General features: G+C 51.7%; 44 protein-coding genes and 1 pseudogene. 6 read left to right on the forward strand and 39 right to left on the reverse strand.

The genetic code is table 11. The features are described from left to right. Positions 1-100: 100 nt before the first annotated feature. The 8 genes and pseudogenes from gyrA to HMPREF3201_RS06865 form a co-directional block, all read right to left on the reverse strand. Complete coding sequence (gene gyrA / locus HMPREF3201_RS06835; RefSeq protein WP_062412348.1) at positions 101-2,581, reverse strand: DNA gyrase subunit A; 2,481 nt, start codon at positions 2,579-2,581, stop codon at positions 101-103. Between the two features lie 201 nt (positions 2,582-2,782). Further along, entirely contained in the window at positions 2,783-4,126 is a 1,344-nt protein-coding gene (locus tag HMPREF3201_RS06840) for an acetyl-CoA hydrolase/transferase family protein (RefSeq protein WP_062412349.1), read from the reverse strand. A gap of 246 nt (positions 4,127-4,372) precedes the next feature. Further along, a complete protein-coding gene (fusA, locus tag HMPREF3201_RS06845) occupies positions 4,373-6,439 on the reverse strand; it encodes an elongation factor G (RefSeq protein ID WP_062412350.1) in 2,067 nt (688 codons plus the stop codon). Positions 6,440-6,610: 171 nt separating this feature from the next. After that, positions 6,611-7,837 (reverse strand): FprA family A-type flavoprotein, encoded by a 1,227-nt coding sequence (locus HMPREF3201_RS06850; protein WP_062412351.1) that lies wholly within the window; start codon positions 7,835-7,837, stop codon positions 6,611-6,613. 24 nt (positions 7,838-7,861) lie between these two features. Beyond that, positions 7,862-8,557, reverse strand: a complete 696-nt coding sequence (locus HMPREF3201_RS12105; RefSeq protein ID WP_227163197.1) for an FAD-binding protein — start codon at positions 8,555-8,557, stop codon at positions 7,862-7,864. Positions 8,558-8,647: 90 nt separating this feature from the next. After that, positions 8,648-9,778, reverse strand: a pseudogene (locus HMPREF3201_RS12015) (acyl-CoA dehydrogenase); the annotation flags it as partial. 31 nt (positions 9,779-9,809) lie between these two features. Further along, complete coding sequence (locus HMPREF3201_RS06860; protein ID WP_044502840.1) at positions 9,810-10,217, reverse strand: RrF2 family transcriptional regulator; 408 nt, start codon at positions 10,215-10,217, stop codon at positions 9,810-9,812. Positions 10,218-10,516: 299 nt separating this feature from the next. Next, the gene (locus tag HMPREF3201_RS06865) at positions 10,517-11,701 is read right to left on the reverse strand and encodes a M20 metallopeptidase family protein (RefSeq protein ID WP_062412352.1); all 1,185 of its coding nucleotides are present in this window, start codon (positions 11,699-11,701) and stop codon (positions 10,517-10,519) included. 207 nt (positions 11,702-11,908) lie between these two features. Here HMPREF3201_RS06865 and HMPREF3201_RS06870 point away from each other — a divergent pair, with 207 nt between their 5' ends. Continuing rightward, the gene (locus tag HMPREF3201_RS06870; RefSeq protein ID WP_062412353.1) at positions 11,909-13,276 is read left to right on the forward strand and encodes an aminopeptidase; all 1,368 of its coding nucleotides are present in this window, start codon (positions 11,909-11,911) and stop codon (positions 13,274-13,276) included. A gap of 92 nt (positions 13,277-13,368) precedes the next feature. Here the strand turns inward: HMPREF3201_RS06870 and HMPREF3201_RS06875 are convergent, their stop codons facing one another. Further along, positions 13,369-13,920: a PadR family transcriptional regulator gene (locus HMPREF3201_RS06875; protein WP_062412354.1), complete on the reverse strand. Its 552-nt coding sequence runs from the start codon at positions 13,918-13,920 to the stop codon at positions 13,369-13,371. Positions 13,921-14,117: 197 nt separating this feature from the next. On the opposite strand from HMPREF3201_RS06875, the gene HMPREF3201_RS06880 reads away from it, so the two are divergent. Then, positions 14,118-14,648 (forward strand): phenolic acid decarboxylase, encoded by a 531-nt coding sequence (locus tag HMPREF3201_RS06880; protein WP_154254445.1) that lies wholly within the window; start codon positions 14,118-14,120, stop codon positions 14,646-14,648. Positions 14,649-14,727: 79 nt separating this feature from the next. Here the strand turns inward: HMPREF3201_RS06880 and rarD are convergent, their stop codons facing one another. Both rarD and HMPREF3201_RS06890 read right to left on the reverse strand, forming a co-directional pair. Beyond that, complete coding sequence (gene rarD, locus HMPREF3201_RS06885; protein ID WP_062412356.1) at positions 14,728-15,618, reverse strand: EamA family transporter RarD; 891 nt, start codon at positions 15,616-15,618, stop codon at positions 14,728-14,730. Positions 15,619-15,759: 141 nt separating this feature from the next. After that, entirely contained in the window at positions 15,760-16,443 is a 684-nt protein-coding gene (locus HMPREF3201_RS06890; protein ID WP_062412357.1) for a Crp/Fnr family transcriptional regulator, read from the reverse strand. A gap of 57 nt (positions 16,444-16,500) precedes the next feature. Between HMPREF3201_RS06890 and HMPREF3201_RS06895 the strand changes: the two genes are divergently transcribed. After that, positions 16,501-16,893, forward strand: a complete 393-nt coding sequence (locus HMPREF3201_RS06895) for a TIGR04076 family protein (RefSeq protein WP_062412358.1) — start codon at positions 16,501-16,503, stop codon at positions 16,891-16,893. A 123-nt stretch (positions 16,894-17,016) separates the two neighbouring features. Here HMPREF3201_RS06895 and HMPREF3201_RS06900 read toward each other — a convergent pair whose 3' ends face one another. The 3 genes from HMPREF3201_RS06900 to HMPREF3201_RS06910 all read right to left on the reverse strand — a co-directional run bounded on the left by HMPREF3201_RS06900 (position 17,017) and on the right by HMPREF3201_RS06910 (position 19,298). After that, the gene (locus HMPREF3201_RS06900; RefSeq protein ID WP_062412359.1) at positions 17,017-18,363 is read right to left on the reverse strand and encodes an acetyl-CoA hydrolase/transferase family protein; all 1,347 of its coding nucleotides are present in this window, start codon (positions 18,361-18,363) and stop codon (positions 17,017-17,019) included. Between the two features lie 178 nt (positions 18,364-18,541). Beyond that, positions 18,542-18,760 carry a twin-arginine translocase TatA/TatE family subunit gene (gene tatA, locus HMPREF3201_RS06905; protein ID WP_062412360.1) on the reverse strand — a complete coding sequence of 73 codons (219 nt, stop codon included), beginning with the start codon at positions 18,758-18,760 and terminating at the stop codon, positions 18,542-18,544. A gap of 49 nt (positions 18,761-18,809) precedes the next feature. Further along, positions 18,810-19,298: a cyclophilin-like fold protein gene (locus tag HMPREF3201_RS06910; RefSeq protein ID WP_154254442.1), complete on the reverse strand. Its 489-nt coding sequence runs from the start codon at positions 19,296-19,298 to the stop codon at positions 18,810-18,812. Between the two features lie 265 nt (positions 19,299-19,563). Between HMPREF3201_RS06910 and HMPREF3201_RS06915 the strand changes: the two genes are divergently transcribed. Then, positions 19,564-20,481, forward strand: a complete 918-nt coding sequence (locus tag HMPREF3201_RS06915) for a DMT family transporter (RefSeq protein ID WP_062412362.1) — start codon at positions 19,564-19,566, stop codon at positions 20,479-20,481. A gap of 141 nt (positions 20,482-20,622) precedes the next feature. Here the strand turns inward: HMPREF3201_RS06915 and HMPREF3201_RS06920 are convergent, their stop codons facing one another. The 9 genes from HMPREF3201_RS06920 to iorA form a co-directional block, all read right to left on the reverse strand. Further along, the gene (locus tag HMPREF3201_RS06920; protein ID WP_154254439.1) at positions 20,623-21,111 is read right to left on the reverse strand and encodes a hypothetical protein; all 489 of its coding nucleotides are present in this window, start codon (positions 21,109-21,111) and stop codon (positions 20,623-20,625) included. 201 nt (positions 21,112-21,312) lie between these two features. Continuing rightward, on the reverse strand, positions 21,313-21,798 hold the full coding sequence (locus HMPREF3201_RS06925; protein WP_062412364.1) for a hypothetical protein: 486 nt from the start codon (positions 21,796-21,798) through the stop codon (positions 21,313-21,315). 37 nt (positions 21,799-21,835) lie between these two features. Next, a complete protein-coding gene (locus tag HMPREF3201_RS06930; protein ID WP_062412365.1) occupies positions 21,836-22,321 on the reverse strand; it encodes a chitin-binding domain-containing protein in 486 nt (161 codons plus the stop codon). A 184-nt stretch (positions 22,322-22,505) separates the two neighbouring features. Continuing rightward, the gene (locus HMPREF3201_RS06935; RefSeq protein ID WP_062412366.1) at positions 22,506-22,991 is read right to left on the reverse strand and encodes a hypothetical protein; all 486 of its coding nucleotides are present in this window, start codon (positions 22,989-22,991) and stop codon (positions 22,506-22,508) included. A 188-nt stretch (positions 22,992-23,179) separates the two neighbouring features. Next, the gene (locus HMPREF3201_RS06940; protein ID WP_062412367.1) at positions 23,180-24,517 is read right to left on the reverse strand and encodes an acetyl-CoA hydrolase/transferase family protein; all 1,338 of its coding nucleotides are present in this window, start codon (positions 24,515-24,517) and stop codon (positions 23,180-23,182) included. 6 nt (positions 24,518-24,523) lie between these two features. Then, the gene (locus HMPREF3201_RS06945; RefSeq protein ID WP_062412368.1) at positions 24,524-25,720 is read right to left on the reverse strand and encodes a pyridoxal phosphate-dependent aminotransferase; all 1,197 of its coding nucleotides are present in this window, start codon (positions 25,718-25,720) and stop codon (positions 24,524-24,526) included. 27 nt (positions 25,721-25,747) lie between these two features. Next, positions 25,748-27,094 carry an SLC5/6 family protein gene (locus HMPREF3201_RS06950; protein WP_082709410.1) on the reverse strand — a complete coding sequence of 449 codons (1,347 nt, stop codon included), beginning with the start codon at positions 27,092-27,094 and terminating at the stop codon, positions 25,748-25,750. A 79-nt stretch (positions 27,095-27,173) separates the two neighbouring features. Beyond that, positions 27,174-27,749 carry an indolepyruvate oxidoreductase subunit beta gene (locus HMPREF3201_RS06955; protein WP_062412369.1) on the reverse strand — a complete coding sequence of 192 codons (576 nt, stop codon included), beginning with the start codon at positions 27,747-27,749 and terminating at the stop codon, positions 27,174-27,176. 1 nt (position 27,750) lies between these two features. Then, positions 27,751-29,532: an indolepyruvate ferredoxin oxidoreductase subunit alpha gene (gene iorA / locus HMPREF3201_RS06960; protein WP_062412370.1), complete on the reverse strand. Its 1,782-nt coding sequence runs from the start codon at positions 29,530-29,532 to the stop codon at positions 27,751-27,753. 240 nt (positions 29,533-29,772) lie between these two features. Here iorA and HMPREF3201_RS06965 point away from each other — a divergent pair, with 240 nt between their 5' ends. Further along, positions 29,773-31,653, forward strand: a complete 1,881-nt coding sequence (locus HMPREF3201_RS06965; RefSeq protein ID WP_062412371.1) for a sigma-54 interaction domain-containing protein — start codon at positions 29,773-29,775, stop codon at positions 31,651-31,653. A gap of 4 nt (positions 31,654-31,657) precedes the next feature. On the opposite strand, the gene rpoN is transcribed toward HMPREF3201_RS06965, so the two are convergent. From rpoN to HMPREF3201_RS07035, 14 genes are all read right to left on the reverse strand, one after another. Beyond that, positions 31,658-32,935, reverse strand: a complete 1,278-nt coding sequence (gene rpoN / locus HMPREF3201_RS06970; protein ID WP_072272040.1) for an RNA polymerase factor sigma-54 — start codon at positions 32,933-32,935, stop codon at positions 31,658-31,660. 64 nt (positions 32,936-32,999) lie between these two features. After that, entirely contained in the window at positions 33,000-34,205 is a 1,206-nt protein-coding gene (gene hydF, locus HMPREF3201_RS06975) for a [FeFe] hydrogenase H-cluster maturation GTPase HydF (protein WP_062412372.1), read from the reverse strand. 16 nt (positions 34,206-34,221) lie between these two features. Continuing rightward, the gene (locus HMPREF3201_RS06980) at positions 34,222-34,968 is read right to left on the reverse strand and encodes a nucleotide-binding protein (RefSeq protein WP_062412373.1); all 747 of its coding nucleotides are present in this window, start codon (positions 34,966-34,968) and stop codon (positions 34,222-34,224) included. 14 nt (positions 34,969-34,982) lie between these two features. Continuing rightward, the gene (locus HMPREF3201_RS06985) at positions 34,983-36,209 is read right to left on the reverse strand and encodes a nitrogenase component 1 (RefSeq protein ID WP_062412374.1); all 1,227 of its coding nucleotides are present in this window, start codon (positions 36,207-36,209) and stop codon (positions 34,983-34,985) included. Further along, entirely contained in the window at positions 36,206-37,564 is a 1,359-nt protein-coding gene (locus HMPREF3201_RS06990) for a hypothetical protein (protein WP_062412375.1), read from the reverse strand. The genes HMPREF3201_RS06985 and HMPREF3201_RS06990 overlap by 4 nt, the downstream gene beginning before the upstream one ends. 15 nt (positions 37,565-37,579) lie before the next feature. Continuing rightward, entirely contained in the window at positions 37,580-38,584 is a 1,005-nt protein-coding gene (gene hypE / locus HMPREF3201_RS06995; RefSeq protein WP_062412376.1) for a hydrogenase expression/formation protein HypE, read from the reverse strand. Beyond that, on the reverse strand, positions 38,577-39,635 hold the full coding sequence (hypD, locus tag HMPREF3201_RS07000; protein WP_062412377.1) for a hydrogenase formation protein HypD: 1,059 nt from the start codon (positions 39,633-39,635) through the stop codon (positions 38,577-38,579). Before hypD ends, hypE begins: the two co-directional genes overlap by 8 nt. Further along, entirely contained in the window at positions 39,635-39,844 is a 210-nt protein-coding gene (locus HMPREF3201_RS07005) for a HypC/HybG/HupF family hydrogenase formation chaperone (protein ID WP_044505205.1), read from the reverse strand. The genes hypD and HMPREF3201_RS07005 overlap by 1 nt, the downstream gene beginning before the upstream one ends. A gap of 21 nt (positions 39,845-39,865) precedes the next feature. Beyond that, complete coding sequence (gene hypF / locus HMPREF3201_RS07010) at positions 39,866-42,154, reverse strand: carbamoyltransferase HypF (protein WP_062412378.1); 2,289 nt, start codon at positions 42,152-42,154, stop codon at positions 39,866-39,868. Between the two features lies 1 nt (position 42,155). After that, positions 42,156-43,190: a nitrogenase component 1 gene (locus tag HMPREF3201_RS07015; RefSeq protein ID WP_062412379.1), complete on the reverse strand. Its 1,035-nt coding sequence runs from the start codon at positions 43,188-43,190 to the stop codon at positions 42,156-42,158. Continuing rightward, the gene (locus HMPREF3201_RS07020; RefSeq protein WP_062412380.1) at positions 43,187-44,491 is read right to left on the reverse strand and encodes a nitrogenase component 1; all 1,305 of its coding nucleotides are present in this window, start codon (positions 44,489-44,491) and stop codon (positions 43,187-43,189) included. Before HMPREF3201_RS07020 ends, HMPREF3201_RS07015 begins: the two co-directional genes overlap by 4 nt. Before the next feature lie 2 nt (positions 44,492-44,493). Further along, positions 44,494-45,249, reverse strand: a complete 756-nt coding sequence (locus HMPREF3201_RS07025) for a nucleotide-binding protein (protein ID WP_062412381.1) — start codon at positions 45,247-45,249, stop codon at positions 44,494-44,496. An 11-nt stretch (positions 45,250-45,260) separates the two neighbouring features. Beyond that, positions 45,261-45,512, reverse strand: coding sequence for a TM1266 family iron-only hydrogenase system putative regulator (locus HMPREF3201_RS07030; RefSeq protein ID WP_062412382.1), 252 nt, complete (start codon positions 45,510-45,512; stop codon positions 45,261-45,263). 222 nt (positions 45,513-45,734) lie between these two features. Next, positions 45,735-46,991: a dicarboxylate/amino acid:cation symporter gene (locus HMPREF3201_RS07035; RefSeq protein ID WP_062412383.1), complete on the reverse strand. Its 1,257-nt coding sequence runs from the start codon at positions 46,989-46,991 to the stop codon at positions 45,735-45,737. Positions 46,992-47,161: 170 nt separating this feature from the next. On the opposite strand from HMPREF3201_RS07035, the gene HMPREF3201_RS07040 reads away from it, so the two are divergent. Beyond that, positions 47,162-47,368, forward strand: coding sequence for a zinc-ribbon domain-containing protein (locus tag HMPREF3201_RS07040; RefSeq protein ID WP_062412384.1), 207 nt, complete (start codon positions 47,162-47,164; stop codon positions 47,366-47,368). A gap of 1 nt (position 47,369) precedes the next feature. Here HMPREF3201_RS07040 and HMPREF3201_RS07045 read toward each other — a convergent pair whose 3' ends face one another. After that, positions 47,370-47,618, reverse strand: coding sequence for a hypothetical protein (locus HMPREF3201_RS07045; protein WP_062412385.1), 249 nt, complete (start codon positions 47,616-47,618; stop codon positions 47,370-47,372). Between the two features lie 237 nt (positions 47,619-47,855). Beyond that, on the reverse strand, positions 47,856-50,043 hold a 2,188-nt coding region (locus HMPREF3201_RS11890; RefSeq protein WP_197408266.1), incomplete at its 5' end, for a YadA C-terminal domain-containing protein.

Raw genomic sequence — 50,043 nt, forward strand, 5'->3', positions numbered from 1 at the left:
ACTCCCGTGTAAAGGAATTGTCAAGACTATCTATAGGTTTAATTTATAGATATAAAAAAGGCCGCCTGTAGAGGCGGCCTTTCAGTGATTCTTTATTCGACTATTCTTTAAACAGTTTCGTCTGTTCTTGTTCGTCGTCTTCGTCCGTTCCTTCGATAGCAATCGTATCGAGGGCTGCGACCTTGTCGTCGCCTTCCAGTTTTTGGATCTTGACGCCGGACGTGTTGCGTCCTTTCTTGATGCCAATGCTTTCAATGTCGGTCCGGATGACGATACCGTTCGACGTGATGAGCATCAGTTCCTGTCCTTCGTGGACGACTTCGACGCCGACGATGTCACCGGTCTTGGGAGTAATCTTAAAGTTCTTGATTCCCTTGCCGCCGCGAAGCTGGACTTTATAGGCATCGACGTTATTGCGCTTGCCAAAGCCTTCTTCACTGACCGTCAGAACCTGGCAGTCTTCGGCCAGGACGTCGGCTCCGATGACCATATCTCCGTCAGCCAGGGTAATGCCGCGGACGCCGCGCGTATTGCGGCCCATAGGACGGACATCGTTTTCATTAAAGCAGATGGCCATGCCCAATTTCGTTGCCAAAATGATGGTCTGGTCGCCACTGGTCAAACGAACCTTAGCCAAGTGGTCGCCTTCCATGAGGGAAATGGCGATGAGGCCGTTGCGGCGAACGTTCTTAAATTCGTGAAGGGCCGTCTTCTTGACCAAGCCTTTTTCCGTTACCATGAAGAGGTTCATCGACGGGTCGACCTGATCGAGGTCGATGAGGGCGTTGACCTTTTCACCGTTGGACAAGGGCAGGATGTTGATCGCTGCCATGCCCTTCGAGTTACGGCTGTTGGCTTCCGGAATTTCGTAGGACTTCAAGCGATAGACGCGGCCAAAGTTGGTAAAGAACAAGACCGTATTCCACGCCGACGTATAGAGCAGGTGGTTAACGGCGTCTTCGTCTTTCGTCCCCATTCCCTTGATACCGCGGCCGCCCTTATTCTGCGTATGGTATACATTGGCGTTGATGCGCTTCATGTATCCCCGACGGGTAAGGGTCAGGACCATGCGTTCATTGGGAATCATGTCTTCGATGGCAAAATCAGAAGAATCGGCCACGATTTCTGTACGACGTTTGTCGCCGAATTTCTTTTTCGCATCGAGGAGTTCCGTTTTAACGATTTCCATAACCTTATGTTCATCGGCCAAAACGCTGCGCAAGTAGGCAATGCGTTCTTCCAGTTCCTTATATTCTTCTTCGATTTTTTCGCGTTCGAGACCGGTCAGGCGGCGCAGACGCATATCGAGGATGGCAACAGCCTGTTTTTCGCTGAGGCCGAATCGGGTCATGAGGGACTGTTTTGCCACTTCGTCCGTTGCCGATTCACGAATGGTCTTAATGACTTCGTCGATGTGGTCGAGGGCGATGAGCAGACCTTCTAAGATATGGGCGCGGGCCAGTGCCTTGTCCAGTTCAAACTGGCTGCGGCGGGTGATAACGTTTTTCTGATGGTCTAAATAGTAGGTCAGAATCTGTTTCAACGTCAAAACTCGCGGATGGCCGTCGACGAGAGCCAGCATGATGACACCGAACGTTTCCTGGAGCTGGGTGTGTTTATACAGCTTGTTCAGGACGATATCGGGGTTGACGTCAGCACGAAGTTCGATGACGATGCGCATCCCCTTGCGGTCCGATTCATCGCGAAGCGCCGTGATGCCGTCGATTTCCTTATTGCGGGACAAATCGGCAATGGATTCAATGACCCGGGCCTTGTTGACCTGGTACGGGATTTCCGTAACGACGATGCGGTTCTTGCCCTTATTCATCGGTTCGATGGAAGCACAAGAACGCATCTTGATGCTGCCACGGCCCGTCGAATAGGCTTTGAGGATGCCGTCGCGGCCCATAATTTTAGCACCGGTCGGAAAATCAGGGCCTTTAACCTTGGTCATGATTTCTTCCAGGCTGGAATCGGGGTTATCGATAAGCTGAACGCAGCCGTCGACGACTTCGCTTAAATTATGGGGCGGAATGTTGGTCGCCATGCCAACAGCAATCCCTGCCGAGCCATTGACTAAGAGGTTCGGGATTTTTGACGGCAAGACCGTCGGTTCCTGTAAAGATCCGTCGTAGTTGGGCATGAAATCGACGGTTTCCTTGTCGATATCTTCCAGCATTTCTCCCGTAATCCGGGCCATACGAACTTCGGTATAACGCATGGCGGCCGCCGAGTCACCGTCGACAGAACCAAAGTTGCCATGGCCGTCGACCAGGGGATATCGCGTCGAAAAATCCTGGGCCAAGCGGACGGTCGCATCATAGACGGAGATGTCCCCGTGGGGGTGATACTTACCTAAAACTTCACCGACAATACGGGCCGATTTCTTATACGGTTTGTTCGGCGTCATGCCCGCTTCATGCATGGCGTAGAGAATTCGCCGGTGAACCGGCTTCAACCCGTCGCGTACATCCGGCAGGGCACGAGTGATGATGACGCTCATGGCATAGTCGATGTACGACGTCTGCATTTCACTTTCCAGACAAACCGGCACAATCTTATCTACTTGTTGTTCGTCCACAAATTTCACCTCATATACAAACTGAAAATAACTGCCGGCCGAAAGCGGTCCTGCAGTCCGAATCTGTTTTGCTATACTGCCCTTCAAAATGGGCGCATACCATTATATTATAGCAAAGTTTTATTATTTTTAATAGTCTTCCCCTAAGATTCAGCATGACAAAAGGCCGCCCAATCGGACGGCCTGTAAATTTAAAGACACTTATTTTTTATTGCTGTAACGCCAGATTTTCATTTTTTCAGCTTCTTTGATGAGGCCTTCCCGGAAATCAGGGTGAGCGATGCTGATCAGGCGTTCTGCCCGTTCCCACGTCGATGCCCCCATGAGGTTGACCATGCCGTATTCGGTAACAATGAAGTTGATCTGCGACCGCGGGTCGGTAATAGTCGTTCCCGGAGCCAGTGTCGGCAGGATGCGCGATTCATCGCGGCCGGTCTTCTTATTATGGAAGGTCGAGCGCAGGGCAATGATGCTCTTGCCGCCCGGCGAACGATAGGCACCGTCGGTAAAGTCAAGCTGTCCGCCGCTGCCGCTGATCTGCTGCGTGCCCGACGATTCGGAAGAAACCTGGCCGAAGAGATCGACTTCAATACAGTTATTAATGGAAATAAAGTTATCCATCTGGGCGATGGTAAAGGGGTCGTTGATGACATCGACCGGATACGCTGCCAAGTACGGGTTATCATCCATCCAGTCATAGAGTTCCTGCGTCCCCATGGCAAAGGACCAACTGACCTTATTGGGGCAGAAAGCCTTGCGGCGGTTGGTCAGCTGACCGTTCTTATGCATCAGATAGAAAGCGTCGACGAGCATTTCCGTGTGGACGCCCAAATCTTTCAAATCCGATTCGGCCAAGAGGGCGCCAATCGTATTCGGCAGGCTGCCGATGCCCAGCTGTAAGGTCGCCCCGTTAGGGACCTGTTCAACGATCATTTTGGCAATGGTAGCGTCGATATCATCACCCGTTGCAAAGGGAATTGTGGCTAAGGGATGATTGCCGTATTCAACGATGCCGTCGATGTCGCTGATATGAATGCATTCGCCGCGGCCGCCGAGGACGCGAGGCATGGCTTCATTGACTTCGACGATGACCTTTTTAGCCTTTTGAGTAATGGCTTCCGTTGCCGATACAGCCAGGCCAAAGTTGAAGAAACCGTGTTTATCCATAGGGCCGACCGTGATAAGCGCAACGTCAACATCGAGAAGGTCGCGATACATAGACGGTTTATTGCGGTAGCACATGGGGATGAAGTTCATCTGGCCGAGGGCACATTTTTTCCGGTCGTAGCCGCCCATATGCCAGTTCATCGCCGTAAAGGCTTTCCGTTCCGGATCCTGTTCAATGATCTGCCGCGGAGCGACGGAAAGACACATGCGAACTTTTACATCCTTCAGTTCATCGCGACGAGCCGCCAGAGCCTGGTCGAGAAGAACCGGCTGGGTCGTACCCATACCATAGTCTACCCAATCGCCGGATTTTACGACTTTTACAGCCTCTTCAGCGGTCATCAATTTTTGTTTGTACATATCTGTCCATTGGGACATAGAAATCACCCTTTCCACAGTATCTATACCGATTGCATAGTACGACGTTTTACGTTTACTTATAGTCATATTATACGCCGCCCCCGCCGAGGTTACAAGCGTTTAAGTAAAGTATTACATGCTAATTATGCATAGTTATTCTCTATTCCCATCCCCAATGGACTGCTTTATTCGCGCAAAAAAGCGCTGCCCGAAAGAAACTTTCAGGCAGCGCCGATTTTAACCTATGATCAGGCAGGTCGTTCGTTATTCGGCCTGTCTCTTTTCAATGATTTCATCCATGATTTTTTTCGGTACTTCTTCATAGGCATAGAATTCCATATTGAAGGTACCCTTGCCCTGGGTCATGGAACGAAGAACGGTTACATAATCCCGCATTTCAGCCAAGGGGACCTGCGCCTTTACGACGATGATGCCCTTGCGGTTGCGATGGTGTTCCATGCCGAGGATACGGCCGCGGCGGCTGCTGAAGTCGCCCATGACATCGCCCATATAATCTTCAGGGATGACGACGTCGACGTTGTAAATCGGTTCCAGGAGAATCGGTTTCGCTTCCGGTACGGCTTTCTTCAACGCCTGGCCGGCAGCGACTTTAAAGGCCATTTCCGAAGAGTCGACCGGATGGTACGAGCCGTCAGTCAGGGTAACTTTGACGTTGATCATCGGGAAGCCGGCGATAAGGCCTTTTTCCAAGGTTTCGCGGACGCCTTTTTCAACAGCCGGAATGTACTGTCTCGGTACGGCGCCGCCAAAAATCTTATCGACGAATTCGAAAGGTTCGCCCGTCGTAAGGGGTTCGATATCGAGGAATACGTGGCCGAACTGACCGTGACCACCGCTCTGTTTCTTATGTTTGCCTTCGGCCGTGGCTTTTTCCTTAATCGTTTCCCGATAGGGGATGTACAATTCTTCCTGTTTCGCTTTGACACCGTATTTCCGTTCAATCTTAATCAGGATATGATCGAGGTGGACGTCGCCCATGCAGCGAACGATGAGCTGTTTGCCTTCAACACTCTTGTCGATAGTGCACGTCGGATCTTCTTCGCTGATCCGAAGGAGGGCGTTCATCAATTTTTCTTCTTCACCCTTCTTTTCCGGAACGAGGGCTACCGTATGGAGCGGGTTGGGGAAACGAATGGGATCATAGGTTACCTGGAAGTCCGGGGCGGCAAAGGTATCGCCGGTCCGGGCATGAGCCAGTTTCGGCAGGACGACGATATCGCCGGCAATGGCGACGGGAACGGGAATCGGTTCCTTGCCAACCATGGTCAAAACTTTGCCCATCTTTTCGTCTTCGCCCTGGGTTACGTTATAGAGTCGGTCCCCTTCTTTCAGTTCGCCCGAGAAAATGCGGACATAGCTGAGTTTTCCGGCAAAGGGATCGACGACGGTTTTAAATACGAAAGCCGTAAAGGGTTTATTAGGATATACCATGACCGGTTCTTCCGTCTTCTTATCGGTACCCATCATGACCTTCTGGGATGCGTCCGGCATGTAGGTAATGATACGGCGCAAGAGTTCTGCCGTACCGATATGGTGGATGGCGCTGCCGCACATCAGCGGGCAAACGCGGCCCGTGAGCATACCTTGATAGAGGCCCTTGCGGAGTTCTTCGATCGTCAGTTCATCGCCGTTGAGGTATTTTTCCAGCAGTTCATCGTCGCCTTCCGCAGCGGCTTCCATGCACATTTCCCGTACTTCACGAGCCTTGGCCATGTATTCCGGCGGAACTTTAATTTCCGTGCATTGTCCATTATTCCATTCCCAGGCGACCATTTTGCAGACGTCGATAATCCCGCGGAAATCTTTGCCTTCACCGATTGGAATCTGAAGAGGCATGATGGATTTGCCAAATACGGCCCGCAGTTTTTCCAGGCAGCCAAAGAAGTCAGCGTGTTCCACGTCCATCTTATTGACATAGACCATGCGCGGCAGTTTCAGTTCGAGGCCGTAATCCCAGGCCCGTTCCGTATCCATTTCGACGCCCGATTCTGCCGATACGACCAGCAGAATGCCGTCACTGGCCCGAAGGGCTGCGCGAACTTCACCGCAAAATTCAGAATACCCCGGCGTATCGAGGAAATTCAGTTTATAGCCTTCCCATTCGCAAGGCGCAATACTGAGCTGAATCGTTACGTTTCGCTTAATTTCTTCCGGTTCATAATCCATAATGTGCTTGTTGTCTTTACCGACGCCAACGGCATCGACGGCGCCGCAGGCCAGCAGTAACGATTCAACAACCGCCGTTTTACCGGCGCCATCGTGCGAAAGTACAGCAACGTTGCGAATTTTATCACTTGTGTATTCTTTCATAAAACAATCGCCTCCTATGGAATCAGTTACTATTATATATTCGCTGTAAGGCAGGCAGATTCCTTTTTTCTCTTGCATTTTTTCGAAAATTATTATGCAAATTCTAAAAACATAAAAAAATTGGACCCGGATAGAATCCGAGCCCAATCTTAGGGAAGAGAAAGAGTATGATTATTTTACGTCAGTGTTGTTGATGCTTTCGACCAAAGCGTCGGCCAAGTGTTCCAATTCCACCGCTTTGTCGTCATGCATAGCCGAAGCCAGGGACAGGCGTTCGTTGAGGATCGTCATGTCAGCCAGGTTGTTGTCAATGAATTCCTGCATCAAATCGCCGGATTTAACAGCCCAAGAGCCGTTTTCAATCAAGGCAATCGTCCGTTTCTGTACGTGGAGGGCCTTCATGTGTTCGAGGAAGTCCAGCATGACCGGATAGATGCCCAGGTTGTACGTAACCGAAGCCAGTACCAAGTGAGAGAGCTTAAAGGTCTGGGAAATCAGTTCCGATACGTGAGTCGAGGAGACGTCGCAGACACGGATATTGGTAACGCCTTTTTCACAAAGCTTGGAGGCCAGGTTCTGTGCAGCTGCTTCCGTGTTGCCGTACATCGAAGAATAAGCGATGAGGACGCCTTTTTCTTCCGGTGTATACGTGCTCCAACGCTGATATTTGTCGAGCAGATAGGGGAAGTCATCTCTCCAGACCGGGCCGTGGAGCGGGCAAATGACTTTAATCTTATCCAAGACCTTCGCAGCCTTGCCTAAGAGGTGCTGTACGTGAGGGCCGTATTTGCCGACGATGTTGGTGTAATAACGGCGGGCTTCATCGAGCCAATCGCGGTCGAAGTTGACTTCATCGGCGAACAATTTGCCGTCAAGGGCGATGAAGGAACCAAAGGCGTCAGCCGAGAAGAGAATGCCGTCGGTAAGGTCGAGGGTTACCATGGCTTCCGGCCAGTGAACCATCGGAGCTTCTACGTAGGCGACGGTATGTTTGCCAAAGGTCGTCGTGTCGCCTTCCTTGACTTCGATCAATTCCTGGTTGTCGATCTTAAAGCCGAACTGGCGCATGAGCATGAAGGATTTTTCCGTGCTGATGATTTTAACATTCGGATAGCGGAGGACAATTTCTTCCATGCTGGCGCAGTGGTCCGGTTCCATATGGTTGATGACCATGTAGTCGAGGTCACGGCCGCCGAGGACGTGTTCTACGTTTTCTAAGAACTGACGGCACACAGACCAGTCAACCGTATCGAACAATACCGTCTTTTCGTCGAGCAAGAGGTAAGCATTATAGGAAACGCCCAAGGGAATGGGATGAATATTTTCAAACAAATGCAATCTGTGGTCATTGGCACCGACCCAAAAAACATCTTTCGTTACTTTGCGTACGCAATACATAATTTATCGACTCCTTTCGCCGCACTATTCTTGAATAAAATGACTCTTTTCTTCAGCGCATTCCGGGCAAACCCAATCATCAGGCAAGTCCTTAAACAAGGTTCCCGGTGCAATATCAGCTTCTTCATCACCTAATTCAGGAATATAGACATAGCCGCAGCCGTTGCAGACATACTTCGGTCCAATCGGTTCCGGTTTGGGAACGACCGGGCGTTTCATCTTAACCATCGGCGGAGCCGGTTTCTTATCTTCCAAGCCAAGTTCCTGCGCTAAGAGCGGCAGAATTTCCTGGACATCGCCGACAATACCATAGTCACAGTTCTTAAAGATCGGAGCATTGCCATTTTTATTGATGGCTACAATCGTCGAAGCATCTTTGATGCCTTTCAAATGCTGTTTCGCACCGGAAATGCCGCAGGCAATGTATAAGTTGCCCGTGAATTTCTGGCCGGACATGCCGACATAGCGATTGAGCGGTACATAGCGAAGGGTTTCAGCGACCGGACGGGACGAACCGATAGCAGCCCCGGCAGCCTTGGCCAAATCTTCGATGAGCTTCATGTTTTCTTTTTTCCCAATGCCCTTGCCAGCTGAGACAACACGTTCTGCCTCAACAATAGGCGTATCTGCTGCAATACCGACGGAGAAGTCGTATCCATCATGTCTGAGGGCGTCTGCGAGGGCTTTGACTTTGTCTTTTGCGCTTCCGTCTCGAAACAACTGGTTTTTACGGATGCCCGTAACAGGAGCCGGTTTTTTCGGAGCCGAGCTGCGGCTGGCGCCACCATCAGCCTTGCCGATTTTACCTAAGAGGTGAGCGGCAATGACGACGCGCTGGATTTCGTTAGTGCCTTCGTAGATCGTCGTGATTTTAGCATCGCGGTAAGCACGTTCAACATCCATCCCTTTGATGAAGCCGGAGCCGCCGAAGATCTGAAGGGCGTCGTTGGTGATTTCCATAGCCGCATCAGAAGCGTACATCTTAGCCATAGCAGCTTCCATGCTGTACGATTCGTGTTTTTCTTTCAATTCAGCTGCCGAGTAAATCAGGTAGCGGGAAGCACGAAGTTTCGTTGCCATATCGGCCAATTTAAAGGAGATACCCTGATGGATGCCGATAGGCTGACCGAACTGGATACGTTCTTTCGCGTAGTCAAGAGCACTTTCATAAGCGCCCTGAGCGATACCGAGAGCCTGAGCACCGATGCCGATACGGCCGCCGTCGAGGGTTGCCATAGCGATCTTAAAGCCCTGGCCTTCTTTGCCGAGCAGGTTTGCTTTCGGAACTTTGACGTCATTGAAAACCAGTTCTGCCGTCGTAGACGAGCGGATGCCCAGTTTATCATAGTGTTCGCCGAAGCTAAAGCCTTCCCAGCCTTTTTCTACGATGAAGGCCGAAATGCCTTTGGTGCCGATATCCGGCGTCGTAACAGCAAATACGACGTAAATATCAGCCTTCGGAGCGTTGGTGATGAAAATCTTGCCGCCGTTCAAGAGGTAGTAGTCGCCTTTGTCGACAGCCGTCGTTTCCGTACCGCCGGCGTCAGAACCTGCGTTTTCTTCGGTCAGGCCGAAGGCGCCAATTTTTTCACCTTTTGCTAAAGGAACCAAGTATTTTTTCTTCTGTTCTTCATTACCAAAGGCTGCAATCGGATAGGAGCCCAGCGAGGTGTGAGCCGACAGGATAACGCCGACACCGCCGTCAACGCGGGAAAATTCTTCAACAGCAATGGCATAGCTTGTAACATCGAGGCCGGCACCGCCGTATTCCTTAGGATACGGAAGACCCATCCAGCCATGTTTGCCCATAGCCTTTACGATTTCATCCGGAAATTCACTGTTCTGGTCCAGCGAAAAGGCGATCGGTTTTACTTCCGTTTCCGCGAATTTGCGAATCTCTTTTCGTAAGGCTTCATGTTCGGCAGTTGTTTGAAACAGCATATCATACTCCTCCTTTATGGATACAACTTAATTAACTATTTTTACCAATGATTTCCCACAGGCTTTTTGCACGCAGTTTTTGATTGATTTCTTCTTGGACGACACACAAGTTTAAATGGATTTTGCAAATCCCGTGTGTTCTGCGCCATTCACAATCATAAGACCCCTGCATGCACGCCGTTACATGGGCATCACCCTCCATAATCGTAATCAGATCATACAGGCTGACATTTTTTAAATCTTCGACTAAGTGACAACCACCTCCCGGTCCTCTGGATAGCTTAACAAGCCCAGCTTGAGATAGTTTCTTTAGAATTTTGTAAGTGAATGCTTGCGGAACTTGTTCATCTTCGGCCAGCGAACGCACACTATGCTGTTTTTCGTCCGTCAAGGCACGCAACATCCGCAACGCATAATCCGTTTGCCGATTCATAAACATAAAAAGCACTCCGTATTCGTAATTAGTATTTGTAATTCTTGCTTCTATCATATTTTTTTGGACAAAAAAAGTCAAGAGTTATGGGTATGCTAAAAAATTAAGATGTAGCCTATATCTATGAGTATTCCTAAAAGATTGAAACTTTATCACTGATAACCATTATTATTATTTCTTATCAGCCCATAGGTAACCGCACTCCCTCAAAAAATGAAAAAATAATTCTTTCCAAAAAAAGAAAGAATTATTCAAAAAAAGAGACCTCCTGTGATTTTAAATCATAGAAGGCCTTCTTCAAAAAATTATGCGGTTTTTGCAAGTACCAACGATACCATGACTTCTACCCCGATGGGCAGACATTTTTCATCGACAGCAAAATGCGTATTGTGCAGCGGATAAACCGTATTCCCCTCCGGCGTCGCACCGAGCCAGAAGAAACCGCCGTCAAAATGCTGCAGGTAACCCGAAAAATCTTCCGCCGTCATAGCCGGTTCCCGGACGTCGGCTAATCCCTCACTGCCCAGGCACTGACGGACGACGCCGGCAATAAAGTCGGCCTGACTCGGCGTATTGCGGACGGCGGCGTAGCCCCGTTCATAAGAAAGGGTGCTTTCCGTGCCGTACATGGCGTCGATCCCCTTTAGCGTATCCTTTAAATACGTTTCGACAGCATCCTGGGCCTCTTCATGGTAAGTCCGACAAGTGCCTTCGATTTCCACCGTATCGGCGACGACGTTATACCGCGTGCCTCCCGTGATTTTACCAAAGGTCAAGACGGCCGGATACAGCGGATTGACGCGGCGGCTGATAATGGTCTGAGCTGCCGTCAGGAACTGAGCGCCGGCGACGATAGTATCGATGCCCTTATGAGGCATGGCCGCGTGGCTGGCCTTGCCATTCATGACGATGCGAATATGATCGGAGGCTGCCATCATCGGTCCCGGCAAGACGCCAATCGTACCGCTGGGCAACGTCGGCCAGACGTGAAGGCCATAGACAGCATCGATCCCGTCGAGTGCCCCCGATGCAATCAATCCCTTGGCACCGCCGACAGGTGATTTTTCTTCAGACGGCTGGCAAATAAAGACGACAGTCCCCGAAATGTCGTCTTTCATCCGGCTCAACACCTCGGCGGCACCTAAGAGGATGCTCATATGACCGTCATGGCCGCAGGCATGCATCTTGCCGGTAGTTTTGGAAGCAAAGGGCAGCCCCGTTTCCTCCGTCATAGGCAAGGCATCCATATCGGCCCGCAAGGCGATGACCGGGCCCGGCTTTCCCCCTTGTAAGCGCCCCAGTACTGCCGTCGTGCCGGCCACATGTTCCGTGACCTCCACCCCAAAGGACCGAAGTTTCTCGGCCATAAAGGCCGACGTCTTTACTTCTTCACCGGATAGCTCTGGATTTTCATGAATATGACGCCGCATGGCAATAATATCCGGTGCAACCTCGTATACTAACTGCTTTATACCCCTCTTATCCATCATCATAAATCCCCCTATTTATGAATTATTATTTATAAAATATGGTTAATAATACTACTATTTTTATAATAATGCAAGTATTATTTTTATTTTATTCACCATTATTCATAAAAAAATAAGCGGAAGGGCGAAAGATGCGTCCCGGCCCCGCGACAAAGAGCACCATTTTGGAGTATAATAGACAATAATAATTCTAAAGGAGGATCACTCATGAAAGCATTTGATACAGAAAACAGTGCCTGGTCTCGCTTTTCAGAAGAACAGCGTTACCAGATGGAATCCTATAGCAGCAAATACCGTCAATTTCTCGATACAGCCCGTACCGAACGACTGGCCAATAAAGAAATACTCCGTCAAGCCGTCGAAGCCGGTTTCAAGCCCCTCAGCGAGTACTCCAGCCTCAAGGCCGGCGACAAAGTATACTGGGACCAAAAGGGCAAATCGGTCATCTTAGCCGTCATCGGCTCTGATCCGATTGAAGCAGGCCTCAAGATCGTAGGCTCGCACATCGACTGCCCCCGTCTCGACGTCAAGGCCATCCCGGTCATCGAGCAGGACAAAATCGTTTACTTAAAAACCCATTACTACGGCGGCGTCCTCAAATACCAGTGGGTCTGCATGCCCTTGTCCCTCATCGGCGTCGTCTATAAAGCGGACGGAACGCGAGTCGACGTCTCTATCGGCGAAGATCCCAACGATCCGGTCCTCTTCATCAATGACCTCCTGCCCCATCTCGGTAAGGATCAGGCTGCCAAAAAATTGAGCGAAGCCATCAGCGGCGAAATGCTCATGCCCCTCGTCGGCATTCACACGGAAGAAAAAGAAACCAAGCCGGCTATCTTGTCGCTGCTCAAAGAAAAATACGACATCGAAGAAGAAGACTTCACCAGTGCTGAACTGGAAATCATCCCTGCCGTCAAGAGCCGCGACGTCGGCCTCGACCGTTCGATGATCATGTCTCACGGCCACGATGACCGCGTCTGCTCCTACGCCAACCTGGCGGCCATCCTCGACGCCAAAGCCGGTGAAAAGACGCAGGTCGCCCTCTTTGCCGATAAAGAAGAAATCGGCTCCGTCGGCAATACAGGGGTCCAGTCGTCGTACTTCCCGGACTTCATTGCCGAACTCCTGGCCCTTCAAAACCACCCGGAAGAAATCTGGCTGCGCCGGACGATGCGCAACAGCGAAGTCTTATCGGCTGACGTTTCGGCAGCCTTCGACCCGGTCTTTGCCGATGCCTATGAAAAACAAAACTCGGCCCAATTAGGCTACGGCATCTGCCTGTGCAAATACACCGGCGCCCGCGGAAAAGGCGGCAGCAACGATGCTAATGCCGAATTCATGTCCAAGATCCGCCGCATCTTCAACGAAAACGATGTCCCCTGGCAGGTCGGCGAACTCGGTAAAGTCGACCAGGGCGGCGGCGGAACCATCGCCTACATCATGGCCGACTGGGGCTGCGACGTCGTCGACTGCGGCGTCGCCATGCACAGCATGCACGCTCCCTTAGAAATCGTCGCCAAAGCTGATGCGTACAGTGGCTATTTGGCCTATAAAGCCTTCTTTGAAAGCAAATAATCCAAAAGACACTTAGATAAAATAAACGTCCCCTTGAAAGTCAGACTGAACATCTGATTTCAAGGGGACGTTTTTTCGTTACTACCCCACATTTATGGTTTCCCCGGCAGGCGCTTCTCCGCCTCATGGAGCCAGACTAACAAATCTTTTTCACGACGAATGGCCCGTTCTAAAATCAAGGCGTGGCCAAAGTGGCCGTCATCCCTGTCCTTACCGGCAAATAACACCTGCCAGCGAGACTGCAAATAGTCGAGTTTTTCTTCATGGCGCAGAATTTCCTCGCGAAACAAGGTCACCAGCAATGGATCTTGTGCCGAATCCATAAAATAGACCTTCATGGCAAATTCATCCCGCGTTGGCGGCAGGGCATTCAACGATTCCGACAACCATTGATTAAATACAGTTCTCCCGGAATCGGTAATGGTGTACTTCTTCTTAGTCAGTTTACTGCCTACAATCTCTTCATGACCGCTGATGAGCCGGTCCTGTTCCATTCGGCTGAGTTCCGGATAAATCTGACTATGGTTCGAGTACCAAAAATCACCGATTTCTCCTTCGAAGGCTTTTTTTATGTCATAGCCCGCCATGGGAGCTTTGGACAATAAGCCTAAAATCACGTATCGCAGTGTATTCTTTTGAGCCACGACAACTCACCCCTCTTTCAACATGCTGACTCCGACAATCTATAAACCAGGTACGCCTACAAAGACTTGACTTTTTCTACTATTAAGTATACCATATACCATGTAAGTTAACATGTATTTATTTACATGTTATTATTTATCCATTAACTATAAATCCATATAATCCGAAAAGATTCACCATAGAGGAGGATATCACCATGGAATTCAAAGAGTTAGACGATTTTTTAGGCACCCATTTTATCTACACCTACGATAACGGCTGGGAATATGAATGGTACGCCAAAAACGACCACACCGTCGATTACCGCATTCACGGCGGCATGGTCGCCGGCCGTTGGGTAACGGACCAGCCCGCCGATATCGTCAAATTGACGGACGGCGTCTTTAAAGTCACTTGGACCGAACCGACCGGAACCGATGTCGCCCTTGATTTTATGCCCAATGAAAAGAAAATGCACGGGACGATTTTCTTCCCGAAGTGGGTCGAAGAACATCCGGAAATCACGGTTTGCTACCAAAATGAACATCTCGATGTTATGCACGAATCCCGTGAAAAATACGCGACCTACCCCAAATTATTGGTGCCGGAATTCGCTAACATTACCTACATCGGTAAAGCCGGTCAAAACAACGAAGATGTCATTGCCGAAGCCCCCTACAAAGGTATGACTGACGACATCCGTGCCGGTCGCTATTTCGATAAAGCGTATAAACGCATCAAGAAATAACCCTCAAAAAATACGATAAACCACAAAGAGGCTGCGCCTAAGATGTAGATAAAATCTGCATGGGGCACAGCCTCTTTTGTTATGTAGTCGTTTGACGAAGACGATGAATGGTCTGATAGATGCCGTACATATAGAGGGCCACGGCTACCCAGGCAAAGCAGAAGGTCAGCAGCAGCGGTTCCGTAATGACCTCACCGGACAAGACCCCGATGATCAAGGTGATACTCGGAGAGAAGTACATTAAAATGCCGCCCGTCGTAATGGGAATCCCTTTGACCCCTGCCGAAAAGAGCATCATCGGTACAGCCGTAACGACGCCTGTCGCCGGCAGGAGCAGCCATTGCCAGCCGCTGAAGACGCCAATCGCACCGACACCGTTGGCCTCACTGAAGGCGATGAAGGCCAAGGCCAGGGGGACCATCGAAAAAGATTCGATAAAGACCGATACCTGACTGTCGAGGACGACCTTCTTTTTAATCATGCTGTACGTCGCCCAAGTCAGGCAGATGATAAAGGACAGCCAGGGAACGACGCCGTAGATGAAAAAGGCCAGGGCCAATCCAAGGCCTGCCACGACAACGGAAAGCCTCTGTACGGGCCGCAGTTTCTCCCGAAAGAGGATGCTTCCAAAGAATACGAGGACGATGGGATTGATAAAATAGGCCAGACTTGCTTGCAGAATGAAGCCCCGCGTCGTCGCATAAATGTAAGAACCCCAATTAAGAGTAATAAAGATACAGGCGCCGGCAATATACGGCCACTGCCAACGTTCCTTGGCAACGCCCTTCAGCCCCGGCAGGAGATGTTTTTGAAGAATCAAGAAAAAACAAAGGACAGAAGCCCAAATGATTCGCGATGACAGCGTATACAGCGGCGGCAGCTCGCGCAGGAGCAGCCAAAAGGCCGGAAGTACGCCCCAAATGACCTGACTGAGGATAAAATAAAAATAGTAGATTTTCGTTCCTTTCATGGCACACCTTCTCCCTGACAAAATGATTACACAACCATCTTGCGCTACGAGCCCCCTGTTTGTCAACAACTTTTTCCCGACACAAAAAATTTCGACCTGCGTCATTTGATGTAGAGTTGCCTGACAGAACGACCTATAATGTTATAGAGGCAGCGTCTCGCCGGAACAAAGGGCCATGAGCCGCTCGGCATCGATGACGGCAATCTGCTTGCGGCTGGTCGTGATGATACCGGCCCGCCGCAGTTTGGTCAGGTTTCGGGTAACGTTGATCAGGCTAACGCCGAGGATATCGGCCAAGGCTTCCTGGCTCAGATTGTACAGGCTTTGCCCCCGTTCATCCCGTTCCCGCAGGAGAAGCAGATAGAGGAGGTTGCACAACTTTACCAGCGAACTGTTGAATTCCTGATGGGCGCCATCGTAAATCAATAGGTTGGCATAGGCCCCGTACCAGTCGATGAGATGGTGACGCAAGTCTTCATTCTCGCCAAACATGGCCTCAAATTGATCTACGGTAAATTCTAAAGCTTCCACAGGCGTCAAGGCCCGACTCAAGAGGGACTCTTCAATTCTATATTTCCGGTAGTGGAAGCCGGGAAAAACGGTTCCTCCGGCATGGAAGGAAAGGATTTTCCGATAGCCTTTTTCATGCTCCAAATAATTTTGGACGACACCCGTTTTTAAGTAATGGATTCGACCGTATGGCTCACCAGGCTTCCAGAGATAATCTCCCGTATCAAAGGCGACCGTCTTATGAGGGCAAGACAGAAAATAGTCTTCCAAATCACGAAAATCCTCGGCAAAAATATATTTCGGCGTAATAGCCATGTTCTCACCTCGCTCATCAATCGATTATCCTTATTTTATCAGAAAAGGAGCCCTATCATGAAACACAAAGTAAAAGTTACCATCCTCGACAAAAAATTATACCCCGAACTCCAGCAGCAATACTGTGCCGACCCAAAATCCGGTGCCTGTCCCTGCTACCACGTCGGCGACGAGTACATCTTCGAACGGACCGAAGAAAATGACTCCTTCTGGCGCATGGGCCTCGATACCCTGGTGACCTCCCACGGCGATCGGGACACGACGGCCGGCGGTCCTAGGATTCCCCACTGCTCCGAAGCCTGGGATGCCATCTCCCGATACATTTACACTGGCCTCCAAGGCGGCTCCATCATGAAAGGATGGATGAAGAAAGAAAACACGATGATCACCTGTTGTAACGACGGCACGCGACCGGTCATCTTCAAAATCGAACGAATCGACGAAGACTAAATACCCCGGCATAACCCGAACGGAATAAAAAGACGGAAAAACAAAACACCTGCTGCATTCCTGCAGCAGGTGTTCTTGTATTTGCGTATACAGAAAGTTTCCAGGGACTCTGGAAAGCCTTCATTACATGGTAACTTTACTGGTCTGTGTCCAGATACCCATTTTTTCAGCCTGTTTAATCAGTTCTTCACGGAAGTCCGGATGAGCGACGTTAATCAATGCTTCAGCGCGTTCCCAAGTCGATTTGCCTTTTAAGAGGGCCGTGCCGTATTCGGTAACGATGTAGTGGACAGCCGAGCGCGGCGTCGTGATAACCGTCCCCTGAGGCAGTGTCGGTTTAATCAAGGATTCTACATGGCCGTCTTTGAATTTACGCGTCGAATGGACGCAGATGAAGCTCTTGCCGCCTTCCGATGCGAAAGCACCCTGGGCAAAGTCGAGCTGACCGCCGGTGCCGCTGATCTGCTGGTAGCCAGCCGTTTCAGCGTTGACCTGGCCATAGAGGTCGAGGTCGATGCAGCCGTTGATGGAGATGAATTTATCGATGCTGGCGACGACGCCGATGTTATTGATATAGCTTACCGGTGCGTTGAATACGATCTGGTTGTCATTGATGAAATCATAGAGGCGCTGCGTACCGCCGGCAAAAGCGTACATGATTTTGCCTTTGTCACGATTCTTCTTGCCCGTAATCTTACCGGCTTCATAGAGGTCAACGTAGGAGTCGACGAGCATTTCCGTATGACCGCTCAAGTCCTGAACGTCCGATTCAGCCAATTTCTTGCCGACAGCCGACGGAATGCCGCCGATGCCGAGCTGCAGGGTACTGCCGTCTTCGATGAGGGGAATGATGTGATCGGCGATCTTATCATCGAGTTCCGTGCCCGGGCGATTGGGGATCTGCGGCATCTGATGGTTCGAACCTTCGACGACATAGTCGACGTCGCAGAGGTTCAATTCCGTTTCATAGCCCAGTGCCTTCGGCATGTTCTGGTTGACTTCGAGGATAATCATTTTAGCTGCGCGAATGAGGCCGCGAAGGTCAGAAGCCTGAGGCCCGATGTTGAAGTTGCCCCATTGATCCATGGGATGAACCTGGATGATCAATTTATCGATATGCTGCCAGTATTTCGGCAATTCGTTAAACAAGATCGGCAGGAACCAGCAACGGCCGTCTTTGCACATCTTCCGTTCAAAACCGTTCATATGGCCCGTAGCGAAGCGAATCTGATCGTTAGAGTCACTGTTTAAATATGCCGCATAGGGTTCGTCTTTAACGATGGTCGAAGCGACGATTTCAACGCCATGCAAACTTTTTGCCCGTTTACCGATTTCGATGTCGATATCATACGGAGCCGAGCAGCCCAGACCATAAGAAACACGTTCGCCGTCTCGAACGAGCGCCGCTGCCTGTTCAGCAGTAATTAACTTCTTCTTATACTCTTCAGGAACTTGTGAAAGCTTGTACATTATAAATGTCTCCTCCTTCATGACTTGCAATAGTTGTATGAGATAACCTTATATATAGTATAAAGCTTTCGGCCTTTAACTGCAATCATATTTTGTGAAAATTATTACAATAGGCAATCTGTTTATGCATCGTTAGGAAGAGATGCTTGCACCAAATGAAAAAGCATAGCCAAGACGACTATGCTTTCTGATTGGAATCGGTATCTTCTTTTTTCGTTTCCTTTTCCGTTTCGGCCGTGGAGGCTTCATTCCCCGTCTCCGCCGAATTGACGGCATCTTTAAACTCCCGCAGGCTCTTTCCCAAGGCGCTGCCGATAGTCGGCAGTTTCCCCGGTCCAAAGACGATGAGGGCAATGACTAAAATCAACAGTAATTCCGGAGCTCCTAACCCAAACATACTTCATCCTCCTACTAAAAATATATCCCATTATAACACAGGGACAGCCTTATTCATTCATAAGATAACCGGCAAAATCTCCGTCTGTCTGCAAAAGATAATTCATGCCGCCAATGACGTGGCCGACAGGAATCAACGTCGACACCGTATCTTCGGGCTGGCAGAAAATAACCAGTTCCTGTGTCGTTGTATCAAAGGCAATATCGCCGATCTTAGGCGTCATTTCCGTCTTATCCGCATCGGACAAGACGACAGGCGGCATATCAGGAAGAACGATCCTCCCGTCCCTTCGCTGGAGCGGAACCACCAAAGGCTGGCGTTCTGCCAGTTCCAAGGCTGCCGGCGTATCGTATAACCCGAGGACAGCATGACCGCCTTCAAAAGAAAGTCGGGTCTTGGAGGCGTATGCATCGGCATCGCCAAAAATAAAAGCGCTATGGGACGACGATCCTTGCAGGCTCGCCTGCAGACTGTTTACATATCCCGTCCAAAAGAATAAAAAAACACCGATGGCCAGGCCTAAGACAACCAGACTCATTCTTTTTCTCGTCAGCTTCATTGCTGCCACTCCCTTCTTCAAAGATGCACTGCCGCCGCGTGCTGTAAACGGGTCCGACAACCCGTTATCCCCTCACAGCAATTGCTCTTCGTTTTAAGTTTGTTTTTAACATCACTCTTTTAGTGTACATAAAGGATACACCTTAGAGTCAACACTAAGTCAAGTTTTTTTATTTACTTTTTTCTAATATTATTATAGTATGGTATTATTGTTTTTTCCATATTCCATGAAAGGATTTATCAAAATGTATCAAACAGAAGCCAAGGGCACGATTTTTCTCCTGATTACGGCCCTGATCTGGGGCTCGGCCTTTGTCGCCCAAAGTATGGGCATGGACTATGTCGGCCCCTTTACCTTCAGTGCCGCCCGTGACGTCGTCGCCATCATCGTCCTCATTCCGGTCATCCTCTTATTTGCCGAAAAAAGAGACGACGGATCCTACCCACCCATATGGCAGCAGCTCAAACCCGACGCCATCACCCTTATCGGCGGCGCCTGGTGCGGCCTTACCTTAGGGATCGCCGACACGCTGCAGCAGGTTGGCATCTCCATGACGACGGCCGGAAAAGCCGGCTTTATTACGGCCATCTACATCGTCCTGGTTCCCCTCATGGGCTTCTTCATCGGCCGCCGCGTACGGCGCATCATCATCCTCTGCGTCGCCTTGGCTATGGTCGGCTTCTATTTCCTATGCATCAACGGCGATTTTGAAATCGCCTTCGGCGACCTCCTCGTCTTCTTCTGTGCGATCTTCTTTGCCCTGCACATCTTGGTCATCGATCATTTTCTTCTAAAAAAAGCGCACGGTATCAAAATGTCGTGGGTCCAATTCGCCATCGCTTTCCTCTTTTCGGCTACCTTGACGGCCCTCTTTGAAAGCCCGACTGCCTCGATTCTCTGGGCTGCCAAATGGCCTATCCTATACGCCGGCGGCCTCTCAAGCGGCGTCGCCTACACCCTGCAAATCGTCGGCCAAAAATATACCGAACCGACGACGGCAACCCTCATCATGAGTCTAGAAGCCGTCTTTGCCGTCCTGGCCGGCTGGCTCATCTTGGGAGAAGTCATGAGCGCCAAAGAAATCGTCGGCTGCATCCTCGTCTTTATGGCCGTCATCTTGGCCCAAATCCCTTTGCCGTCCCACTTATTTGGAAAATCATAACCCCGTAAAATACGACAAGTCCCTCTGACGGTCAGCCATTCGCTGGCAATCAGAGGGGCTTTTTTTACACGTCAACAAAAATACGACTGCGAAAAAACGGCCCCGTCATCAGACACGAGCCGTTTTCATTCGATTAAAATATTACTCAGGGAATCGCATAGAGATGGACGTAACGACCAGGATTCCATTGACATCACGATCATAGGTGATTCTAATCAAGGCCCCATTCTGGGTCATATAGCTAGTATAGCCATTCCCTTCTCGACCGCCGCTATACAATTGATCGACCGTAGACTTAGGAACGCCAACGGTAATTCCCATAGGCGTTGCAATGCCATTATTGGCACTGGTCATGAGTTCTGCGACCGTATTGTCATAGAGCCTTTCGAGGATAAAAAAGCCCTTGCCATAGCGGTATGACTTAGCATCCTGATTGAGGCGGTCCTTGCCCCAGGCAGTCTCTGTCGGTTCTCCATAGACACTGCGGACATAACTCATGGGACTTCCTAAGGTGATGCCGCCCAAAGAAGCTTCACTAGCGGGAACCGGACCAAATGTATAGGCTAAACAAGTGCCCACCACCATCATCGAAAGGGCAAAGACCATGACTGCAACTTTTTTAAACATCATAATAACCTCCCTCCGTATTCTCGTTCGTTTTATCAATCTACATTTATATTAGCATAACCGTTCTATTTGTATCAATATTTCCACAGAAATAACACTTCACCAATCCGGATCAACGGCCCACTGCCCTATCATTAAAGCCCGTTTAGTCAGCAAAAAACTGCCCGCATCAGCTGACACGAGCAGTTTCAAGTCTAAAAAAGATTACGCCGGATAGCGGATATGGATGGCCTTGACGACCAAAACGCCCTTGGCATCCGGTTCATATTTAATTTCAATGCGTTTCCCCTGATCCGTCAGGTAAAGATACACGCCGTTCCAAAGACGCCCTTCACCATACAAGGTATCGACGGTGGATTTAGGAACGCCAACGGTAACGCCCAAGGGAGTTGCAATACCGTTATTGGCATTGGTAAAAAGTTCCTCGATCCTATAGTCATAGAGATTTTCAAGGATGACAAAGCCCTTACCATAACGATATACGATGGCGTTTTCATTCAATACCGTCTTGGCTCGCCGCTGTTCCGTCGGTTCCCCATACACACTGCGGACATAGCTCATGGTATTGCCCAGGGTGATGCCGCCCAAAGACGCTTCACTATCAGGCACCTTGCCCACCATGGCGGCGAAACCGGTGCTCATCAGCAGCGTAGAAAGGGCAAAGAGCATAACGGCTATTTTCTTAAACATAATACACAACTCATCCTCGATCATCCCTCGCTATGGATTACGCCGGATAGCGAATATAGATGGATTTAACGACAGGCGTATCATTGTCATCGGTTACGTATTTGATTTGAATGACTTTACCTTCCTGGGTCAGGTAGCGGTACGAACCTTGGACGAAACTTCCTTCTCCGTACAGTTTATCGACCGTCGATTTAGGAACGCCTACAGTGATTCCCAGTGGTGTAGCCAAGCCGTTATTGGTCGTTACATAGAGTTCTTCTACCGTACCGTCCTTGGGGTATTCAATGACGTAAAAGCTGTTGCCGTAGATGTTGTTGAAGGCATCCTGATGGATGTAGTCCTTGGTCGGGACTCGATCGTTCGGAGCGCCGTACACGCTTTGAACGTAACTCATGGGGCTCCCCAGGGTGATGCCGCCGAGAGACGCTTCACTATCCGGAATGGGACCGGTCACAACAGCTAAACAGGTACTCGCCAACAGTGTCGTAAGGGAAAAAGCCATGACCGCTACTTTTTTAAACATGATAGAAAATCCTCCTCTGTTATCGATTACTTTCTCAATATAAGTGAATCGTATCACAAAACGAATTTTCTATCAATATTTTCCTGGCACCGATATGGCATCACCATCACGAGTCTTTTCCTGCCCCTTCGACAAAAAAAACTGCCCGTGTTCGCTGACACAGGCAGTCTGTATGCTGATATTGTTACGACTGGAAATGGATGTAAATCGATTTAACGACCGTGACGCCGTTGGCGTCATTCCCATACTTGATTTGAATTTCTAAATAATTTTGGGTACGGTAAAGATACGAGCCCTGCCAATAGGTACCACTGCCATACAGTCTGTCGACCGTCGATTTAGGAACGCCTACGGTAATCCCCATGGGAGTCGCAATGCCGTTGTTAGCATCTGTATAGAGTTCTAATACAGCCGGCTGATTGGCATATTCAATGACGTAAAACCCCTTTCCATAGAGGTTGCCGACAGCGGGGGTATTGAATTTACCCGTGGTTATATACCGATCCGTAGGATCTCCGTAAATGCTTTTAACGTAATTCATGGGACTTCTCAGTGTAATCCCGCCCAGAGATGCTTCACTGGCCGGAAGCGGTCCTGCCTTATCGGCCATACAAATACCGCCCAATAGAACAGAAAAAGTAACGATCAGCACTGCCAATTTTTTGAACATAAGCTGAATTCCTCCTCTCATCTCGATGATTCAGTCATGTTTCACTATACCTGCATAGTATCACAAAGGATTATTTTTATCAAATTTATGACAAATTTAAGTTAATAAGCAAACAAAGAAAGTCCCCCATCACGAGGTATGATGAGGGACTCTCCGCTTATAGAATTGCCCTTGCAAGGCATGCTACACTATCGTTTGTTGCTTCTCCGCCAAATACGCTGTTCTTCAGCGGCTTTAATCAAGTCTTCCCGCACTTCGGGGTGGGCGATATCAATCAAGGCTTCGGCCCGCTGCCAGGTGGCAAGACCGGACAGGTTGGCCACACCGTATTCGGTGACGATGTATGGCGCCTGGGTCCGCGGCGTCGTGATGATGTCGCCGGCCGTAAATTTCGGCAGGATGTTGGAATGGCGTTTTCCTTTGCGGTCGACGCGGCTGGACTGCATGGCTAAGAAGGCTTTGCCGTGTTCAGCAGCGTAGGCGCCGGTGACGAAGTCGAGCTGGCCGCCGGTACCGCTGATATGGCGCGTCCCGGCCGATTCGGAGCAGACCTGACCGTAGAGGTCGACGGCGATGCAGCTGTTGATGGAAATGAAGTCGTCGAGCTGGCGAATCGTTTCCGGATTGTTGACGTAGTACATCGGCGCCGACAGGATATCCTGGTTGTGATCCAGGAAGTCGTACAGTTCCTGCGAACCCATGCAGATGGAGAAGACACCTTTGCCCCGATGTAAGGGCTTCTTGTCATTGGTGATTTTCCCAGCCTTATAGAGGTTGAGGTAGCCGTCACTCATGAGTTCCGTATGCATCCCCAAATCTTTCAGGTCCGATTCAGCGATGAGAATGCCTAAGGCGTTCGGCATGCCGCCGATGCCGAGCTGCAGGGTAATGCCGTCATGGAGATAGGGGAAGATTTTACCGGCAATTTCCTTGTCGATGTCCGTCGGTTCCCGGTTCGGCGCCAGGCTGACGGCTTCGTCGCTTTCGACGACGGCCGTGACGTTCGATACGTGGATATGGTCGTTGCCCATGCCGAAAACGGTCGGCATTTTTGGATTGACTTCGACGATGATGTGTTCTGCGGCATCGAGCATTTCCTGCTGGCAGCCATTGGTCAGGCCAAAGGAGAAGTTGCCCTGCTTATCCATGGGCGATACGGTAATCATGGCCACGTTGACCGGGGCAAAGCCGCGACGGTAGTAAGAACCGCAGTCGCGGAACAGCATCGGTTCGTGGTAGGCCCGACCGGCATCGAGATACTGCCGATCGACGCCGGAACAGTGCCACAGGTTGTAGGTAAAGGTCTTATTTTCCGGATCCGCTTCCAAAATCGCGACGGGATGGCAGGAAATGGCATTGCGGACTTTGATGTCCTTCAGTTCAGCATGGCGCCGGCCCAAGGCCTTATCGAGAGCCGTCGGATAGGCGCAGCTCATGCTGTAATCGACCCAGTCGCCGTCTTTTACGATTTTTACGGCCTCGTCGGCACTGCAGCATTTCGCTTTGTACTCGTCGTATACGTTCATAGTCTGTTACCTCTTTTCTTGGTATTGGGCGATGAGCTGGCGGAAAGCCGGGAAGGAGCGCTTGATCATATCCGCTTCGACGCAGTAGGAGACGCGTACGTAGCCCGGGCAGCCAAAGCTGTCAGCCGGTACAATGAGGAGGTTCAAAGCTTTCGCTTTGTCGGAGAAAGCCTTGGCATCAGCCTCGGGCGACTTAACGAAGAGATAGAAAGCACCGCTCGGATAGACGCAGTCATAACCCATTTCTTTGAGTCCATTATATAACAATTTACGGTTTTCATCATAGACATTCATGTCCGACGTCTGGCCCATGCATTTCAATATGACATCCTGGAAGAGATGAGGTGCGCAGACGAAGCCCATGGACCGGCCGGCACCGCAGACAGCCGTATAGACTTCTGCCGCTTTTTCAGCGCTGGGCGGAACCAGGATGTAGCCGATACGTTCGCCCGGAAGGCTGAGGGATTTACTGTAGGAATAGCAGACGATCGTATTCTTATAGATATGGGGAACGTAGAGAATCGGGAGTCCGTCATAGATGATTTCACGGTACGGTTCATCGGCGATGAGGTAAATCGCGTGGCCGATTTCTTCCGACTTCTTGGTGAGCAGAGCGTTGACTTTTTCAAAAGTTTCTTTCGAATAGACGACGCCTGACGGATTGTTCGGCGAATTGACGATGATGGCCCGGGTGTTCGGCGTAATCGCCTTTTCAAGAGCTTCCATGGGGATCTGGAAGTGTTCCGTATCAGGCGGAACGACGACGGCCTTGGCACCGGCATTGGCGATGAATACCGTATATTCCGGGAAGAAGGGCGCAATGACAATGACTTCATCGTCAGGTCCTTCGACGAGAGCCTTTAAGCTGACCGTAAGCGAGGCGGCTGCGCCGCAGGTCATGTAGAAATTCGAGGCTTCAACGCCGGCCTGATAGGTCTTATTCATGTACTCAGCCAAGCCCTGACGGACGCTGAGGTCGCCCGATGCTGCCGTATAACCATGGATGGCTGCCGATTCACGGGTCGCCAGAATATCTTCGATTGCTTCTTTGATACAAGCCGGGGCCGGAACGGTCGGATTGCCGATACTGAAGTCGAAAACCTTATCCTTGCCGACGATTTTACACTGTTCCTGACCATACGCGAAGAGTTCGCGGATGACCGAACTTTGAGAACCTAAACGGTACATTTCTTGGGAAGCCATAAGAGTCACTCCTTTATAAATGGAAGGTTACAATAACGAAATAAGCGGTGAAATGAGGAGAATGAAGCCCATCAATACGATGGGAACCAACCGCCACGTGCGGTATTTTTTAAAGACATCCAGTTTCATGACCAGGTATGCCGGCAGGAAACAGGCGATGATACCGATGAGCCCGCCTAAAATCGGGGTAAATTTCAAAATCGGCGCATTGAGGACGATGACGCCCCAGCAGAGGATGATACAGCACAAGCTGGTAGCATAGGTAATGGCCTTTTTCGGAATGGCATCGGCATTCATGAATCGGTTCAAAAGATTCAGGACGATCCCCGTACAGGCATCGCGGAAGCTGAGGAACATGGCAAAGAAGGCGGTGACCACGGCGAAGATGTTCAAAATCAAATTCAAGACCTTGATCAGGGCGCCGTCCATGTTCTGCGCTGCCAGGGCCAGGGCGGAAATATTGGCCGTATAGGCGACGACAGCCTGGTCATGATCGATAGCCAGATTGAAGGAAATGGTGTAGAAAACGACCAATCCGACTAAGAATAAGTACGCCCTGTTATAGACTCGCATAGCCCGATAATGAGCGACGACTTTATTGTCCGTTTTCGAGCGGAAATAAATGACCACTGGCCCGAGGGCTACGAAGAATTCAATCGACATGGCGATGAAGGGCAGCATGATGATGAAGTTTTTAATGACGTACCAGGCATCGGTCGGAATGAGGACATTGGCCAGATCCCAGTGAGAAATCATGATGATGCCAAGGGCAGCGATGACCAGAGCCTTGGTGAAAACCATGCCCGACGATATCTTCATGAGCAGCTTTTCCCCTTGGGACGCAATGAGGACCAAGAAGGAAATGAGGCCTACGCCGTAAAACATATTTTCAACCAAAGGCGTATCCGTGACGCCGAAGGTCATTAAGAACGACGAGCTGTCATTCGTCAATGCCGTAGAGTACAAAAACAAGAGAATCGTCGTAAAAACGAAGTATAGAGCACCCAGGAAGAAACCCCAATTTTTCCCAAGATAACCAGAAATGATACCGGCAAAATCCTCACACTGAGGCGCTTCGGCCAAGACGTTCAAATACAATTTCTGATGAGCATAGGCAATCGGATAGCCGACGAGGGCGACGAGAGCAAAAATAAGCAAACCGGATAACCCGACTTGGATGGGCAGAAAAACGATTCCCGCCCCTAAAGACATGCCAACACACAGGATGACCCAACCTAAATCAATGCCGCTGAATTTTGTTTCTGCTTTCCATTCGTCGACGGTGATGCCCGCAGCCTGTGCATACATTTCATACGATTGACCAAATAAACGCGAACGAAGAGATGCTTCTGGTACTTTTGTCGTGGGTTGCATGGTATTTCTTCCTCCTTGGGTGCAAAAAATGCCAGGCAAATCATTTCATGCCTGGCATTTTCCTCTAGCACACACTCTATTATACAGCGGCCATACCGGCATCGAAAGCCTTTAAGTTAATATCGACAAAAGCAGGTTTCACGATCTTAGCAATAATCGCTTTCCAATCGATATTATGCAGTCCCAAGGACTCGATGAGAGCACCTAAGAGGACGACGTTGGCGCTTTTTGGATTCCCGAGGTCCGTCGCAATCTTCGTTGCATCGACAATGGTAATCGGTACGCGTTTTTGTAATTCTTCTAAGATTCCTTCCGGATACGAACAGGCACCGGACAGGATCGGCAAGGACGGAATCTGCATCTTATTGACGACCATCTTGCCGTCTTTTTTGAGGAACTTGGCATAGCGGGCCGCTTCCATTTCTTCGAAGGAAATGAGGATATCCGCCGAGCCTTCACCGATAATCGGCGAATAAACTTTTTCACCGAAGCGGACCTGGGTGCTGACGCTGCCGCCGCGCTGGCTCATGCCGTGAACTTCGGACATTTTGACATCGTAACCGTTTTCAATGAGGCCGATGGTTAAAATCTTACTGGCTAATATAGTACCCTGACCGCCGACACCGACGAAGAGTACGCTCTTTACGTCTGACATATTATTTTTCCCCCTTCTTGTAAATAGCATGAACCGGGCAGACCTGCATGCAAACCGTACAACCGACGCAGTCCGTTTGAGAAATGCCGGACTTCTTGGCTTCATTGTCAAAGCGCAGAGCCGGGCAGCCTGTGGTCAGGCACTTCTTGCAGCCGATGCAGATATCCGTATCTACGTCGCACGGCGTCATATCGAGGTCAAATTCTTCTTTATCTTCTTTGGAGAATTTCTTGAGGACGCAGGGCCACTTGGTAATGATGACCGACGGTTCGGTTTCATTGGCATAAGCCCAGTCGAGGGTTTCTTTCATGACTTTGAGGTCCAGGGGATTGACCGTGCGGACGTTCTTAATACCCAAAGCTTTGACGACCGTTTCAATGTCGATGAGCGTCGTCGGATCGCCTTTGATATTATAACCGGTCCCCGGGTTTTCCTGATGGCCGGTCATGCCCGTAATGCGGTTGTCCAAGATGACGCAGATCGTATTGGATCCGTTGTAGGCAACTTCGGTCAGGGAGTTGATGCCCGTATGGAAGAAGGTCGAGTCGCCCATACAGCCGACGACGCGTTTCTTCTGATCGCTGAGTTCAAAACCGTGGCTGAAGCCGTGGCCGACGGAGAAAGCACTGCCCATGCAGACCGCCAAGTCTTTGGCATTGAGCGGAGCGGCGCCGCCTAAGGCGTAACAGCCGATATCGCCGATCATGACCGTATCTTTCCGTTTGCCCAGTTCGTAGAAGAAGCCGCGGTGCGGACAGCCTGCGCAGAGAGCCGGCGGACGGGGAACGAACAAGGTATCAGGAACTTCGATGCCTTCAGCTTTTTCTTTCAAAATGCCGGCAGCGACGATGTTCGGATTGAGTTCGTCGATCTTGGGGATGACATCCTTGCCGTGACAGGGAATGCCGGCCTGGCGAATCTGTTCTTCCATGAAGGGATCGAGTTCTTCGACGACGTACAGTTCATCGACGGAATCGGCAAAGGCTTTGATCTTCTTCAGCGGCAAGGGATAGGTAAAGCCGAGTTTCAAGTACGAAGCCTTGTCACCCAAAGCATCTTTGGCATACATGTAAGCCGAACCGGCCGAGATGATACCGATCTTGGTGTCGTGCATTTCGACGACGTTGAAGGGACATTCTTCAGCATATTCTTTTAATTTCTGTTCCCGTTCTTCGACGACGTAGCGGCGCTGTTTGGAAATGGCCGGTACGGCATCCATCTTTTCACGCTGTTTCTTGTAGGGAACAGCCGGCACGTTCACACGTTCACTTTCTTCGACAAGGCTCTTCGAATGACAGACGCGGGTCGTCATGCGGAGCATGATGGGTACGCCGTACTCTTCGCTGACGCGATAAGCTTCTTTGGTCATGTCGATGCATTCCTGCGAATCGGACGGTTCGAACATGGCGATTTTAGCGAATTTAGCGTAGTTGCGGTTATCCTGTTCATTCTGCGACGAATGCATGCCCGGATCGTCAGCCGATACGAAGGCGAAGCCGCCGTTCATGCCTAAGTAGGAGAACGTAAACAGCGGGTCAGCTGCTACGTTGACACCGACCATCTTCATGGCCGCAAAGGAACGGACGCCGGACATGGACGCCCCGATAGCAGCTTCCATAGCTACTTTTTCATTCGGAGCCCATTCAGAATACATTTCGTCATAGGTTGCGACGTTTTCCAAGATTTCCGTACTCGGCGTACCGGGATAAGCCGAAGCAAAGGAAACGCCGGCTTCATATAAGCCTCTGGCGATGGCTTCGTCACCGGACAATAATTTTTTCATAATTCATACCTCCTCATTCGTTGAATCAGCTCATTATCTGTTCGACAATCTATATGAAACAATCATGCCAACTATGAGAATATAGAATTTATGCCATTTTTCAATATTGATAGTCCAATTGAGATTCGCCAGATGTAAAATATTCGTTACATACTTTACATTCTCTCCATATTTTTTTATGATAGAAATAGAGATATTTTCGGAAATTTTTTACGAAACTCGAAGGAGAGACATAAACTTATGGATAGAATCGCCTTTCTTATTTCCGACCTGTCGATGCAGCAGTCGGTTCACACCATCTTAGAGACCTATAAAGAAAAATTAGAACAGCATCATTTCATCATCGATGTAGAGATCATCGACTTTCCCAACCTCGTCGCCCAGGCCCACGTCTTAGTCGATAAGGGCACCAAGGTCATCATCACCACCAGCGGCGCCCATCAGATCCTGACCAAGGCCATCGACCGCATCCCCATCCTCTGTCTGTACAGCTCGACCAACGACGCCCTCTACGCCCTGCGGGCCATTGCGCCAAAGTACAAAAAAATTCACTTACTGCTCAATGAAAACTTCATGTTCAATAAGGACGCCTGTCCGCCGGAGCTGTCGGAAAAAATCGTCTTTTACCCCCGCTACAGCCTCGACAAGACCCACCTCGAACTCCTCGAACGGGTCCGCCAGATACCGATCACGCCCGATACGGCCATCGTCGGCTGTCCCCTGCTGCCGCAAATCGCCAACCCCAGCCCGATGCCGATTTATTCCATCAAGCCCAGCGAATCGACGATGCTGTCGGTCCTGCTCTACGCCCAGGAGCTCCTGGCCTTTAAAGAAAAAGACAGCCAGCAGCTGTCCATGATGTCGTCCATCTTATCCCACGTCACTGACGGCATCATCCTCTATTCAAAAGGCGGCTCCATTTCACACATCAATAAAAGAGCGGCCAACTTCCTCGGCGTATCGATGACGACGGGGAACATCCGCGACATCTTCCCCGACTGGGTCGAAGGGACCAAGCCGTCCTTCCATGAAACGATCATCCGCCGGCCGCCGTACACCCTCATCGCCAACTCCGACTACTTCCTCATGGACAGCCGCTCGCACTACATCATGACCCTCCGCGACGTGACCGAGCTGCAGCGACTGGAAAAAAACATCCGCTATAAACTGACCAAGACCGGCATGACCGCCGTCCATCACTTCCAGGACATCAAGACCGTCGACGGCAATATGAAAAAAATCATCCAGCGGGCAGCCATCATGGCCGAACACAACGCCCCCATCCTGATTCAGGGGGAAAGCGGCACGGGGAAAGAACTCTTCGCCCAGAGCATTCACAACGCCAGCGACCGCCGCAACGGCCCCTTCGTGGCCATCAACTGCGCGGCCCTCACGACGGACCTCCTCGAAAGCGAACTCTTCGGCTACGTCAGCGGCTCCTTTACCGGCGCCCGTAAAGAAGGCAAGGCCGGTCTCTTTGAAATGGCCCATAAAGGGACGATCTTCCTCGATGAAATCAATAGCATGGCGCCCAGCATCCAATCGAAACTGCTCCGCGTCCTGGAAACGAAACAAGTCATGCGCCTCGGCTCGGACTACGTTATCCCCCTCGACATCCGCGTCATCTCGGCGGGCAACGCCGACCTCATCGCCGCCGTCGAAGCCGGCGAATTCCGGCGCGACCTCTTCTTCCGCATCAACACCTTACGACTAAATCTACCGACTTTAAATGACAGGCCCAACGACATCCTCTACCTGTTCACCCACTTCGTCGAAACGATGAGCCACGAAAAATGTCATCTCAGTCCGGCCCTAAAAAAAGCCCTCGTCCAGCATAACTGGTGGGGCAATATCCGCGAGCTCCACAGCGTCGCCCTGCGCTACTTCATCTTCGGCGACACCCTCGAGAAGTCTTACGACGCCTTATTCGACATTGCCGACCAAAATCAAAAAGACGCCCTCCTCGACACGGCGTCTCTGACCCTCAACATGAAGCACTTAGAAGTGACCATCCAGCAAATCCTCATCGAAGAACTGCAAGAAAAAGGCTATAGCCAAAAGGATATAGCCAAATTACTCAACGTATCGCGGCAGACCATCTTCAATAAGATGCGTCCGTAATGCCTTATCGGCAGCGCCGCCGGATATTGCTGTTGGGAATATTTAATTTTTGTCGGAACTTGGTAATCGTCCGCCGGGCAATGGTAATGTGAATGGCCGCAAAGTAATCGGCAAAGTCCTGATCGGAATAAGGATGTTCCTTATCTTCACAGTCGACGAGAGCCTGCATCTTTTTCATGATGGCCTTGTCGGACACAAAGTCCTCGCCGTCGCGCTGACTATTGTAAGCCGTGGCAAAAAAAGTCTGGAGGCCATACACCTTGCCGTCAAAGAGGACGTAGCGATTGCGGCAGACGCGGCTCACCGTAGCCGTACTGAGACTCGTCTCTTGGGCAATATCCTTTTGACGAAGGGGCGCCAAGGGCTGACCGTGAAGAAAATAGCCTTCCTGACGATTCAGTAAACAGTTCAGGACCTGCTCGATGGACAAATGACGGTAGGCCAGTGCCGACGCAAGGTCGGTAAAGGCCCGTCGCGCCTTGCGAATATAAGACAGGGTCTTCTTATCCTTCTGGGCAGCGTACTCGGCATATAAGTCTTCGCGAAAATAGACGTCGGGAATCTCTTCCAGCCAGCGAAAGGCGAGGTTTCCGCCCTCGGCCAGATAGATTTCGACGTCAGGCCGGATGTAGACCTCATCCTGCTCAATCTGCCCGGCCGGTTGGAGGGATAAGGTCTTTAAGAAATCCCGTATGGCCCTCAGTTCCTTGTCCGATAACTCAAGAGACTGCTGGATTTTCGGCCATTTCCCCCGCAGAAAATCGTCATAGTGCTGCGTCAATAAGGCTTCCGTCTTAGGCGGCCCGTCGCCGCGGCGCCGCGTTTGGATGATCAGGGCTTCACAAATATTCCGGGCTCCGATGCCCGGCGGATCAAAGGTCTGGACCAGTGCCAGGCCTTTTTCTATGTCTTCTTCCGTAAGGCCATAGCCGTCGCCTAAGGACGTGATATCGCCCTGGAAAAAACCCTTCTCGTCGAGAGAGCCAATGACCAATCCCGCCGCCAGCAAGACCGGTTTCGGCACCGACAGGACCCGGAGCTGAGCCATGAGCTGCGATTCGAGAGAGGCGCTGCGGCTTTTGATATTATCGATGGGCTTTTCCGTCTTGTCGCCGGCACCGCGGACGTCGTGGTAGCGAATATCGAGGAGGGGATTATCGGTCACCTGTTCCTGCAAAAAATCGGTCAACTCCTGGCCGTGGAGAGCCAAGAGCTGAATGGTCAGGCGCTGGACCTGCATTAATTTAGTTTTCTGTTCAAGCTTAAGGGATAAGTTTGCCATAAATCACCTCACAGCCGGTTCCGTCGCCGGCTGCTTTTTTCTTGTTGCTTTCCTCGCCAGGAGCCTAGTCTTCCGGCAGCAGTCGCTGTAAGTCAGGGAAGACGCTCAGACTCCGCCGCAGGATGCCCTTCATGTAGGCGATGGCAATGCCGTAATTGGTAATCGGCACGGCCTGATCGGCAGCGTTCTTCATACGATAGCCCACTTCCCGGGCGTTTAACATACAGCCGCCGCAGTGGATGACCAGTGCATAAGGCGACAGGTCTTCGGGAAAATCGCGGCCGCTGGCCGTTTCGATATGAATATCCCGATTCGTATACGACTTCAGCCACCGGGGAATCTTCACCGTCCCGATATCCTCACATTGGCGATGATGGGTACAGCCTTCGGCAATGAGGACCGTATCACCATCTTTCAGCCTGTCGATGGCTGTGACGCCGCGGACGGCCGATTCCAAGAGGCCTTTATGACGGGCCATGAGAATCGAAAAGGACGTCAGGCGGATATCGTCCGGCGTATCGGCTGAAACCTTGCCAAAGGCTTGACTGTCGGTAATGACCAGAGACGGCTTTTCCTTAAAGCAGGCCAAGGTATGGGCCAATTCATTTTCTTTGACGACGATGGCCGCACTGTTGCTGTCGAGGATTTCCCGAATCGTCTGCTGCTGGGGCAGGATCAGGCGCCCCTTCGGTGCCGCCGAATCGATGGGCACGACCAGGACGACCATGTCGCCGCCGGAAATGAGGTCGCTGACGATGGGTACTTCGTCTTCATCGGGTTTCAAGCGGGCCAATTTTTCTTTGAGCTCATGAATGCCCGCTCCCGTCAAGGCGCTGACCCGGACGGCATCTTTTTCGACAGCCGCCGTTTTCCCCGTAAGATCAGCTTTATTATAGACGATGAGATAGGGCAGGCCCTTACTCCGAATGAGGGCTACCACGTCTTCATCGGCCGTCGCCAATCCTTCTGTCCCGTCGACGATGACGACGGCAATGTCGGTCTTATTGAGGACCTGCTTCGTCCGGCGCACCCGTTCTTCCCCGAGGGCTCCGACGTCGTCGATGCCCGGCGTGTCGATGATGACCACCGGTCCCAAGGGCAGGAGTTCCATGGCCTTATAAACAGGGTCGGTCGTCGTCCCCTTGGTATCGGATACGATGGACAGATTTTGGCCGGTAACGGCGTTGACGACACTCGATTTCCCGGCATTGCGGCGGCCGAAAAAGCCGATATGGACGCGTTCGCCTGACGGCGTATCATTCATTCCCATGGCCCTTACTTCCTTTCTATACGTCCAGCAATCGCTGGGCTAAATCGCGATAGATGCGGCTTACAGGGAGTTCCGGATCGCCTTCGACGACGGTCATTCCCTTATTTTCATAATACTGGATTTCCTTGCTGCGGGGAATGTCGGCTACGATAGGCAGGCCGTGCTCATCGGCAAAGGCCTTGACCGTTTCATATTCATCGTCGACGTTGCGGCGATTGAGGATCAACCCTTTTACCTGCGCATAGCCGCGGCTCTTAAAGTTTTCGACGGCTTTAAAGATATTGGCCGCCGCATAGAGGGCCATCTTTTCCCCGGAGGTGACGATGAAGATTTCATCGGCATAACCGTCGCGGATGGGAGCCGAAAAACCGCCGCAAACGACGTCGCCCAAGACGTCGTACATGACGACATCGGGCGATACTTTTTCAAAGACTTCCAATTCGTCGATGAGGTCGAAAGTGGCAATGATGCCACGACCGGCGCAGCCAAGGCCCGGCGTAGGACCTCCCGTTTCGATGCAGAAGACGCCGCCGTACCCTTCTCTTCCGATGTGGTCGAAATCAGGGCCTTCCGTATATTGGCGGTAGTAATCCATGACCGGCATGACCGGCTCGCCGTGGAGCAGATTCAACGTCGAATCGGCTTTGGGATCGCAGCCGATTTGGACGACTTTTTTCCCAATCGACGCCAGGGCCGCCGATACGTTGGCCGTCGTCGTCGATTTTCCGATGCCGCCCTTTCCATAAATGGCAAATTTCCGCATAGTCCTTCTCCTTCTTACTTCAGTTTATCTTTCATCCATGCCGTAAAGGTCGGGCCGACAAAAATCGGCATATCTTCATGATAATGACGGCCGGAATAGGCTTCATGAGGCATAGAAATAAATTTACCCGGTTCATCCGGCAGCAGGCGGGCATAAATCGGATCGGCAATGACCCGCCGCGCCTTACGGCATTCCTGGCGGATGACGGCTTCGACACTGGCCACTTCCATATCCTTCAGCAGCCATTGAGGTGCATCCGACAAGGGGCAGAGCAGGCGAACCTTTTCGACGCCCATTTCATCCTGCAAAAAGGCCTTCATCGACTGTAGGTAGACCGGCTCGCCGATGACCAACACGTCGCAGGGCGTGTCGTCATAAGCCTGTTCCGTCTTCCAGGCATTGAGGTCGGCCAGGGCATACTGCGCCTTGACGTATTCTTCCTCGCCCGTAAGGCCGGTCACATAGGACGAATCGCCAGTTTTCAGGGCTTCCAGCCAATCGGCCGTGCCCTTCTCACCCATGGGGATGCCGACGACATAGGGAATTCCGTAGGTATCGCGCAGGTACTGGGCCAGGTAAAAAGCCGTCGATGAGACGACAGCATTGACGTCGGCATCGGCAGCCGTTGCCAGTCCGTCGAGGGTATCGCCCATGGACCACGAGCTCTGAATGGTAAAGCCGGCATCGGTCACGATCTGTTTCAGAGTCGTGGCATTGCCGACGACGGAAAAATCGAGGGGCGTCAAGCCCAGGAGGTTGACTCGTTTGGCCGGACGTTCCGGCTTCTTCTGGGCCGGTTTGACAAACTGCTTGGCCAGCCAGACGTAGGCTCCGCCGGCGCCGGGCAAATAGCTGTGGATGCCGTCGGTGCGAAAGCCCAGGGTCGGAAGTCCCGTCCGGTCAGCGACCAGGCGCTGGATGGCCTTGAAGTCGGTACCGATGGCGTTTGGCATGGGACTGCCGCCGATGGCGATGAATCGGGGCTGGGCCGCTTCCGCCGCTTCGGCAATGTCGTCGATGAGGCGCTGGTCGTTGCCCTGAATGGTATCGATTTCATTGAGGCCGGAAATATAGACCATGCTCTGCGTATCGTAGGACCGCGGTTCATCGTGCGTATCGTACGTCGAGTTGCAGCCCGACGCATCGTGCATGACGATGAGGCCGCCTAACTCATAGAGCGACGAAGCGATGCCGAACATGTCGACGGCATACGTCGATAAGACTCGTTGTGCTTGTTTCAACCGTGACACCCCCAGGCTTTGATCTGTATGATTTCCCGCATGTCGGGATTTTCAGCGGCGTTGGATTCACCGATCCAGTCGAGGAGTTTCGACAAGCCGACGTAGCCGTAGAGGCCGCTGTTTTCGATGAAGTTGACGAAATACTTCGTATCCGTAAAGTAGGCCGCCATCTGACCGATAGCCAGGACCTTGCCGTACTTTTGGCTGTCGTTCCGCGGTAAGAGGCCTCGTTTAAAGTGCATGGCCGAGCGCAGTTGGAGTTCAGGATATTCCTTCTGTAAGGAGTCAAAGGCATCCTTTTCTCCCGGCAAGATCGTATCGAGATAGACGGCGTAGACGTTAAAGCCGTGGGTCAAGAGGAACTTGGCCAAACCCAAAGGCCGGGGCGTCGCCGTATAGTCGATGGCGATATGCGTCGAACCCACTTTTTCAAGAAGGGCTTTCGCCTTTTCTTCGATGTCCCGTTCCAAGGCGTCGCAGTCGGGCATGGTAAGACCTAATTCATCGGCTGCAGTCTGTAAATTCTGCCGCAGGACAGCGTAGTCGTAGGAATAGGTCAGATAGAGCGGTTTCTGCTTCAGGCGCCGTTCCATATCTTTGACAGCCGGACCGGCATTTTCCAAAAAGTAGATATTGGCTTCCGATTCGCCCATGGCCTTATACTGCTCGTAGGTCTTGCAGGCAGCAAAATCGTGGATATCGTAGCCGCCGTCCAAAAGCATCTTGGTCAATTCATTGTCCTCATCGACGGGATAATAATTGACGACGTAGTTGATGGCCTTCTTCTTCGGCAAAGGCTGAACGGCCCGCATGAGCTGACGCCGACCGAGGACGTCCGGCGAATAGCGTCGCTGCAGGGTCGGGATCATGTAGCCGTCGATGAAGTCGATATCAGGGTAGCGCTCGCGCAGGGTCCCGTAGACGACGTGGAGGTCGATGTGCAGGAAGTGCTGCATGCAGCTCGTAAAGCCTTCGACGCACTTCGGCCGTTCCGGCAGTTCATCGATGATGTGAGCAATGCCGTCGATCATCATTTCTTCCAAGTTGCCCTTGATCAAGTTTTCGTTGGTCAGGGTAACCATGGAAAAGCGGCCGGCCCCATCGGGCACTTCATCGGCCGACAAGACGACGCCGTGCAGGCAGCAAGCGCAGCAGACGTAGATTTCATGGCAGCCGGGAATGAGCATCGGCGAATGGGCAATGGTCCAATGGCCGCGAGCCGGCGAGGCGTACTGCAAGCCGATATAAAAGGGCTTGGGAAAGGACGCCTGGCCAATGGCAATATCCGCGCCATCGGGCGTTACATGGTTATACCGCCGCGCCTGGGGCGGATTGACTTCATTTTCGTATATCATTCCCGTTCCTCCATCTTAACAAATACGAGGCAGCAATTCACCGCCCGGCGGCGGCAGCAGCATTTCTGCGCCGATTTCAGTGCGCATGACGACGCGGCCCGGCTGTTCTTCCGTGACTTCGCCGATAATGGCTGCATTCTGCGAATATTTTCCCTTCTTCAGGACGGCGACGATATCGCCGGCGACTTCCTTCGGGGCAACGATGACCAGACGGCCTTCGCAGGCCAGGTATAAGGGTTCAAGGCCCAACATGCCGCAGACGCCGCGAACGGCGGGATCGACAGGGATAGCCTGGCTGTCCAAATGGATGCCGACCTTGCTCTGCGCCGCGATTTCATAGAGGACGGTGCCGACACCGCCGCGGGTTGCATCGCGGATGACGTGGATGTCCTTAGTCGTATTGAGCATGCTTTCGACGGTCCCCCAAAGAGGTGCGCAGTCACTGGTTACATCGGCGTCGATGCCGAACTGGTTCCGTTCGAGGAGAATCGTGCAGCCGTGACGGCCTACGTCGCCGCTGACAATGATGGCATCGCCCGGTTTGGCCAGCGTGCCCGACGTTTGGACACCGTCCATGATTTGGCCGATGCCGGTCGTCGTAATGAACAGGTGGTCGACCTGACCTTTGCCGGCAACCTTCGTATCACCGGCAACGATGCGGACGCCGGCTTCGGCTGCCGTTTCAGCCATGGCCTTGGCATAGGCTTCAACCTTTTCCATGGGAAAGCCTTCTTCAATGACGAAGGCGCACGATAAATAGAGCGGTTTAGCGCCCATGCAGGACAAGTCGTTGACTGTCCCGCAGATGCTCAATTTCCCGATATTGCCGCCGGGAAATTCAGGCGGCGATACGATGAAGCCGTCCGTCGTAAAAGCCAGATTCGTCCCGCCAATGGGAAGGACTGCCGCATCGTCCCCGGTAAACTGAGGGTTTGAAAAATGAGCTTTAAAGACGCGGTCAATGAGTTCCGCCGTCTGCTTGCCGCCGGCGCCGTGTGCTAAGGTAATGAGATCACTCATGTGCATTTCCTCCATATAAATAATAGGCCGAGCAAGCACCTTCGTGAGACACCATGCAGGCGCCGACCGGGTGTTCCGGCGTACATAATTTGCCAAAGAGCGGGCATTCCGGCGGCTTGCACTTGCCTTGCAGGATATCGCCGCAGCGGCAGCCCGGATTGGCTCTGCCGTCCATTTTGGGAATGCCGTATTTCTTGCGGGCATCGCAGGCGGAAAACTCTTCCCGCAGCTGCAGGCCCGATTTCGGGATGACGCCTAAGCCGCGCCATTCTGAATCGCAGGGTTCCATATATTCGGCCATCAAAGCCTGAGCCGAGAGGCTCCCCGTTTCAGTGACGACACGGGGATAGCAGTTCTTAAAGAAAGGCTTCCCTTGCGGGAACTTGGCCAGAATGACGGCAAAGGCCGTGAGCAGTTCTTTGGCCGTAAAGCCGGCGACGACGCCGGACATCCCTTCTTTAACCATGGCTTCGCCGGCCTTGGTCCCCATGACGGCATCGACGTGACCGGGATAGAGGAAGGCATCGGCACTGCCCTTCATGGCTTCATAGGCCATGGGCATGGTCTTATTGGCCGTCAGCAGCGAGAAATTGGTCAGCCCGTCAGCCAGCGCCTGTTTTACAGCCAGGCACGACGGAGGCGTCGTCGTTTCAAAGCCGACGGCTAAGAAGACGACTTCTTCATCGCGGTGAGCTTTGGCGTATTCATAGGCGTCGAGGGGCGAATAGACGATTTCAACGTGAGCCCCCTTGCTGCGGGCGTCAGCCAAACTCATCGAGCTCCCGGGAACGCGGACCAAGTCGCCAAAGGTGCAGACCGTAACGCCTTTTTCAAGGGCCAGCCACAAGGCCTGGTCGATATATCCGACGGGCGTGACGCAGACCGGGCACCCCGGTCCGGAGATAACGTCGACCTGTTTCGGCAGGATCTGCCGGATGCCGAGGCGAAAGATTTCGTGGGTATGAGTCCCGCAGACTTCCATGATGCGGATTTTCGGCCCGTCGTAATTCTTAATGATATCCAGGGCCGTCCGCTTCTTCCCTTCTGCCATCAATCCAAGTCCTCCAGAATGTCGTCGGTTTCATCGGCATCGTTGTCAGTAATCTTGGCAATGGCCATGCCGGCGTGGACCATGACGTAATCGCCTGGATCCAATTCATCGATCAAGGCTGCCGATACTTCACGCTTCGCACCGGAAGCGTCGACGAGCGCCATTCCATTCTGTATTTTCATAACACGTGCGGGTAAACCTACACACATGATAACCCCTCCTTCATCTATTTAAACAGTTTCGTGATACATCGCATAAATAGCCTGTCCCAAGGCAATGCCGCCGTCGTTGGGCGGCACCAGGCTGTGCCGTAAGACCGTAAAGCCCCGCTGCTGCAACGCCTTGTCACAAAGGCTGAGGAGCAGACGGTTTTGAAAGACGCCGCCGCTGATAGCCGCTGTCGTAAGGCCCGTTTCACGGCGAACACTTTCGCAGATGCCGACGACCATGCCGGCCAATCGGCAGTGAAATTCATAGGCCAGTTTATCCGGGTCTTCGCCGGAAAGGCGTTTCTCGACGAGATCTTTGACCAAGGCCAACGTCGGCAGCAGGCGCCGTCCGTCGCCGTCGATGGGTTCAATCGGTTGGACTTCCATCGCCCCGTGAGCCCCTTCCCAACGTTCCGCCGCAAACTGCAGGCTCATGGCCGCCTGACCTTGAAAGGTCGACATCCGGCAAAGGCCTAAGATGGCGCTGACGCCGTCAAATAAGCGGCCGGCACTGGTCGAAATGACGCTGTTGATCTGTTGGTCAGCCAGGAAAAACTGAGCCGCCAATTCCTTCGGTTGGCAAAGTTTCAAGTCTTCGACCATAGCCGTCACACCGTTTCGATCAAACAGTCCGTCAAGCAGACTGACAGCAATGCGCCAGCCTTCTTTGGCGGAAATATCGCCGCCGCGCTGCCAGAAAGGCTCAATGGAAGCGGCCCGTTCAAAGCCCTGAAGGCTGCTGATAAGGATTTCACCGCCCCAAATCGTCCCATCCGTTCCATAACCCGTCCCGTCAAAGGAAACGCCGATGACGGGCTGTTCACAGTCGTTTTCGGCCATGCAGGACAGGATGTGGACATAGTGATGCTGGATGGGCACGACAGGCCGGCCCAATTCGCGGGCCACGGCCGCCGTGTTGTAGGCCGGATGAAGATCACAGGCCACGACCGACGGCGACGCTTCCAGTAAGGACGCCATGCGCTGAACCGATTCGCGCAGAGCCTGAACGGTTCGTATATCGCTCATGTCGCCAATATAGGGCGATGGGTAAAATAAGTTATTGCGGCCGATGCAAAAGCAGTTCTTCAACTCGCCGCCAATGGCCAAAACGTCTTTTCCCTGACTGTTTCCGTAGAAAAAGGGCAGCGGCGCATAGCCTCGCGAACGGCGGATCATATAGGGTTTGCCGTCGTACCAATCCATGACCGAGTCGTCGGCCCGAAGGCGGATGCGACGATTATGGGACAAGACGAGGTCGGCGAGCCCCGTAAGTTCCTGCCGCGCTTCATCGTCGTTGTGGCAGATCGGCGCGCCCGACTCATTAGCGCTGGTCATGACCAAACTGTCGGGCATGGTAAGGCCGTCATCATAGGTAAACAGCAGGAGATGAAGCGGCGTATAAGGCAGCATGACGCCGATGGACGGGTTGCCCGGCGCCACCGAGGGAGCTAAGGTAAGCCCCTCCCCTTTGGCCAATAAGATGATTGGCTTTTGGTGGCCGTCGAGAACGTCTTCGGCCCCATCGGGAATAACGCATTCACGGCGAACGGCGTCGAGGTCCTTCATCATGACGGCAAAAGGCTTCACCGGCCGTCCCTTGCGCTTGCGCAGGGTGCTGACGGCCTTTTCATTTCGCGCGTCACAGCAGAGATGAAAACCGCCGATGCCTTTGATCGCGACGATGTTCCCATCGAGGATGGCTTTGCGAACGGCCGTAATGGCGTCTCGTCCCCGTTCGTCCCGGTCCAAAAGGTAGACTTCGGGACCGCAGTCATTGCAGCAGACGGGCTGTGCGTCGTAACGCCGCGTTTCGGCATGAGTATATTCATACTCGCACTGAGGGCACATGGGAAACTCGCCCATGCTCGTCCGCTCCCGGTCGTAGGGCATGGAGTCGAGGATCGTCAGCCGCGGGCCGCAAGCCGTGCAGTTGATAAAGGGATGGAGATAGCGGCGGTCGTTCTTGTCAAAGAGCTCCCGTTGGCAGGCCTTGCAGATGGCAATGTCCGGCGAAACGAAGATATCGCCCTTTTCCTTGGCGCTTTCGATGATGGAAAAATCATCATAAGGCGGAACATCGACAGTCGTCGTGACGACCTTTAAAATCGACGACCGTTCCGGGGCCTTCTTTTCCAAGTCGTCATGAAAAGCGGCCAGCTTCGATTCATCCCCTTGGGCAATGATTTCCACGTACGAGCCCTTATTGCAGACCGATCCGCCGATACCATTGGCATCAGCAATGCGGCTGACGAAGGGCCGAAAGCCGACGCCCTGGACGATGCCGAAGACACAGATACGTTCGCTGCTCATCTTATCCCCTCCCGGATACGGCAAAATGCGGAAAATCTACGTATTGGCCGTGGAAATTCGGCAGGGCCCGGCGGTAGTACAAGTCGCCGAGGATGAGGTCAAAATTGTCATTGTCAGCAAGGTCACGCCAATCGTCTTCTTCCTTCAAGACGACGTGACTTTCATGGCGAATCTCCGGCTTATCCATAAACCAGGAAGCCGTCGTCACCCGGGCAGCGCCGGCTTCTTCGGCCATGGCGGCCATGGCTGAAGCCGCTGCCTGCTGATGGATGATGAGGACGTTCTTGCCGGCAAATAAATTATCGTCGAAGTTGACGACGGCATCGAGGCCGAAGTAATGGAGCTCATACGGCGTGCCGAAGGTTTCCTTCAAATACTGAGCTGCCTTGAGGCCTGCCGGTGACACGACCATATTGAGGGACGCCTTGCCGGCATTCTTATAGTCATCGATTTCGTCGAACAGCAGAATCTGCTTCCAACCTTCTTCGGCCAAGCTCTGACTGATCCATTCGATGTCGCCGGGATGCATCAGCTCCAGGGGCACAGCGCCGAGGATACCGACCGTATCGGCTTCCGGTTTCAAGTTCTTATCGGCAAAGGCCGGGAACAAGGCCCCATAGGCTCGTTCAATACCTTTATCGTAATAGTCCATGCCCGTCGTATCAATAGTGATGACCGGCATGTCAAGTTTCTTTTCGGCCATCCGCTTCAAGGCCTTGTAGTCCGTGCCGATGACGGCCGGGACCGGCGTGCCGATGATGGCCGCAAAGGAGGCGTCGATCGTTTCGGCAGCGTCGCAAAGTTTTTCCACGAGGCGGTCGTCACGGCCGAGGATGGCATCCATATCGCGCAGACCAGCGCTGAAAACGGCGCTCTTTCGGCCACTGAACCAACGCGGTTCATCAAAGCCGCAAATATTGCCGGCACAGCCGCCGGCGTCGCAGATGACGACGATGCCGTTTAATCCGTAGAGAACCGCTGCCGCTCCGGACTGATCCGGCGCAAAGGGGGATATATATTTCCATAAACCTCTCATCGTTTCTTCCTTTCCAAGAGGACTTCTTCCAACCGTTTCAACAGTGAAACGACTCCGGCATAGCCGAAGGGCTGAATATCCTCATCCCAATGAAGGTGGGCAGCCTGTTCATGATAGTATGCCGCATCCTTGCCGATGGTCACGTCGATGGACGCTTCATCGCCTTCATAATAGAGCATGGACGGCGACAAATTGGAGTACACCTTCGTTTCCGGACTCAGTTCAGCCAAATGGCGGAGGTAGACGAAGTCGTCGGGACCGAGGTTGGCATAGATTTCACGGACGATAAAGCCGTAGCGCGTCAAGGCCAGGGCCATTTCAAAGGCGTTGCCGTTCTGCATCTCGCCGATGGCAACGGTCGTTCCACTGTACTTTTCCCGCATTTGGGCGACGACGGCCTGGGCCTTTTCCAGCCAAACCTGGTCGTCAATGGTTACATCCAAGGCTTTGGCCAGCGCCTGATACTGCTTGTGAATCTGGCTGACCTGATAGAGGCGGGTCAATTCGATGCTGGGAATGCCCAGTCGTTTTTCCAAATCCTGAGCGGCCAGCCGCGATTCCGGATTGAGGACAAAATTGACGTTAGCCCGCGACATCGCCTTGTAGGCCGCAAAATCGGCGCAGCGGGAAATTTCATTGATTTGGGTAAAACCGATAGACCGCAGAATATCGTAAAATTCACAGTCGTCCTGCAAGGGCGCAAAATAGCCCAAGAGATTGACCGTCCGACGCTGACGGGGTTCCTTTTCCAGTAAGGAATAGACGGCTCGTCTGACATCGACCATAGGCGGCTTGCGGCCTTCACGAGTCAAGGCGTACATATAACAGGGCACGACGGGCAGTCCCGCCGCCTGTTCAGCCTTGCGGCAGACTCGTTCCATGTCGGTCCCCAACAAGGCATCGACACAGGTCATGCAGACCATGACCACCGACGGCTTTTCGGGCAGACTGTCGACGACTTCACAGACGGCCTGAGGCATCTTCTTCAAATGACGGCCCGTTACGATATCCGTTTCATCCATGATATAGAAGAAAAATCGGTCGCTGTAACCGCCCATCTCGCTGAGGATCGTCGTATTGCGACCGCAGCAGCCGGGGCCGATGAGAATCATGACCGAGCCGGGAATGGCAAGTCCCGCCCGTTTTACGCCGAAGCCCTGAGCACCCGGCGAGTTAAAAGCCAGCGCAGCCGGCGAATTATAGATGAGGTGCGTCGACGTAATGAGCTCCGCCGGAATCTGGTCGCGGCCGCGAGCTACTAAGTCCTGCACCGTAATGGCAAAAGGTTTTCTTTCTGTCATAATCAATCCTTGTCTTCTAATAATTTACGGGCCAAATCGAGGAACGTCTTGCTGATGGGAAGTTCCGGATTGCCTTCGATAACGGTCTGACCCAATTCTTCATAACGGTTGATATCGTCACTGCGGGGAATATCGCCGACGATGGCAAGGCCCGCCTTTTCGGCAAAGGCCTGTACTTTCGCATCTTCATCGGGAATATTGCGCCGATTAAAAATGATGCCCTCGACCTTAGCGTAACTGCGGTCGGCAAAATTAGCAACCGCCGTATTGATGTTGTTGGCTGCATAGAGGGCCATCTTTTCACCGGACGTGACGATGAGGACCTTTTCCGCATAACCTTCCCGAATGGGAGCTGCAAAACCGCCGCAGACGACGTCACCCAAGACGTCATACAAGACGACATCCGGTTTATACGTTTCAAAGAGGCCTAAATCTTCGAGCAGGGAAAAGGTGGCGATGATGCCTCGACCGGCACAGCCCAAGCCCGGCGTCGGTCCCCCCGTTTCGATACAGAGGATACCGCCGTAACCGATGCGTGAAATATCTTCGATTGACTCGGGATCTTCGTCATGTTCGCGAAGATAATTCATGACCGGCAGCAAGGGTTCGCCGCCGAGGAGATTGAACGTCGAATCGGCCTTGGGATCGCAGCCGATCTGAATGACCCGCTTCCCCAAATAGGCAAAGGCAGCCGCCAGGTTACTGGTCATCGTCGACTTGCCGATACCGCCTTTCCCGTAAATTGCAATCTTAAGCATACACACTCCCCCTACTGCGGCATAGGCGGATAAATCGTCTTAGTGCTGATTTCCGGAATCATGCCGATTTTGCCCGACAGGGCGCTGATGACATCTTGGGGAGCATCGACGATGATACTGATGACGTTGATGTCCTTATCCTTATAAGGGACGCCCATGCGGCCGACGACGTACTGGCCGTATTCGTGCAAAATTTCATTCAACTTAGTCGATTCATTGCGGTTGCCGACAATAATGCCGATTAAAGCGACTCTCGTTTCCATAAGGTCTCTCCTCCTCAACAATAAAAAAAGGTTCTGTGTGAAAGCACAGAACCTTAGGATAATCACTATGTGCTTTCGCCTCGCCTGCGCAGACAGTCCTTTGCAGAAGAGCACGGAGGCTCATCGATGAAGTTTTCCGTCAGGAAGTCCTTACGGAGCACTTGTTTACCCCATTATTATAACAGATTTAGTCTACTATTGCTATTGAAACTCTTGGTAATTTTAGGCCGCTCTGTCCTCTAGAAACGCACGATAATTTTTATAGAAATCAGCCTTGGTCAAATCCTTTTCCCAGCAGGCTACGACGACCGTCGCCATGCAGTTGCCGCAGACGTTGCAGATCGTGCGGATCATGTCCAGAATACGGTCGACGCCAAGGAGGATGGCAACGCCTTCCGTCGGCAGATTAAAGGCTGCAGCCGTAGCGGCGACGACGATGATACCGGCACCGGGAACACCGGCAATCCCCTTGGTCGACAACATGAGCGTAACCATGACCAGGAGCTGTTGTTCAATAGGCATCTGAATGCCGTAGAGCTGGGCAATGAACAGGATGCCCGCCGAGCTGTAGAGAGTCGAACCGTCGAGGTTAAACGAATACCCCGTCGGCATGACAAAGGTGACGATCGGTTTGGGAACGCCGAGAGCTTCCAGACGCTTCATGGCACCGGGAAGGGCGGCTTCACTGCTGGCCGTCGAGAAAGCTAAGAAGAGAATATCTTTTAAGGCGTGAATGACGCAGAAAAAATTGATTCGCGTAAAGGCGCTGGCAATGAGGGCCACAATACAGATAAAGAGTGCTGTCGCGCCGGCAACAGCCACGATGAGTTCACCTAAGGGAATGAGCATTTCGATGCCGTAGCTGCCGACGGTATAGGCGATCATGGCAAAGACGCCGATAGGGGCAAAGTGCATGACATAGGCCGTAACCTTGAACATGGCTTCAGCTACGCTCTGGCAAAAATTGACGATCAATTCCCCTTTTTCACCGATATGAGCGACGGCGACGCCAAAGAAACAGGCGAAGAAAATGATTTGCAGCATATCCTGACGGGCCATGGCATCGATGATGTTGCTGGGAACGATATGGACGGCATAATCGACGAGGTCGACGCTGTGTTGGCTGGCCGTCGCCGCATGAGAGGCATTGGCCGCCGAAGCCGAGAGGGTAACGCCGACGCCGGGCTCCGTCACGTTCATGACCAATAGTCCGATGACCAGGGCAATGGTCGTTGCAAATTCAAACCAAAGAATAGCCTTACCACCAAGACGGCCGAGCTTCTTAAAATCGCCGGTTCCGGCAATCCCCATGATGAGGGTGCTGAAAATCAAGGGGACGACGATCATCTTAATCATCCGTAAAAATGCATCGCCGACGGGCTTCAACTTGTCGCCAAAATCAGGGAACAAATATCCGACCAAGGCCCCGATGGCCAAACCAATCAAAATCTGTGTACTCAAACCAATTTTTCGTTTCAAACCGCCATTCTCCTTCTTTCTTACAATTATTTGTTGTAAATAATTAAAAGTATATCCCTATTATCCCAGTTATGCAAGTTATTATATATACCGTTTACATTATTAAAATATAACTTCTTGACATAGAGAATCGAGCCAACTATAGTAGAGAGAGAATAGGAGTTGATACCATGATTTGCCCAACCTGCGGAACCGAACTTCGCGACGGCGTCCTCATGTGCCCCATCTGCGGCACCAAGCAGGAAGTCCCTGCGCCGGTCCCTCCCAAAAACATACAAAATAACCCGAAGATCTTTACTAAGACTCGGGTTATCAGTGTCGTTATCGTCCTTGCACTCATCATCATCGGATTGTGCAAAGTATTCTTATTTAACTAATTTATATGCGAAACAGCACGGCGTCATCATCGATGAAAACCCCGTTGTTTTCCATCTCTCCGGAAAACCGGTCCATCCCGATGGCCGCCTGAATCCCCATCAGGGTATTGCGGAAATGAAGGGTCCCTTGGCTGTATCGCTCGCCGTCAGCGCCGTTAAAAGTATCGAGGTCGGCGCGCTCCAACAGCATTTGCCGAACATCTTCCGATAAGTCGCCCCATCTCATCCCCAACAAGGTACGAAACAACATAACCAATCAATCCTTTCGTATAAATTTATGATCGAATCCCGTGAATAGGGGCAAAGTGTGTTCTCACAAAACACCTTTGTCCTTATTTCTCTTTGTATTTATTATATAATTTCACAATAAGAAAAGTCAATCCGTTAGATGAAATTATAGTGCGAATTTTGCATACAAATTAAGAATAGCAAAAGGCCCTGCTTCCCAAAAGAAGCAGGGCCTTTCACAAAGAGGGAGGAAAATATACTATTTGTTGATCAAGGAGTTGACGAGTTTCTTAAGTTCTTCAATCTGATCTTGCTGTTCCGATACGACAGATTTCAGATCGTCAATTTCCTGGGCCATGACCGTCTTCGACGGATAAACCTTCGTTTCGCCTTCGCCGATTCTCCAGGTTACCCCGGCATTGATCATGTTTTCACCGCCGCCATAAGACGTACCGATGCTGAACATGGTATCGAAGTTCGGACGATAGAAGGCGCCGAGAGCGATGGCATTGGCGCCGCGATAGTTACCGACACCGGCCGTGACTTCCCACTTCGCTTCCGGACTGAATTCCAGCGGATGCAGGGCTGCCAAAGCGGCTGCACCGGCACCGACGCGGCTGATGCGCGTATCGAGCTTGTTGACGCGGTTATTAATCTGGTTCATGCCCGTGCCAATATTGTTGATAGCACGGTCGAACTGCGTCTTGTTAACCGCATCCGTCGGATCCGTACCTTCGCCGATATTCTTGATAACATTGCCACCCATATTGACATTGTTATTATTGATGGTAATGTTCTTCGACGAATCTTCATTTACAATCGTCAGGCCATCGTTGTTGATCGTCGTGTTGCCCGTCGTGACCGAGCCCGTATTAATCGTGTCGCCTTCGATGACAGTCTGGTTGTCGCCAGTACCGATAGTAATCTTGTTGTTTACTTCGATAGTGTTAATGTCTTTGATATCTTTCGACAACTTGATATCGAAGCCCGTGTTGTCACTGTTGTTGACTACGCCGATGTTGTTATCGGAGAGGTTGTCAGCAGCTGCGCCACCTTTCAGTTTCATCGGATCCGTGCTCTTACGCGTTACTTGAGCATCGGCCCCGCTGTCACTTTCAAAGACGCGGCTCGTAGACTTCACAGCCGTATCGATGTCGCTGATCTTGTCTGCGATATCCTTCAACTGACCTTCCGTAGCGGCACGATCTTCCACGATGCCATTGTTAGCCGGATCCCAGGTCGTGTTGTCGAGGCCGGTAATGAAGTGGCCGCTCTGGGTATCCGTCGTGTTGTCAGACTTCGTGCCTACGACGTCCGTCTGGTTGCCCATGACGATGCCGCCATTAGTCGTATCACCAATGGTGACTTGACCGTTCGTACCGTCAACGACAACCTTATTGGCACCGTCACCGGCCGTAATCGTAGCGGCATCGCCGTCGATGTTGACCTGTTTGGCTTTATCCGTATCGGAACCTAAGGTAATGTTGTTGTTCAAGGAAACCTGATTGTCTTCACTGACGGTAATATTCCTACTACCGGTAACCTTATTTGCTTCGATACTGCTGTTAATCGTGTCGTAAACGGATTTCAGCTGATCCTCCGTAGCGGCACGACCACTTACGATACCATCCGCCTTAGGATTCCAAGTCGTATTACCTAAGCCTGTGATGTAGTTACCTTCTTCAGATTTACCATCAGCACCATCTTTCGTGTAAGTAACCGTTTGCTTAGCAATGTAGATGCCTTCGCCAGCAGCTTTACCGCCAATACGAACACTGTTCAGGCCGTTCAAATCTTTCGCTAATTGGACTTTCAGCGTATCATCGGTAGTTTTTACAACACCGATATTGTCTACTTCTGTAAAGTCAGTAGCCCCACCGGTAATGTTGAGAGTACCACCGCTCTTCGTATTCACGACTTCAGAAGCCTTATCACCAGCAAAGTTCAAGCTTACCTTACTATTTTTACCGGTAATATCATCGGTTGTTGCGATGTTTTCGACTTCAAAGGATTTCTTGTCATTGCGAGTAATAGTCAAGGTATTATTAGCAAAGCTTACACTATCGACAAAAGTATCTTTCGAAGCAACTTTATACGTTGTAGAGCCATCTGTTGCCGTGGTCGGAGTAACAGTTATATTATCTCCCGCCTCTACAGCGACTTTATTTGCTTTCAACTGCGATACGTTGACAGCATCAGTATCAGCCGTACCGGCTGCGACGTTGGTAACCGTCTTGCTGCCAGCGTTGATGCCTGTCGTTGTAACAGAAGGACCACCAGTAATCGTCAGACCGGTTGCACCGAGAGTTACGGAATCACCGACTGCCACGCTGTTCAAACCGGTAAGATCTTCAGCCAAACGAACATTGAGTTTTCCATCTTCGGAAACCACTCCGATATTCCCAGTCGTCAGGTCACCCTTAGCACCGCCGACAACATCCAGCGTT

It is taken from the genome of Megasphaera sp. MJR8396C, assembly GCF_001546855.1.
GTDB lineage: Bacteria > Bacillota > Negativicutes > Veillonellales > Megasphaeraceae > Megasphaera.

What these genes read in the sequence shown, in the direction of transcription:
- tatA (WP_062412360.1), bottom strand. Translation starts at nt 18,760, where the DNA reads ATGTTTGGGTTAGGAGCTCCGGAATTACTGTTGATTTTAGTCATTGCC.
- HMPREF3201_RS06990 (WP_062412375.1), bottom strand. Translation starts at nt 37,564, where the DNA reads ATGATATACGAAAATGAAGTCAATCCGCCCCAGGCGCGGCGGTATAAC.
- HMPREF3201_RS07020 (WP_062412380.1), bottom strand. Translation starts at nt 44,491, where the DNA reads ATGACAGAAAGAAAACCTTTTGCCATTACGGTGCAGGACTTAGTAGCT.
- HMPREF3201_RS06900 (WP_062412359.1), bottom strand. Translation starts at nt 18,363, where the DNA reads ATGTACAAGCTTTCACAAGTTCCTGAAGAGTATAAGAAGAAGTTAATT.
- HMPREF3201_RS07005 (WP_044505205.1), bottom strand. Translation starts at nt 39,844, where the DNA reads ATGTGTGTAGGTTTACCCGCACGTGTTATGAAAATACAGAATGGAATG.
- HMPREF3201_RS06890 (WP_062412357.1), bottom strand. Translation starts at nt 16,443, where the DNA reads ATGGCTATTACGCCGAAATATATTTTTGCCGAGGATTTTCGTGATTTG.
- HMPREF3201_RS06955 (WP_062412369.1), bottom strand. Translation starts at nt 27,749, where the DNA reads ATGTCAGACGTAAAGAGCGTACTCTTCGTCGGTGTCGGCGGTCAGGGT.
- fusA (WP_062412350.1), bottom strand. Translation starts at nt 6,439, where the DNA reads ATGAAAGAATACACAAGTGATAAAATTCGCAACGTTGCTGTACTTTCG.
- HMPREF3201_RS06865 (WP_062412352.1), bottom strand. Translation starts at nt 11,701, where the DNA reads ATGATGGATAAGAGGGGTATAAAGCAGTTAGTATACGAGGTTGCACCG.
- HMPREF3201_RS06925 (WP_062412364.1), bottom strand. Translation starts at nt 21,798, where the DNA reads ATGTTTAAGAAAATAGCCGTTATGCTCTTTGCCCTTTCTACGCTGCTG.
- HMPREF3201_RS06880 (WP_154254445.1), top strand. Translation starts at nt 14,118, where the DNA reads ATGGAATTCAAAGAGTTAGACGATTTTTTAGGCACCCATTTTATCTAC.
- HMPREF3201_RS07040 (WP_062412384.1), top strand. Translation starts at nt 47,162, where the DNA reads ATGATTTGCCCAACCTGCGGAACCGAACTTCGCGACGGCGTCCTCATG.
- HMPREF3201_RS07015 (WP_062412379.1), bottom strand. Translation starts at nt 43,190, where the DNA reads ATGAGAGGTTTATGGAAATATATATCCCCCTTTGCGCCGGATCAGTCC.
- hypF (WP_062412378.1), bottom strand. Translation starts at nt 42,154, where the DNA reads ATGAGCAGCGAACGTATCTGTGTCTTCGGCATCGTCCAGGGCGTCGGC.
- HMPREF3201_RS06965 (WP_062412371.1), top strand. Translation starts at nt 29,773, where the DNA reads ATGGATAGAATCGCCTTTCTTATTTCCGACCTGTCGATGCAGCAGTCG.
- HMPREF3201_RS06915 (WP_062412362.1), top strand. Translation starts at nt 19,564, where the DNA reads ATGTATCAAACAGAAGCCAAGGGCACGATTTTTCTCCTGATTACGGCC.
- HMPREF3201_RS06910 (WP_154254442.1), bottom strand. Translation starts at nt 19,298, where the DNA reads ATGAGTCTGGTTGTCTTAGGCCTGGCCATCGGTGTTTTTTTATTCTTT.
- HMPREF3201_RS06870 (WP_062412353.1), top strand. Translation starts at nt 11,909, where the DNA reads ATGAAAGCATTTGATACAGAAAACAGTGCCTGGTCTCGCTTTTCAGAA.
- HMPREF3201_RS06935 (WP_062412366.1), bottom strand. Translation starts at nt 22,991, where the DNA reads ATGTTCAAAAAATTGGCAGTGCTGATCGTTACTTTTTCTGTTCTATTG.
- HMPREF3201_RS06945 (WP_062412368.1), bottom strand. Translation starts at nt 25,720, where the DNA reads ATGGCTTCCCAAGAAATGTACCGTTTAGGTTCTCAAAGTTCGGTCATC.
- iorA (WP_062412370.1), bottom strand. Translation starts at nt 29,532, where the DNA reads ATGAAAAAATTATTGTCCGGTGACGAAGCCATCGCCAGAGGCTTATAT.
- HMPREF3201_RS06840 (WP_062412349.1), bottom strand. Translation starts at nt 4,126, where the DNA reads ATGTCCCAATGGACAGATATGTACAAACAAAAATTGATGACCGCTGAA.
- HMPREF3201_RS06980 (WP_062412373.1), bottom strand. Translation starts at nt 34,968, where the DNA reads ATGCGGAAATTTGCCATTTATGGAAAGGGCGGCATCGGAAAATCGACG.
- rarD (WP_062412356.1), bottom strand. Translation starts at nt 15,618, where the DNA reads ATGAAAGGAACGAAAATCTACTATTTTTATTTTATCCTCAGTCAGGTC.
- HMPREF3201_RS07025 (WP_062412381.1), bottom strand. Translation starts at nt 45,249, where the DNA reads ATGCTTAAGATTGCAATTTACGGGAAAGGCGGTATCGGCAAGTCGACG.
- HMPREF3201_RS06850 (WP_062412351.1), bottom strand. Translation starts at nt 7,837, where the DNA reads ATGTATTGCGTACGCAAAGTAACGAAAGATGTTTTTTGGGTCGGTGCC.
- HMPREF3201_RS06930 (WP_062412365.1), bottom strand. Translation starts at nt 22,321, where the DNA reads ATGTTTAAAAAAGTAGCGGTCATGGCTTTTTCCCTTACGACACTGTTG.
- hydF (WP_062412372.1), bottom strand. Translation starts at nt 34,205, where the DNA reads ATGGGAATGAATGATACGCCGTCAGGCGAACGCGTCCATATCGGCTTT.
- HMPREF3201_RS06895 (WP_062412358.1), top strand. Translation starts at nt 16,501, where the DNA reads ATGAAACACAAAGTAAAAGTTACCATCCTCGACAAAAAATTATACCCC.
- rpoN (WP_072272040.1), bottom strand. Translation starts at nt 32,935, where the DNA reads ATGGCAAACTTATCCCTTAAGCTTGAACAGAAAACTAAATTAATGCAG.
- hypE (WP_062412376.1), bottom strand. Translation starts at nt 38,584, where the DNA reads ATGAGTGATCTCATTACCTTAGCACACGGCGCCGGCGGCAAGCAGACG.
- HMPREF3201_RS07030 (WP_062412382.1), bottom strand. Translation starts at nt 45,512, where the DNA reads ATGGAAACGAGAGTCGCTTTAATCGGCATTATTGTCGGCAACCGCAAT.
- HMPREF3201_RS06920 (WP_154254439.1), bottom strand. Translation starts at nt 21,111, where the DNA reads ATGATGTTTAAAAAAGTTGCAGTCATGGTCTTTGCCCTTTCGATGATG.
- HMPREF3201_RS06860 (WP_044502840.1), bottom strand. Translation starts at nt 10,217, where the DNA reads ATGTTTATGAATCGGCAAACGGATTATGCGTTGCGGATGTTGCGTGCC.
- HMPREF3201_RS06940 (WP_062412367.1), bottom strand. Translation starts at nt 24,517, where the DNA reads ATGAACGTATACGACGAGTACAAAGCGAAATGCTGCAGTGCCGACGAG.
- hypD (WP_062412377.1), bottom strand. Translation starts at nt 39,635, where the DNA reads ATGGCAGAAGGGAAGAAGCGGACGGCCCTGGATATCATTAAGAATTAC.
- HMPREF3201_RS07045 (WP_062412385.1), bottom strand. Translation starts at nt 47,618, where the DNA reads ATGTTGTTTCGTACCTTGTTGGGGATGAGATGGGGCGACTTATCGGAA.
- HMPREF3201_RS06950 (WP_082709410.1), bottom strand. Translation starts at nt 27,094, where the DNA reads ATGCAACCCACGACAAAAGTACCAGAAGCATCTCTTCGTTCGCGTTTA.